Here is a 56,167-nt window from a genome sequence, read left to right as displayed (position 1 = left end):
CCTGGCCCAGAAGCTGCCGATCTCGCGCTGGCAGCGCGACCTCACCGACTCCACGGTGCTGCGCAACTTGGGAGTCGGCCTGGCCTACGGCCTGATCGCCTATGAGGCCTCGCTCAAGGGCATCAGCAAGCTCGAAGCCAACCCGGCGCGCATTGCCGAGGACCTCAACGCCAGCTGGGAGGTGCTCGCCGAGCCGATTCAGACGGTGATGCGTCGCTACGGCATCGAGAAGCCCTACGAGAAGCTCAAGGAGTTGACCCGTGGCAAGCGCATCGACCAGACCGGCTTCGCCGCCTTTATCGATACCCTCGAGCTGCCTGCCGAGGTGAAGGGCGAGCTCAAGGCCCTTAGCCCGGCGACCTATATCGGCAACGCCGAAGAGCAGGCACGCAGGCTGTAAGCGCCGAGCGACGAGCCATTACGGTAAGCGGCGCCGGGGACAGGTCGAAGAGGAGGTCCTACGCCAGGGATGGCGTCGGTAGCGCCCAGGGAAGGGTTCATAGCGCCTCCTCGTAGAGCTGTCACCGGGTCAGCCGCGACTCGAAGCCACCCATGGCTTCAACATTGCAAGAGGTGGTGCCCATGTCCTCCAATACCCCGCTGCAACTTCTGGGCGGCCTCTCCGCCGCCGAGTTCCTGCGCGACGTCTGGCAGCAGAAGCCGCTGTTGATTCGCGGCGCCTTCCCTCACTTCCAGTGCCCGCTGGACCCGGACGAGCTGGCCGGGCTCGCCTGCGAGGAGGGCGTCGAGGCCCGCCTGGTGGAGGAGCATGGTGCCGAAGGCCCCTGGCAGGTCCGCCATGGCCCCTTCGATGAGGCTACCTTCGCCCGGCTTCCCGAGCGGGACTGGACCCTGCTGGTGCAGGCCGTCGACCACTATGTACCGGAGGTGGCCGAGGTGCTCGAGGCCTTCACCTTCCTCCCCCGCTGGCGCCTCGACGACATCATGGTCAGCTATGCCCCCCCGGGTGGCAGCGTCGGTCCCCACGTCGATCAGTATGACGTCTTCCTGCTGCAAGGTAGTGGCCAGCGCCGCTGGCAGCTGGGTGGCAAGGTTGCCGATGACACTCCAATCCTCGACGGCGTCGACCTGCGCATCCTCGAGCGCTTCGAAGTACAAGCGGGCGACGACTGGATTCTCGAGCCAGGCGATATGCTCTACCTGCCACCCTCCTGGGCTCACCACGGCATCAGCCAGTCCGACGACTGCCTGACGCTATCGGTGGGCTTCCGCGCTCCCTCCGCCGACGAGGCGATCACCTCCTTTGCCGACTATCTCGGTGAGCAGCTGCCGGCATCGAAGCGCTATGCCGATGCTGGCATGGCACCCCCCGAAGACCCCGCCGAGCTCGATGACGCCGCCGTAGCGCGCATGCGCCGCCTGATTCTCGACACCCTGGACGACCCAGCCCAGATGGCCCAGTGGTTCGGCCGCGTGATGACCCAACCCAAGTACGTCGATCAGTTGGTCCCCACCGAGTCCCCGACCGAGGCCGAGGAGCTTGTCGCCGCCCTGCAGGAGGGAGAGGATCTGATACGCAGCCCCGGTTCGCGTTTCGCCTGGCGGGCCCTGGACGATGACCGCGCAACCCTCTTCGCCGATGGTGACGGCCTGAACTGCGCTCTTCCGCTGGCCCGCGCCCTGGCCACGGATGCCCCGCTGGACAAGAATCTGCTTGCGCTGTCCGGGGCCGACGCGCTGCTTGCCCGCCTGCTCGATATCGGCAGCCTCGGCTGGGCCGACGACTTCACGGAGGAGTGACACCATGGACGTCACCATCGAGATTCGCGAAGACGACTGGTCGGCTCTCGGCGAGGCCGCCAGTGAGATACGCCGGCGGGTCTTTATCGAGGAGCAGCAAGTCCCGCAAGAGGAAGAATGGGACGGCCGCGACGCCGACTGTCGTCATTTTCTGGCGCTGCATGACGGCACCCCCCTGGGCACCGCCCGGCTGCTACCCGATGCTCACATCGGCCGGGTGGCTGTGCTGGCCGAGGCCCGGGGGCTGGGAATCGGCGTGGCGCTGATGCGGGCCGCCATCGAAGCCGCCCGTCGTGACGGCCATGCCCGGGTGGAACTCGCCGCCCAGACCCACGCCCTGGCCTTCTACGAACCTCTGGGATTCCTGGCCCATGGCGACGAGTTCCTCGACGCCGGAATTCCGCACCGCAATATGCATCTCGTCCTGGACGGCTGAGCCAGGTTTAACAACATTTCCGTGGAAACTCGACTACAGGAAAAGCCCCGCCCCACCCCTCTCTGTAGTCGAGTTACAACGCCCTCTTCCCCCAAGGGTCAATTGCTAACGCCCATGATGCCGGGCCATAGTGGTATTCAGGATGAGAGTAAAACAGTTGTTTGCCAGCAGAATGAAGGTTCAGGGACAACTGCTGGCACGACCTCCGTCGGGATTCGACTAAGGGCTTAGAGACAACCCAGGACATCTGGCCGACCCTGACAATATTTCGCAGATGCAACATAAGGCATTGCCGAGAGGTGCAGCAGGCGATTCCAGCAGCCGCGACACCCATTTTTTCGACATCGTGTTCACACGATTCCACTCCTGACCCGAAGGATGGCCCCATGACGACATTCAAAGACGAACTCAAGGCTCAGGCTCAACTGCGCGAAGCCCAGCAGGGCAAGTGGGACAACATCAACCCTGAGCACGCCGCACGCATGCGGGTGCAGAATCGCTTCCAGACCGGCCTGGATATTGCTCGCTATACCGCGAAGATCATGCGCGAGGACATGGCCGCCTATGATGCGGACACGTCGCAGTACACCCAGTCGCTGGGCTGCTGGCACGGCTTCATCGGTCAGCAGAAGATGCTCTCCATCAAGAAGCACTTCGGCACCACCAAGCGCTCCTACCTCTATCTCTCCGGCTGGATGGTCGCCGCCCTGCGCTCCGAGTTCGGCCCCCTGCCCGACCAGTCCATGCACGAGAAGACCACCGTGCCGAGCCTGATCGAGGAACTCTACACTTTCCTGCGCCAGGCCGATGCCTGGGAACTCAACCACCTGTTCCGTGATCTGGAAGAAGCCAAGAAGGCCGGTGATAAGGCGAAGGCCGACGAGGCCGTGGCCAAGATCGACGGTTTCGAGACGCATATCGTGCCGATCATCGCCGACATCGACGCCGGGTTCGGCAACGCCGAGGCCACCTACCTGCTGGCCAAGAAGATGATCGAGGCCGGCGCCTGCTGCATCCAGATCGAGAACCAGGTCTCCGACGAGAAACAGTGTGGCCACCAGGCCGGCAAGGTCACGGTGCCTCACGAGGATTTCATCGCCAAGATCAACGCCGTGCGCTACGCCTTCCTTGAACTGGGTGTGGAAGACGGCGTGATCGTTGCCCGTACCGACTCCCTGGGCGCCGGACTGACCCAGAAGATCGCCGTGACCAACGAGCCGGGCGACCTCGGCGACCAGTACAACAGCTACCTGGACGGCGATGAGATCGAGAAGGCCGAAGACATCAACAACGGCGACGTGGTGATCAAGCAGGAGGGCAAGCTGGTCAAGGTCAAGCGCCTGGCCTCCGGCCTCTACGAATTCAAGCCGGGCACCGGTGAGGACCGCGTGGTGCTGGACTGCATCACCAGCCTGCAGAACGGTGCCGACCTGCTGTGGATCGAGACCGAGAAGCCCCATGTCGGCCAGATCGCCGGCATGGTCAACCGCATCCGCGAGGTCTGCCCGGATGCCAAGCTGGTCTACAACAACTCGCCCTCCTTCAATTGGACCCTGAACTTCCGCCAGCAGGTGTTCGATACCTGGGAGCAGGAGGGCAAGGACGTTTCGGCCTACGATCGCAACAACCTGATGAGTGCCGACTACGACGACACCGAACTCGGCCGGCTGGCCGACGAGTGGACCCGCAACTTCCAGCGCGACGCCGCCCGCGAGGCCGGCATCTTCCACCACCTGATCACCCTGCCGACCTACCACACCGCGGCCCTCTCCACCGACAACCTGGCCAAGGGCTACTTCGGAAACGAGGGCATGCTGGCCTACGTGGCCGGGGTGCAGCGCAAGGAGATCCGCGAGGGCATCGCTACCGTCAAGCACCAGGACATGGCCGGCTCCAACATCGGCGACGACCATAAAGAGTTCTTCCACGGCGAAGCGGCTCTCAAGGCCGGCGGGAAGGACAACACCATGAACCAGTTCGGCTAAGGTCGCTGGCGGTAACGACTGGACCCCTGGGGGAGGCCGATTGGCCTCCCTTTTTTCATATTGTTACTCGCCTTATGACGCTACACTCACCATCAGGCAGTCCAGCGTGCTGGCCAAGTCAGCGCGCAACGCATAAACTCATTAACGAACACTGTCCGTTAACCTGTTACCCCCGGAACCACGTATTCGTCACGGACCCCAAGGAGATTCTGCATGAAACGCCTTCTTCCCGTTCTTGCCATCAGCATCCTGACCCTGGCCGGCTGTGCCAACACCGCTCCCTATTCGGGTAACGTCTACAGCGGCGACCAGGCCAAGTCGGCCCAGACCGTGACCTTCGGTACCATCACCGCGCTGCGCCAGGTGCAGATCCAGGCCGATAGCCGCGCCGGCGGTCTGCTTGGCTCAGGCGGCGGTGCCGTGATCGGCGGCATCCTCGGTAACCAGGTAGGGGGCGGCAGCGGGCGCCAATTGGCCACCGTGGCCGGCGCCATCGGCGGCGCCGTGGCCGGTACCAAGGTCGAGGAGGCGACCAACCGCATCACCGCCTGGGAAATGGAGATCCGCCAGGACAATGGCCAGAACGTGGTCGTCGTCCAGAAGGCGGACCAGAACTTCCAGGTGGGTCAGCGCGTTCGCCTGATCGGCAGCGGCAGAAACGTCAGCGTAGCGCCGTACTGAGAGCCGTAACGGTCTCCCCTGCGTGCTGAACGACTAACCATAATGGAAAGGCCCGCGGGATTCACCGCGGGCCTTCTCGTTTTACCTTTCTGAAACCGGGCATGATCCGGAAGTGGCTCAGTGCTGAACCTTGTTCATGATCCAGCCGGCCAGCTTGGTGCCGATCAGCGCGACCAGGCCAATCACGATCACCGTGAACAGCATATCCACGGGGCGCACGATGAAGGTGGCACCGAGCACCGCCAGGGCCGGACACCATACCCAGCGATCATCCTCGCTGCGCAGAACGGCAGGCAGCAGCGCGTCGAGAATGCTGCTGACAGAGACCTCCCAGCGCTTGAGGAACAGAGTCAGGAAGACGGCGAAGGCGATCAGCCAGATCAGAGTCAGAGTCATGGCATTCTCCATGGAGGGGGGGCGGTCGAATGAAAGCGGGTAGATGATATCACGCAAGGGTATCCCTGGCCGTCAGGCCACGCAACCGTACGAAAGTCCCCGATCACAGGCCCCGAAAGGTGTGAATGTGACTCAGGCTCGGCCCCCACATCCTGAATTTCCTCCATGCCACTGACAGCCGCTTGACTGCCGCGTTAACATGACGCGCTACATGCACACACCGAAAGGTTCATCAATGCAGATTGGGCAAAACTCCGTTGTCGCGTTCCATTACACCCTGACCAACGACGAAGGTGAGGTGCTGGACAGCTCGGAAGGCCGCGAGCCGCTGACCTACCTCCACGGCGCCGGCAACATCATTCCGGGCCTCGAGAAGCAGCTTGAAGGTCGCGGCACCGGCGACAAGCTCCAGGCCAAGGTTTCCCCGGAAGAGGGCTATGGCGAGGTTCAGGCTCAGCTCGTGCAGGAAGTGCCGCGCGATGCCTTCCAGGGCGTCGAGAGCGTCGAGCCGGGCATGCAGTTCCAGGCCCAGACCGAAGGCGGCCCGCTGATGGTCACCGTGACCAAGGTCGAGGGCGACACCGTCACCGTCGACGGCAACCATCCGCTCGCCGGTCAGCCGCTGAACTTCGACGTGGAGATCGCCGAGGTTCGCGAGGCCAGCGAGGAAGAAGTCGAGCACGGCCACGTGCACGGCGAAGGTGGCCACGAGCACTGAACGCGCGTGTCGACCGAACCGGACGCCAACAGCTGAGTCCGGGATCACGAGGGGGCAGCCAAGGGCTGCCCCTTCGTCGTTCAGGACGCATACACCTCGCTACCGAGCGTGCTACCTGGGTGTCTTGCCGCTCGTATCGTCACCCCGCCGCCAGGCAAAGTAGCGCAGCAGCCAGCTCAGCAGACGTTCCGGCTTGTGAGCATTCTTCCAGACACCGGCCGTGGCCTTGACCGCCTCGCTGTGGGTCGGATAGGGGTGGATGGTTCCCAGTAGCTTGTTGAGTCCGATGCCGCGCGTCATCGCCAGGGTGAACTCGGCGAGCATCTCCCCCGCCCCCTGGCCGACGATGGTGGCACCGAGAATCCGGTCACGGCCGGGCGCGGTCAGCACCTTCACGAAGCCACGGGTAGTGCCTTCGGCGATGGCGCGATCCAGCTCGCTCAAGGCGTAGCGAGTGACCTCGACCTCGGTACCCGCCTCGAGAGCTTCCCGCTCATTGAGCCCGACTCGCGCCACCTCGGGGTCGGTAAAGGTGACCGCCGGCAGCGCACGATAGCTCACCCGGAACCGCTTGAGCTCACCGAACAGCGCATTCACCGTGGCATGCCAGGCCTGGTGCGCACCGGCATGAGTCAACTGATAGGGGCCCGCCACGTCGCCACAGGCCCAGACATTGGGCAGGACACTCTGCAGGGATTCGTCCACGTCCAGAGTACCATCGGGACGAGTCTCGACACCGAGGGCCTCGAGACCCAGTCCCTCGACATTGGCCTGGCGGCCCACTGCGACCAACAGGTGAGTGAACGGAAGGCGCTCCACTAAGAGTTCGTTGTTGGCGTCATGCCTCTCGACCTCCAGGGCATGGCCGCCCGTCTCTTCGGCCACCACGCGCAGTGCCTTGGTCGCGAGATGGACCGCCAGGCCTTCCTCGCCCAGCCGGGACTCGACCTCGCCGGCCACGTCCCGGTCTTCGCGCGGCAGCAGCTGGTCCCCCATCTCCACCAGTGCCACCCGGCTGCCCAGCCGGGCGAAGCTCTGGCCCAGCTCACAGCCAATGGGGCCGCCGCCCAGCACTACGAGTTGCTCGGGGAGGGACTCGAGTCGCCAGAGGTTGTCAGAGGTCAGCACCTCGACCGCCTCCAGGCCGGGCAACGGCGGCACGCGTGGCCGTGCGCCGCTGGCGATGATCACGTGGCGCGTGGTCAGCACCCGCTCGCCCGAGGCCTCACGAATGCGCACCCGCCAGGGATCCTCGAGGATGGCATCTCCGGCAACCACCTCCACGCCCAGCCCCTCGTAGCGCTCGCGACTGTCGTGGGGTTCCACCTCGCGGATGGCGCGCTGGACGTGACCCATCACAGCGGCGAAGTCCACCTCGGGCTCACCGGCGCTGACCCCGTAACGCGGGGCTCCGCGGATCTCGCTGGCGACACGAGCCGCCCGGATCAGTGCCTTGGAGGGAACGCAGCCGGTATTGAGGCAGTCACCCCCCAGGCGATGGCGCTCCACCAGGGCTACTCGGGCCTTTACCGCCGAGGCGATGTAGCTGGCGACGAGCCCGGCCGATCCGCCCCCGATCACCACGATGTCCTGGTCGAAATGTCGCGGCCGATCGAAACGCCGGGCCAGCTGACGCCGCCTTCCGATGGCCACAAGGGCGCGGGCCAGCCAGGGAAAGAGCCCGATCAGCACGAAGGAGCCGATCAGGCCTGGGGAGAGAATCCCGGAAAGTGACTCCAGCTCACCCAGTTCCCGTCCCGCGTTCACGTACACCGCCGTTCCCGGCAACATGCCGAGTTGACTGACCCAATAGAAGGTCCACAGCCGCATGCGGGTCAGGCCCAGCACCAGATTGATGACGAAGAAGGGAAAGAGCGGAATCAACCGTAGTGTGAAGAGATAGAAGGCGCCTTCGCGCGCGATACCGGCATTGATGCGGGCCAGTTGCGCGGCAAAGCGCCGCTCCAGGGGCGCGCGCGCCAGGGTCCGGGCGATCAGCGCGGCCAGCGTGGCACCAAGGGTACTGGCGAAAGAGATCAGCAACAGCCCCCAGCCGAAACCGAACAGTGCCCCACCCAGCAGGGTCATCAGGGTGGCGCCGGGCAGCGAGACGGCCGTGATGGCCACATAGCCCAGGAAGAACCCGCCAGCGACGGTCAGAGGTTCGGCGGCTAACCAGGCCTGGAAGCGCTCCTGCTCGGACTGCAGGTTCTCGAGGGTCAGGAACTGATCGGCACCGCTGAAGAAGTAGGCCGCGACCAACAGAGCGATGATGGCCGCGAGAATCAGGCGTTTTCGTGTCAAGGTGGGGCTCCCGTAGGCAAAGTGATGAAGAATCCGCATTCGCGGAGGGTCGAGTTGCCCCTGTGTCGTTGTGGAGGGGAGAAACTTACCGGAAGCGACTGCAATGTATTGAAAGGAAACGCAGCGGGATGGAACCCAATGTCGACACCCCTATCCAAACTACCACCCCCTATCCATGGAGCCATAAAATGAGCCTGCTGCCCTACCCTGCCTTGTTCCGCCTCGGCCTGCTTGCCCTTCCCACCGCATTCGCCATCACCGGCACCGCCCAGGCGGATGAGGAGACGGCTAGTGCCGTCTTCGCCGGCGGCTGTTTCTGGTGCATGGAGGAAGCCTACGACAAGGTAGAGGGGGTGAAAGCCGCCACCTCCGGCTACAGCGGAGGCAATACCGATGACCCCACCTACGAGCAGGTAACCGGGGGTGATACGGGCCATGCCGAAGTCGTCAAGGTCGACTACGATCCCGACCAGGTGGACTACGAGACCTTGTTGCATGTGTTCTGGCGCAACATCGATCCCTTCGCCGTGGACCGCCAGTTCTGTGACAAGGGCAGCTCGTACCGCAGTGCCATCTTTCCCATGAACGAGGATCAACGCGCGCTGGCCGAATCCAGCAAGGAAGCTGTTGCCGAGCGCTTCGACCAGCCTATCGCCACCGAGATCAACGATTTCGAGGCCTTCTATCCGGCCGAGGAGTACCACCAGAACTATTATAACGAGAACCCGGTGCGCTACCGCTTCTACAAGTCGGGCTGCGGCCGGGTCGAGCGGCTCGAGGAAGTCTGGGGAGACGAGGCAAGCGCCACTGCCGGCAGCAGCGGCTGAGGGGGATAAAGGAAGGCTTCAACCCTCGCCGGAGTCGCCCAGCCGCTGGGCCAGTTGAGTAGGCTCCAGGGCCCGCCTCGCCTGCCAGAAGTGGCGTTGCCAGTAACGATTATCGAGGCTGGAGATCATCACGCCCCGTGAGGTGGAGGCGTGCAGAAAGCGACCCTCGCCGACATAGATGCCCACATGGCGATACACCCCGGGAGGACGGAAGAATACCAGGTCGCCGGGACGCAGGGCATCCGGATCGACCTGTTGACCGGCGTGCACCTGCTGCTCGGTAGTGCGCGGCAGATCGAAGCGGAAGGTGTCGCTGAACACGTTCTGCACCAGAGCCGAGCAGTCTACCCCACGGAAGGTACTGCCCCCCAGCCGGTAAGGCGTACCGGACCAGCGCTCATGCTGAGCCAGCAGGGCCCGGCGGATCAGTGTCGGCGGCGGGTTGTGCAGGCCGCGGGCCTCCAGGATGGGGTTGTCCACGGGTGACATCCGTGGATCGGCGGAAATCCCCGGCAGGTCCCGAGCAAAATATCCGCCGTTGGCATCTTCCTCGATGCCGCTCGATGCGGCACAACCCGCCAGCAGGGTCAGGCTCACCCCCACAACGGCGATGCGACACAAGCGTTTGTCCAGCATCCTGCGACGCCCTCGTTCCCTGAGCCGCACCCATGCCGCAGACGCCCTGCGTCTCTCGGTTCCCGGGTTTTGTCGCTGTGGCAGTGCTGCCGGGAAGGCCCGGTGTCACTGCCAGAGCGGCCTGCCAACGGCTCGCTGCTAATGGAGGCTCCCGACAGGAAGAGCCATATCAATAATTGAATCGACTATAGACCATCGTTAGTTATCAAGGCGAGACCTTAGTGAAGGGTACGGCTGTCGCCTGGCAGCGTGTCGATGTGCAGTGGCGCCCAGTGGCTCGGCCGTGCCCCGGGAAAGTCGATGCTGGCCCAGACTCCCGCCAGCGGCGGCGCCCCTGAAAGCCAGGCGGCCAGCGCCTGGCGGAATCCGGCCAGAAAGCTCTCGCGTTCCGGGGTCTCACCCATGAAGAACGAGAAGCCGGCATAGAGACCTCGGGCATACTCTTCCCAGCCCGCGTAGTGCTCACCGGCCAGCCCATGGGCACGCTCCAGCAGTTCCAGAAATGCCTTCTCTCCGAGCCATCCCAACTGGCGACCGGCAATGGCCAGATCCACGGCCTGGGCAATGTCCCAGGCCGCCATGTCGACCTCATTGCAGCCGTCTTCGTTGTCCCTGACTCGCTGCAGGCGCAGCAGATGAGCCCCCTCCTCCTCGCTGCACTCCCCGCTCTGAAGGGTAGCGACCTCGGAGGCCAGCCGTCCGTGGTTGAGCGTGTAGGGAGCGTAGTTGATCTGGTACTCCTGGCGATCGCCGATCTCTAACAGGTACTCGAGGAACTCGCCCATCTCCGCCTGCCCGTGAAGGGCATAATGTCCATCGACCCAGTCGTGGATCGACGCGCATTCTCGCTCGCTCTCGGGCTGCGGCAGGCTCCAGGCCGGACCGTTGAGCGGCCCGACCAGCGCCATGGCGGTGAAGTGGGCAAGCGTCGGCCGCGGTCCCGGCTCGTGCCATGCCCCACTGCGCCAGTCGAGCCAATGGAAGAGGCTGCCGGGGTCCTCCAGGTGCCAGCGGATCTCGGCCACCATCGGCGGCTGCTCGGGTTCAGGCAACAGGCTTTCCCAATGGGCCCAGGCCTGCAGCAGGCGACGGGCATCGGGATAGAAGCGGCACAGCGAGCCCTGCAGCGCTGCGGCCAACTTCTCCAGTCGGCCAGCGTCGAAATCTCCGCTGTCCATGGCCATCTGCAGGTGGAAAGCGAACTTCTCGGCCATGTGAATGGTGGCGGCATGACGGCTCGCACGACTGAGGGCATCGCGGCTCGCCAACTCCTCGGCGACAGGGCGGCCGAAGGGCGTTTCGGCCGGTGGCAGGGCACCATGGGCGGCATCCGCTGCCAGTTGATTGAGGTGGTGGGCCTGAGCTGGCAGCCAGTAGCGGGAGAGCGCCTCGACGCCCTCGTCGGCATGCAGGTCGAGGGTCTCGACCAGATAGCCACGTGCCTCCTCGCGACGTGTGGCCGACAACTCAGCCAGCGGGCCCTGGCGGGCGGCGAACTCCGGCTCGCGAACGGCGGCCAACGCCAGGACCCAGTGGCGGGGATCGCCACGCCAGGCCCGCATGGCGATGCGCGAGGCCTCGAGAAGCTCCTCCGGGATCAGCCCCTGCAGGGCCGGGCGCCAGGGGCTCACCGGCGAGTGCAACAGCAGCAACCAGTCCGCCTCCAGGGAAGGAAGCAGGTTGCGTCCCTCGAAGAGACTGCGGCCCCGCTGGTAAGCCCGCGCCAAAGCCGTCCAGTCACTGTAGCGGCGCAGCGCCAGATCGGCCCCGTGGCCGGCGAAGTCCCGCGCCTCTCCCGCCTCGAGCCAGCCCAGGCAGGCACCCGCCCAGGCCAGGTCGATCAGCCGCAGCCAGTCCCAGGCGGCCCACTCCAATGGTTCACCCTGATCGAGGAACCCCTGTAACACCCTGCCATAGTCGCGCTCGCCCCCGGGCAGCGCCTCCCACCATTGGCGGCGTACCGCAGCATCCGCTTCGAGCAGCCGTCCGGCATCCAGGTCCCAGGCCTGACGGTCGCCCTGGGAAGCCAGCCAAAGCAGGCTGTGCACCAGGTCCTCGCGGTTGCGGATCTGCCAGGCCTCCTGAAGCCAGGACTCGAGCCCTTGCCAATCATCCTGGCCGGCAGGCAGTTCGATGACCGGCGAGAAGGCGGCGCGCAGACGCCAGACCTGAACCTCGGGCGCCGCGGGCCAGAGCTCGAGGGGCATGGCATGAGTGGCAAGCCACTCCTGCAACATGTCCCAGGTGATGCCATCCCCGTCGTGCTCCAGGGTCGAGAGGGCCTCGCAGGCATCAAAGAAGCCGTCGTCGCCGCGAACCCAGCCCTCTGCGCTGCGCGCATGCAGCAACGCCTGCAACCACGCATCAAGGCTAGCATGGTGGGCGCTGATCTCCTCTGCCAGCCGCTGGGCCCAGGCCCGTGCGCGGGCCTCCCCGACCCAGCCCGCGGCACCGCCCAGGGCGAGGACTTCCAGGCCGGCCAGCAGCCTGGCCGGATCGACGCTGGAACCGCCGGTTCCCAGGGCCTCCAGCAGGCACCAGCCCAGTTCACCGCGATCGGCCACGCCGAGGGCCGCCAGCCGTTCGACGGCCACCTCGGCCGGCACCGTCAGGGGATCGGGGGTGAAGGCCCAGTCACACAGCACCAGTTGCTGGGCCCACCAGGCGTTCAGGGGATCGACCAAGGGTCACCTCGCGATAAAAAACGAAACGGAACATGCCGTGCGATGTACCACCGCAAGTCGGCGACATAGTGTAGCGGAAAGCATTGCCGGCGCCGATGGCCGTGTGGCAAGCGGGCGCGAAAAACGGGCACAACCGGGGCTTGGCGCCTTGTTTTAAATAATGCACACTCGTCCAACAAGATGATCAACCCTGACGAGGAACCCCCATGCCCGCGGACGCCCAGCTGCTGACCGACAAGGCCTATGTGGCCGGCCAATGGCGCGATGGCACGCGCCGCTTCACCGTGACCAATCCCGCTACCGGCGAGACCCTGGCGGAGGTCCCCGACCTCGGCGCCGAGGATGCCCGCGAGGCCATTTCCGCCGCGGCAGAGGCCTGGCCGGCCTGGCGTCGCCGCACCGCCAAGGAACGCGCCATCCTGCTGCGCGCCTGGTTCGAGGCCATCATGGCCAACCAGGAAGCCCTGGCGCGACTGATGACCCTGGAACAGGGCAAACCGCTGGCCGAATCCCGCGGCGAGGTAGCCTACGGCGCCTCCTTCGTCGAGTACTACGCCGAGGAGGCCAAGCGCGTCGCCGGGGAGACCCTGCCGAGCCACGGCGTTGACAAGCGCATCATGGTGTTCCGTGAGCCGATCGGCGTGGTGGCTGCCATCACTCCCTGGAACTTCCCACTGGCGATGATCACCCGCAAGTGTGCCCCGGCCCTGGCTGCCGGCTGCCCGGTGGTGATCAAGCCCGCCGAGGCCACCCCGCTCACTGCCCTGGCACTGGTGAAGCTCGCCGAGGAGGTCGGGTTCCCCAGCGGGGTGATCAACGTCGTCACCGCTTCACGTCCGGCCGAGATCGGCGAGGTGCTGACCACTGACCCGCGAGTACGCAAGATCTCCTTTACCGGGTCCACCCCGGTGGGCAAGAAGCTACTGACCCAATGCGCCGGCACCGTGAAGAAGGCTTCCATGGAGCTGGGTGGCAACGCGCCCTTTATCGTCTTCGACGACGCCGACCTGGATGCCGCCGTCGAGGGGGCGGTGGCCTCCAAATACCGCAACTCCGGCCAGACCTGCGTGTGCACCAATCGCCTGCTGGTTCAGGCCGGTGTCTACGAAGCCTTCCTCGAGAAGCTGGCCGCCCGCGTCGCCCAGCTCGAGGTCGGCAACGGCCTCGACGAGGGCGTGGCCCAGGGCCCCCTGATCAACCTGGCCGCCGTGGAGAAGGTTGAGTCGCATATCGCCGACGCCCTGGAAAAGGGCGGCCGGCTGGTCTGCGGGGGCGAGCCCCATGCGCTGGGTGGCACCTTCTTCCAGCCAACGATCATTGCCGATGTGACCCCGAGGATGAAGGTCGCCAACGAGGAGACCTTCGGCCCCCTGGCACCGGTGTTCCGCTTCGAGACCGAAGAAGAGGCCATCGCCATGGCCAACGCCACCGAATTCGGCCTCGCCGCCTACTTCTATGCTCGGGACTATCGGCGTATCTGGCATGTCATGGAGGGGCTGGAATATGGCATGGTGGCAGTGAACGAAGGCATTCTTTCCACCGAGCTGGCGCCCTTCGGTGGGGTCAAGGAGTCAGGGCTGGGACGCGAAGGGTCGCGCCACGGCCTGGATGAGTACACTGAACTAAAATACGTCTGTGTTGGCGGCCTCTGATCGCCCGCAACGTCTCAACAAGGAGGCAAGATCCATGAACAACGCTCAGCTCAATGAACTCAAGCAGCGCTACGTGGCCAGCGGCGCCGCGAGCCCGGCCACTCAGTTTGCCGATCGCGCCGAGAACGCCCTGGTATGGGACGCCGACGGTAATCGCATCATCGATTTTGCCGGCGGTATCGGCGTGCTCAACATCGGTCATCGCCACCCCAAGGTAGTTCAGGCGGTCAAGGACCAGCTCGACAAGGTGATGCACACCTGCCAGACCGTGATGCCCTATGAGGGCTACGTGAAGGTGGCCGAGAAGCTCAGCCAGGTCACCCCGGTACGCGGCCACGCCAAGGTAATGCTGGCCAACTCCGGGGCCGAGGCGTTGGAGAATGCCGTCAAGGTCGCCCGTGCCGCCACCGGCAAGAACAACGTGATCTGCTTCGACGGCGGCTACCACGGCCGCACCTTCATGACCATGGCCATGAACGGCAAGGTCGCACCCTACTCCACGGACTTCGGCTCCATGCCGGGCAACGTCTTCCGTGCCCCCTATCCGGTGCCCTACCACGGGGTCAGCGAGGACGAAGCCCTGCGCGGCCTGAAGATGGCACTCAAGACCGATGCCAACCCCAAGGACACCGCCGCGATCGTGCTCGAACCGATCCTCGGCGAAGGCGGCTTCTATCCGGCACCGGCGAGCTTCCTCAAGGCGATCCGCGAGATCTGCGACGAGCACGGCATGCTGATGATCGTCGACGAGGTGCAGTCCGGCTTCGGACGTACCGGCAAGCTGTTCGCCATCGAGCACAGCGGCGTCGAGCCGGACATCATCACCATGGCCAAGAGCATGGCCGACGGCATGCCGATCTCCGCTGTCGTGGGTACCGACAAGCACATGGACGCCTCCGGCGCCAACTCCCTGGGCGGCACCTACACCGGCAGCCCGGTCTCCTGCGCCGCCACCCTGGCCGTCCTGGAGGTCTTCGAGCAGGAGAACATCCTCGAGAAGAGCCAGGCGCTCGGCGACAAGCTGGCCAAGCGCTTCGAGCAGTGGCAGCAGGCGTTCGACTGCGTCGACAATGGCCGCAACATGGGCGCCATGGCGGCCGTCGACCTGGTCTCCGACAAGGCCAACCACACCCCGGACGCCGACCTGGCCGGCGCGCTGTGCAAGAAGACCCGAGAGAAGGGGCTGATCCTGCTCTCCTGCGGCCTGTACGGCAACACCATCCGCTTCCTGATGCCGGTCACCATCGAGGACGAGATCCTCGAGGAAGGGCTCGCCATCATCGAGGAGTCCCTCAAGGAGCTGGTGGGCAGCAAGAGCGCCGCCACTGCCTGACAGGGCTCGACCGGAAGACGATGCACACCCCCGCCCGGCTGAAGACAGCCGGGCGGTTCGCGTTGGCGACCCGGGGCCGTTGACGCCACCCTGCCGATTCCTTGCTATGGTCCTCGCCTGGCAGCCCGGTTCCTCGCTCTCCCGTTCGCCTATCGGAATGGCAACACCATGATCCTTCGCACCCTCTCCCTGCTGCGCTCCCTGCAGGGCGCTCATCACACGGTCAACGATGCCCAGGCCCGGATTCAGCAGGCCTGTGATTACCGCTGGCTCCGACGCCAGATGGGTCATGGGGTGCTCGACAGCCGGCAGGCCTCGATGGCCGACGGGACCCCCGCCGTCTCGGTGGTGCTGCCCTTCGTGGCTACCCCTGCGCGGCGTCGCGGAGGCCGCTGGCCGGAGGACCCCGACGAGCGGGAGCGCTGCTTCGTGGAGGGAGCCCACGCCTGTCGGGCCGCCGGCGCTCCGGGCTATCGCAAGCTGGAGAGCCTCTCCCAAGGGCTCGCGCAAGGCGGTATGGCGGTGCTCAAGGACGCGGCACGCTTCCAGTATCTGCTCGACCAGCAGGCCCTGCGGCTGGCCTGGCGGCGTCCGGACACGCTGCCGCCGGACCTTGCTCGGCAGCTCGGCCGCTGCCTGCCCGACGGCGACGCCCAGCGCCATGGCCTCTTCCTGCTGACCGTCAAGGTGCCGGCTTCACCTCCCAGGGGCACGCCAGACGGTGCCTGGCTGGACGGCTGTCTGGATCGCTACCGGCGCCTCTTGCCCACTCCTTAGGGCTGAGGCCATACACGAAACCGCCCAGCTGTGGTCAGCCGGGCGGGCGTCTTGCGAGAAGGTCGGAACGCCTGCCTCAGGCCTGCTTGACCTTGGCAATCACCCAGAGCAATACCACGGCGCCAACGATAGCGGTCACCAGCGAGCCGATAAAGCCACCTGACTGCAATCCCAGCAGGCTGAACAGGAAGCCGCCGATGACAGCCCCCACGACGCCGACACCGATATTGCCGAGAATGCCAAAGCCGCCGCCGCGCATGATATGGCCGGCGATCCAGCCCGCCAGGCCACCGATGATCAACCAGGCTATGATACCCATGCTAAACGCTCCTTTTCATTGGGGAAGAAGTGCAGATATCGAGATGACCTCTCGATGGTGCCTTGCCAGGCGCCGATAGACCAGGCGCAGAGAGAAAAGCCTCAGAAGGAGGAACCGGGCTGCGTAAGAAAGGCCCGCTCCTCGCGCGTGGAGTCCCGTCCGAGAGCGGCATTGCGATGGGGGTAACGGCCGAAGCGCTCGATCACCTCACGGTGACGCTGCTCGTGGCGCAGGTTCTCCTCAAGTCCCGGCTGGGCGAACAGGCGCATCGCCTCGTCATGGATCGCCAGCGACTCGCTGTGCATGTAGGGCATGAACAGGAAGGCCCGCCACGGCACATCCAGCAGCCGATCCGCACGCTGGGCGACCGCCTCCTGAGCCAGCACAAGGGCCAACGGGTCCCAGGCAAAGGCTTGAGATGACCCCCGATGGATGTTGCGTGAAAACTGGTCGAGCACGATCACCTCGGCCAGACGGCCGCGGGCACACACTCGCCACTGCCAGAGCTCGCCCCGGCCCGCGGCCTCATGCCAGTCACCGAAACGCCGCGCGATCTCGGCATCCAGTACCGGATCCTTGCAAAACCACTGGGCGGGAGTGAGCTCCTTGAACCAGAAGTCGATCACCGACTGCGGGTGCCGCTCCTCCATGATGGCCTCCTCATCGTCCCGGGCTGGAGCTGATACCATCACAGGTTAGCCGCCTCATGCCCTCTGTCCACCTCCGAAGGAAGCACCATGATACCTTACGCCCTGCTGCAGATGTCGGGTTACGTCTTCAATATCCTCGGCCTGCTGGTCTGCATTGGGGGCCTGACCCTGGCCCGCCGCCCCGAGCGTCGCCTGCTGGGCGGCAGCCTGGCGGTACTGGGGTTCCTGATCGCCGCGTCCCCGGTGCTGGTGCAACTCCTCGGACTGGTCGAACCCGTGCCGGTGGATGCCTTACCACGCTAGGCGCAGCATCGTTTCATGACCCTGCGCCTTGTCAGTCGCATGCTTGACCCGCACATTAGCTCAGCCTACGTTCCCGCAAGGATGCCCCATGCGCCCCCTGTCCCGTGAACTCCAAGACCTGCTCGAGCGCGGCCGCGACCGCCAGCTGCGCCTGGCGGTGACCGGCCTGTCGCGCTCGGGCAAGACGGCCTTCATCACCTCGCTGGTCAACCAGCTGCGCCATGCCGGGCTCGAGGCACGACTCGACCTGCTGCCGGCCGCGCGCGAGGGGCGGCTGCTCGGTGCTCGGCGGGTCCAGCAGCAGGACCTGGGGGTGCCGCGTTTCCCCTACGACCAGGCGATGCTGGCGCTGGACGACCAGCCACCCCGCTGGCCCGAGCCGACCCGTGGCATCAGCGAACTGCGCCTGGCGATCCGCTACCGACCGGCCCGACCCGGCCTCCTGGGTGGTGAGACTCGCCAGCTGACCCTGGACCTGTTCGACTACCCCGGGGAATGGCTGCTCGACCTGCCGCTGCTGGACCATGACTATCTGAGCTGGAGCCAGACCCAGCGGCATGACGCACACGGCGAGCGAGCCGCCCTGTTCGCCGACTGGCATCAGGCGGTGGCCGAGCTCGATCCGGCCGCTGAAGTCGACGAGGCGCGTCTGGCCGAGATCGCCGAGCAGTATGCCAGGGGATTGCGGGCCGCCCGGGAGGCCGGTTTCGCCGACTTGCAGCCGGGACGCTTCCTGCTGCCGGGAGAGCTCGAGGGGGCCCCGGTACTGCAGTTCTTTCCCTTGCCGGGGATCACCGAGGCCGACCGCGCCGAGCTTGCCGCCCTGCCGGCCGAGAGCCTATACGCCACCCTGAACCGGCGCTTTCGCCACTATCAGCAGCACATCGTCAAGCCCTTCTATCGCGAGCACTTTCGTCGTTTCGACCGTCAGATCGTGCTGGTCGACGTACTCGGGGCTCTCAACGCCGGCCCGGAGCGTTTCGAGGATCTTTCCCGCGCTCTGTCGAATCTGATGCAGAGCTTCGACTACGGCAAGCGCAGCCTGCTCACGCGGCTCTTCGCGCCACGCATCGACCGCCTGGCCATCGCCGCCACCAAGGCCGATCATGTCACTCCCGAGCAACACGGCCGCCTGGTCGCCCTGCTCGAGGCCCTGCTGGCCGATCCGCTCAAGGACCTTCGCTTCGCTGACGTACCCGTTCGAGCCCTGTCCCTGGCGGCGATCCGCGCCACGCAGAGCCGCGAGGTGAACCAGCAGGGGCGCCGCTCCCCCGCCCTGCACGGCACCACCCTGGCCGGCGAGTCACTATTGCTGTTTCCTGGTGAAGTCCCCGACCGGCTGCCGGCAGCGGACTTCTGGTCCCGCCAGGGCTTCGATTTCACGGCCTTTCGCCCCCTGCCCCGTGATAAGGGAGCGCCGCTGCCCCACATTCGCATGGACGCCGCTCTGGAGTGGTTGATCGGAGACAAGCTGTCATGACCTCTTCCCCCCCACAGGAACCGCGACCGGGCGAGCGCTTTGTCCTTGATGACACCTCTCCTGGAGACCCCGGGGCCCGAGATCCCCGCCCCGGACGACACTACGATGCCGGGGACTCGAGCCAGCCCCTGGCCGACCCGCAGGCCGATACGCCCCCCGGCGAACAGGCACTTGAGCGTGGCCTGATGCGTCCGCGCAGGCGGCGCTGGGGGCTGCTCGGCCTGCTCGGCGGCAGCCTGTGCCTGGGGACGGTGGAGGCCGTGCGGACCCTGCAGGCCGCCAGCCTCGGCGGCGACTGGCTCGCCGGCGGTTGGAGTCTGCTGCTGCTCCTGGCCCTGGGGCTTGGCGGCTCGGCCCTGCTGCGCGAACTCTGGCGCCTGCGCCGCCTGACCCGCCATGCCCGACTGCGCGAACGCCTCGCTGCCCTGCCCGAGGCCACCCCGAGCCAGGCGCTATCACTTGCCGGCCAGCTGCGCCGCGACCTCGACCTGGACGACGACCATCCCCACTGGCAGAGCTTCCTGGCCGCCCATGAGCCGCACCACGACGGCCGTGACACCCGAGCGCTGCTCACCCATCACCTGCTCGCCCCTCGCGATCGGGAAGCTCGTCGGCTGATCTCGCGGATGTCCGGCGAGACGGCGGTGATGGTGGCGGTGAGCCCCCTGACCCTGGTCGACATGGCGCTGGTTGCCTGGCGCCATCTGGCGATGGTCGATCGCCTGTGCCGGCTCTATGGACTGGAGCTGGGCTATGCGGCCCGTCTGCGGCTGCTACGCAGCGTGCTCTACCAAATGGCGTTCGCCGGGGCCAGCGAGATCGCCAGCGAGGTGAGCATGCAGATGCTGTCGATGGACCTGGCCGGCAAGCTTTCGACCCGAGCCGCCCAGGGCCTCGGCGTCGGACTGCTGGGCGCGCGAATGGGACTGCGCACCCAGCGCCTGGCCCGGCCGCTGGATTTCACCGCGGATGAGGCCCCCCGCATGGCCGACCTGCGCCGCGATCTCTGGCAGCAGCTGCGCCGCCTGGAAGCGGCCGAAGAGAGGACGAAGACGCGCCATCCTTGATCGGGATCATGACAACGCCAGAGCGAATCACTAGGCTCCTCGTTAGGTACCCCGCCCTCACCGCTGAAGGAAGTCCACCATGTACAATTCCATTCTGGTTCCTGTCGACGGATCCGAACATGCCAAGAAGGCGCTCTCCGTGGCCTGCCAGCTGGCCCGACAGGAAAGCGCGATCCTGCACCTGCTGCACATTCCCGAGGAGCTCGCCCACGAGACCACCCTGGTATGGGGCATCGGCGCCATCGCCATCGAGGCCTCGCGGGAAGAGCGCGAGGCCGTCGGCAAGCAGGTCGTGGATCGAGCCGAACAAGCGGCTCGTGAACTCGGTGCCACCCACATCGAGACGATGATCCGCCAGGGTGATCCTGCCCGCACCATCATCAGCGAGGCCAGCCGCTGCAAGGTCGATGCCATCGTCATGGGCAGCCGAGGCCTGAGCGATCTCAAGGGACTGGTCGTGGGCAGCGTCTCCCACAAGGTCAGCCACACCGCCGACTGCACGGTGATCACCGTGCACTGACGGCGACCTCTATCGGTCAGGCGAGTCGCTTCTGGGTCTCGCTGTCGAAGAGCACGGCGCGCCCCATGTCGACTCGCAGGGAAAGGCGCTCGCCCGGCGCCACCCGGCACTTGGGACCCACTCGCGCGGTGACCTCGGCATCCCCCAGCGGCATATTCAGCAGTATGTCAGCCCCGGTGGGTTCGACCACGCTGACCCTGGCCGAAAGCGGTGTCCCCTCATCCATGCCGCTGAGCCGTGAATCCTCCTCGCTGAAGTGCTCCGGTCGCAACCCGAGGATCACCGACCGCCCCACCTGCTCGGCCAGGGCCGGGGTTTCCCGCGATGCCGGCCAGGGCAGCACCAGGGCGTCTTCTCCTTCGGTGACGATGCGCAACCGATAGTCGCCCGCCTGCCCCTCCAGGGTGGTGGCGATGAAGTTCATCGAGGGCGAGCCCATGAAGCCGGCGACGAAGATATCCACGGGGTCGTTGTAGACCTCGTCCGGCGTGCCGAGCTGCAGGATATGGCCATCGCGCATCACCGCGATGCGGTCGGCCAGGGTCATGGCCTCGATCTGGTCATGGGTCACGTAGACGATGGTGGTGCCGAGACGCAGGTGGAGCTTCTTGATCTCGGTGCGCATGTCCACGCGTAGCTTGGCGTCCAGGTTCGAGAGCGGCTCGTCGAACAGGTAGACCGCGGGCTCCCGAGCCAGGGCCCGGCCCATGGCGACCCGTTGGCGCTGCCCCCCGGAGAGCTGTGCGGGCTTGCGATCCAGCAGGGCGGTGATCTGCAGCAGATCGGCCACCCGCTCTACCGCCGCCTCGCGCTCGGCCCTGGGGACCTTGCGCATCTCCAGGCCAAAGCTGATGTTCTGTCGTACCGTCATGCTCGGGTAGAGCGCATAGGACTGGAAGACCATGGCGATGTCGCGCTCTGCCGGGGTCAGCCAGGTGACGTCGCGGTCGGCGATCCGGATCTCCCCGGCGGTGACCGGCTCCAGGCCGGCGATGGCGTTCATCAGGGTCGACTTGCCGCACCCCGAGGGGCCGACCAGGATCAAGAATTCGCCGGACTCGATGGCCAGGCTGACGTCCTTGAGGACGCGTTCGTTACCGAAGTCCTTGCGGACCTTCTGAATCTCAAGAGCTGACATGGCTGGTTACCTTGGTTGTTCATTGTTCGGCAGGGCAAGAGCGAGCGTCCTGCTCAGCCCTTGACGGACCCCGCGGTGAGCCCGCGCACGAAATACTTGCCGGCCAGCACGTAGACCACCAGGGTCGGCAGCGCGGCGATCATGGCAGCGGCCATATCGACGTTGTACTCGCGCACACCCGTGGAGGTGTTGACCAGGTTATTGAGCGCCACCGTGACCGGCTGGGTGTCGTGTGCCGAGAAGGCGACCCCGAAAAGGAAGTCGTTCCAGATCTGGGTGAACTGCCAGATCACCGACACCACGATGATCGGCGCCGACACGGGCAGCAGAATGCGCCAGAAGATGCGAAAGAAGCCCGCGCCATCCAGCTTGGCCGCCGAAACCAGCTCGGTGGGCACCGCCACGTAGAAGTTACGGAAGAACAGGGTGGTGAAGGCGATGCCGAAGATCACGTGGACCAGGACCAGCCCTGCCCGAGAGCTTGACAGGCCGAGCCAGCCCAGGGTCTGGGCCATGGGCAGCAGCACCACCTGGAAGGGGATGAAGCAGCCGAACAGCATCAGCCCGAAAAGCAGCTCCGACCCCCTGAAACGCCACTTGGTCAGCGCGTAGCCGTTGAGCGCCCCCACCACCGTGGAGATGGCCACCGCGGGAATGACGATGGCGAAGGAGTTCCAGAAATAGCCGCCCACGCCCTCGCAGCGCATTCCGGTGCAGGCCTCGCCCCAGGCCTTGGCCCAGGGGACCAGGGTTGGCGACTGGGGCAGCGCCAGCAGGCTGCCGGCGCTGATCTCGTCCAGGGGTTTCACCGAGGTGATCAGCATCACGGCCAGCGGCAGCAGGTAGAAGAGCGCGGCCAGCAGCAGCGCCGCATAGAGGGCCAGTCGCGCCAGGCGCGCCCCCAGGGTCCGGCGTCGAATCACGTTATCCATTCTTGCGGCTCCGCAGTTCCGAATAGAGGTAGGGAATCAGGATCGCCAGCACCCCGCCCAACATCAGCATGGCACTGGCAGACCCGAGGCCGACCTGCGCGCGGGTGAAGGCGTGGGTGTACATGAAGGTGGCGGGAAGATCGGTGGCATAGCCTGGGCCACCGCCGGTCAGGGCCACCACCAGATCGAAGCTCTTGATGGCGATGTGAGCCAGAATCATCACCGCGCTGAAGACCACCGGCCGCAGGCAGGGAATCACCACTCGCCAGTAGATGCGCGGCAGGCTGCCGCCATCGAGCTGGGCCGCCTTGATGATGCTGTCGTCGATCCCGCGCAGCCCCGCCAGGAACAGCGCCATAACGAACCCGGAAGCCTGCCAGACGGCGGCGATCACCAGGGTATAGACGGCCATGTCGGGATCGACCAGCCAGTCGAAGGTGAACGACTCGAAGCCCCAGCCGCGTACCATGGCCTGGAGGCCGAGTCCGGGATTGAGCAGCCACTTCCACACCACCCCGGTGACGATGAACGACAGCGCCATGGGATAGAGATAGATCGTGCGCAGGGCACCTTCTCGACGAATGCGCTGGTCGAGCAGGATGGCCAGGAAGGCGCCAAGCACCAGGCAGATGACCACGAAGAGACCACCGAAGATCACCAGGTTGGTGGAGGCGACCCACCAGCGCTCGTTGGCCATCAGACGCCCGTACTGGGCAAAGCCCACGAAGTCGTAACTCGGCAGCATGCGCGAGTTGGTCAAGGAGAGCACGAAGGTCCACAGCATGAAGCCGTAGACGAAGAACAGCGAGATGGCGACGGACGGTGCCAGCACCAGTCGCGGCAGCCAGCTCTGCAGAAATCCGGACGAGGAAGGTCGGCCCAGCGCCCGTCCGGCGTGGGAGAGTGAAGTCGAGCGTGTCATGAGAGGAATCCTCGTGGATGAAGACGGACGCCGCCGCAGCGGCGTCCCCGGCCAGCGGGTCCTAGAGAATGGCCTGAGCCGTGTTGACCATGCGCTGGGCGGCCTCCTCGGCCTCCATGTCGCTGTCGTTGAAGTAGTTGGTGACAACATCGAAGATGGCACCCTGGACAGCGGCCGGCACCGCCATGCCGTGTGCCATGCTGGGCACCAGGCCGCCCTCCTCGGCGGTACGCTGGAAGTCGGCCAGCGATTGCTGCGCACAGCGATCGAACTCGCTCATGTCCAGGTCCGGGCGAGCGGGAATCGAGCCCTTGGCGAGGTTGAAGGCTTCCTGGAAGGTAGGTTCCAGCACCAGGCGCGCCAGGTCCTGCTGGGCCTCGCGGTCGGCCTCGTCGCTGACCCGGAACATCGCCAGGCTATCGATGTTGAAGGTGAACACTGATGCCGTGCCCGGCGCCGGGGCGCACAGGTAATCCTCGCCGGCGGTGAGGCCCGCGGCCGTGAACTCGCCCTTGGCCCAGTCGCCCATCAACTGCATGGCGGCATCGCCCTCGATGACCATGGAGGTAGCGATGTTCCAGTCGCGCCCCGACATGTCGTCATCCATCAGCTCGCGCAGTCGCTTGAAGGTCGAGAGCGCCTCGACCATCTGCTCGCCGCCCAGGGCGTCGGGATCCAGCTCCACCAGGGCACGACGATAGAAGTCGCTGCCTCCCTCCGCCAGCACGATGTCCTCGAAGATGGTAGCGTCCTGCCAGGCCTGGCCACCGTGCGCCAGCGGGATATAGCCCGCCGCACGCAACGGTTCCTCGGCGGCGAACAGCTCATCGAGGGTGGTGGGCATCTCGACTCCCGCATCCTCGAGCACCTCGGGATTGGCCCACAGCCAGTTGACGCGGTGAACATTGACCGGCACCGCCACATAATGGCCGTCATGGCGCATCACTTCCGCTACCGTCTCGGGCAGCAGCGCTTGCCAGTCCTGGGCCTCGGCCACGGCGTCGAGATCGCCCAGCAGCCCGAGTTCACCCCACTCCTGGATCTCGGGCCCCTTGATCTGAGCCGCGGAAGGCGGATTGCCGGACATGGCGCGGGACTTGAGTACCGTCATGGCGGTTTCGCCGCCGCCGCCGGCCACCGCGAAGTCCTCCCAGGTGTGCCCCTCGGCTTCCATCAACTCCTTGAGCACATTGGCCGCGCGGGCCTCGCCTCCGGAGGTCCACCAGTGCAGGACCTCCACATCGCCGGCCTGAGCGGCGGTCAGGGTCAGAGAGGCCGCCAGGCCGGTGGCCAGGGCGAGCGCGGTCTTGCGGGGTGAAGCGCAGCGTGTTGAAGCGTGCATGGCGTGAAATCCTCGTATCGTCTTGTTATGGCCTCCCGGCTCACCGGGATACCGACACGCTACGCCACTCGTTCGACGAAGGGGCGTTACCGAGTCCTGCAAAGTGTTAGGGCGTTATTGCAGGTCGGTAACATTGCCCTGGCGAGGCAGTGTCAGGGTGACGACCAGCCCCCCTTCGGGATGGTTGGCGAGCACGACCTCACCCCCATGGGCCCGCGCGATATGTCGTGCGATCCCCAGCCCCAGACCGCTGCCCCCGGTATGTCGACTGCGCGAGGGCTCCAGCCGCACGAAGGGGGAGAAGACGTGTTCGGCGTGGGTCTCGGGAATGCCGGGACCCTGATCGCGAATGGCGATCGTCAGCATCTCGTCACTGTCGATGAGGGTTATCTCGGCACGCTGACCATAGAAGAGGGCATTCTCGATCAGGTTGGCCAGGCAGCGCCTGAGGGCCATCGCCTTGGCGGCGATAGGAGCGGCGCTCCCCTCGACGACCACTTCGCCGCCATGCAGCCGCAGCTCTGCCGCCAGCGACTCCAGCAAGGCGACGGGGTCGACCTCCACGATCGGTTCATGCAGGTCCAGCCCTTTCACCGAAGCCAGCGCGCCACGCACCAGCGCATCCAGTTCGTCGAGCGAGGCGCAGAAACGCTCGCGCTGACGCGGGTCATCGAGCATTTCGGCGCGCAGGCGCAAGCGGGTGATCGGGGTCTTGAGGTCGTGAGAGATGGCCGAGAACAGCCGTTCACGCTCCTCGACCTGCTCCCGGATACGCCCCTGCATGCGGTTGAAGGCCACGGCCGTGGCCACGACCTCACGCGGGCCGCTTTCGCGCAGCGGCGAGGCATCGAGATCGTCACCCAGCTGGCGGGCGGCTCGCGCGAGACGTGACAGCGGACGCGTCATGCTGCGGATCCCCAGCAGCGAGAGTCCCAACACCGTCAGCAGTACCATCAACATGGCCAGCAAGCGCTCCCCCGACAGCCAGACGCGGGGCTCGAACAGCTCGGCGATGGGCAGCAGGGTCGCTATATAAAGCCAGGTACCGGGCTCGAGCTGCAGTTGCACGACCAGAATCGGCGGCGAGAGAGGCTCCATCAGCAGGCTGTGCTGCCCCCAGCGCGGAGGCAGGTCGGTCAACAGCAACTCGTTGTTGAAGACACGCAGCGTCTCGGGCCGCGAAAACTCTACCAGCACCTCGTCGATGTTGAGCTCACTGGTGAGGATGCGCTGAAAGTTGTCGACCACCAGCGCTTTCTCCGGCCCCTCGCCGATATCCACCACACCAATGCGGTGTTCGTTGACGCTGACGAAGAACCGCGTACCCCCCATGTTGCGCAGTTGATCGAGCACAATATGTCGGTACTCCCGCGGCAACGACCGGAAGAACTGCATGGTAGAGGCCACGCTGTAGGCGACGTTGCTCGACAGTTCGTCGAGCTGGGCCATGCGGCTGGAACGCACCTGGGAGGTCCAGATCGCGTAACTGGCCAGCTGCGCAGCCAGTACGCCCAGCACCATGATCAACACGAAGCGTCCCCGTAGCGTGCCCGGAAGGCCACGGGAGAGCCACCGACGCAGCCGCCGCCAGCGACTCTCCGCTGTCAAGACAGGACCTCAACCCGGGCCGTCAGCACATAGCCTGCGCCACGCACCGTCCGGATCAGTTGGGAGTGCTGGGCATCCTCGCCGAGGCGCTGACGCAAACGACACACGTGCACATCGATGGAGCGATCCAGGGGAGGCGACGGACGCCCCCGAGTCAGCACGTAGAGATCGTCTCGAGACAACACCTGTTCAGGGCGCGCGAGGAACACCTGCAACAGCTGAAAATCGGCACCGGAAAGCGGGATCTGCTCACCGGCGCTATCGATCAGCGCGCGGGTCAGGCGGTCAAGCCGCCAGTCGCCGAACGCCACCAGGCGGGCCTCCGCCGGGTCGAGCGATACCTGGCCGGGACGAGTGCGACGCAGCACCGCCTTGATTCTCGCCAACAGCTCGCGGGGGTTGAAGGGCTTGCCCAGGTAGTCGTCGGCGCCCAGCTCCAGCCCCAGGATGCGATCGGTTTCGTCGGCACTGGCGGTCAGCATGATGATCGGCACGTCGCTCTTGCGACGCAGATCCCGACAAATGGTGAAGCCGTCGTCGCCGGGCAGCATGAGGTCCACCACCAGCAGGTCCGGCGTCTCCTCGACCAGCAGCTCACCCAGCGCCTGGGCATCCTCGGCGGTCAGCGCTCGGTAGCCGTGGCGGCTCAGGTAGTCGGCCAGCAGCTCGCGGATCTCGGGGTCGTCGTCGACCACGATCAGGGTCACCGGTGGCGTCGTCATCTCGAGACTCCAAAACGCTCGCGCAGCCGCGCGGCCACCGCCTGGTCATCGTGATGGCCGATGTGCTGCGCATCGGGAAGCCGGCCGGCCAGCTCGGGGTGGGCGTTGGCCATCACGTGGGCTTCGCCCGCCAGGGCGAGCATCTCGGTATCGTTGAGGTTGTCGCCGAAGGCCAGGCATTGCTCGGGGCCAAGCCCCAGGCGCTCGAGCAACGCAGTGAGGGCGGTGCCCTTGTTCACGCCCTCGGCCATGATCTCCAGCGAGGTGGCCATCGACCAGGTCAGATGCAACCGCTCGCCATGGCGGGCGCGGATCGTCTCCTCCAGCTGCCTGACCTCTTCGGGGTCACCGATAAAGAGCACCTTGCCGACGCCCTCGCCGTCGAGTTCGCCGGGGTCGGCAACCCGGTACCCGAAGCCGGTATGAGCGTGCAGCGCCAGCAGGCCGGGCGCTTCGGCATCGATCAACCACTCCTCCTCGTGGAAGAGGTTGAGGCGTACCTCGGGATGGCGCGGCAAGGCGATCAACTCACGCGCCACAGAGGCCTCCAGGTGGCGGGCGGTCACCAGGCGATGCTCGGTATCGTGGAGATAGGCGCCATTGGTGCTGATCACGTGCACGGGGACGCCGAGGCGTTCGCGGAAGCGCTGCATGTCCCGAAAGTGGCGACCCGAAGCAAACGCCAGGTGGTGCCCCTGCCCTGCCAGGGCCCGCAGGGTGTCGACAGTCGTCGGGTGCAGGTCATGGTTGGCCCCGAGCAGGGTGCCGTCGAGGTCTGTAACGATCAGTCGTGGGGTCATGGGGTGTTCCGCGTAGCCTGAATCCTTCAGGCTACCGAAGGCGCTCTCCGCTGTCTTCCCTGCCGACCCGCGACGATGATCTCGCTGGTAAGGCGCCCGGCGGGTGTAGATACCTCAGCGTGGCCGTGGCATCCACGGGCGACGGATTCCTTTCCCCCACGTGCCATTTGGCGCCGGGGTCGCGAATCCGTATAGTGGCCCTCTTACCCGCCAACCGATCGTGACCATGCTGCAGAACAACTCGGCGCTTGCCCAACTCAAGCAACAGATCCGCTCGAACACCCCTCGCGTCGAGGGCGTGATCAAGGCCACCGACAGGGGCTTCGGCTTCCTCGAGACCGACGACGGCGAATCCTATTTCGTGCCGCCCCCCGCCATGAAGCTGGTGCTGCATGGCGACCGCGTCGAGGCTGTCGTCCACGAGGAGGGCGACAAGAAATCGGTCGAGCCGGAGAAACTGCTCGAGACCGGCATGGAACGCTTTATCGCGCGCGTCCAGAAGCGCGAGGGGCGTCTCGCCGTGGTGCCCGACCACCCGGTAATGAAGAACGTGCTCAAGGCGCGTATCAAGCGCAGCCTGGACGAAGACAGCATAGGTGACGGCGACTGGGTCGTGGCTCGTCTGGTGCGCCATCCCCTCAAGCCCGATGACCGCGCCTTCTTCACCCAGATCGACGAGCTGGTGGCCAAGACCGACGACCCGGCCGTGCCGTGGCGCGTGACCCTGGCCCGCCATGCCCTGGAGCAGGAGTGCCCGGACGCCGGTGACGACTGGCCGCTGCTCGACGAGGGCCTCGAACGCGAGGACCTGACCGCCGAACCCTTCTTCACCATCGATGGCGAGAAGACCCGCGACATGGATGATGCCCTGCGCATCCGCTCCCGCGAGGATGGCGGCTGGTCGCTGACCGTGGCCATCGCGGACCCCACCGCCTACGTGGAGGAGGGGCATGCCGCCGACCTCGAGGCTCGCACCCGCGCCTTCACCGTCTACCTGCCGGGCCAGAACGTCACCATGCTGCCCGAGCAGCTGGCCGATGACCTCTGCTCGCTGTGGGAGGGCAAGGATCGCCCGGTGCTGGCCTGCACCCTGGAGGTCGGCGCCGATGGCAGTCTCGGCGACTACCGCTTCTTCGCCGCCACCGCGCGCTCCCATGCCAAGCTCGCCTACGACTGGGTCTCCGACTGGCTCGAAGGTCAGGGTGACTGGGCACCGGCCGACGACATCGGCGAGCAGCTCAAGGCACTGGAGGCCATGACCGAGGCACGCAGCGCCTGGCGGGCGGCTCATGCCCTGGTCTTCAAGGACCGCCCCGACTTCGTCTTCGACCTGGACGAGGCCGGTAACGTGCTGGACATCCGCACCGAGCACCGGCGCATCGCCAACCGCATGATCGAGGAGTCGATGGTCGCCGCCAACGCCTGCTGTGCCGACTTCCTGGCCAGGCACATCGGCCACGGCATCTTCAACGTGCATCGCGCCTTCGAGCCGGAGAAGGCCGAGGCGGCCCAGGAGTTCCTGGCCGGCCAGGACATTCAGGTGGAGCGCGAGCAACTCACCGAACTGCCCCGCTACACCGAGCTCAAGCGCGAGCTCGAGGGCCGCGATGACGCCTGGCTGGATGCCCGCCTGCGTCGCTTCCAGGGCTTCACCAGCATGTCGGCCCAGCCCGGCCCGCACTTCGGCCTGGGACTGTCCGCCTATGCCACCTGGACCTCGCCGATCCGCAAGTATGGCGACATGGTCAACCACCGCTTGATCAAGCGGGTGCTCAAGGGCGAGCAGGCCCCGGCCGAGGCCAGCCAGCAGCTCACCGAGCAGCTCACCGAGCGCCGCCGGCTGAACCGCATGGCCGAGCGCGACGTCAAGGACTGGCTCTACGTGCGCTACCTGACCCCCGCCGCCGAGGCCCAGCAGACCTTCGAGGCCGAGATCGTCAACGTCAACCGTGGCGGCATGCGCGTACGCCTGGTCGCCAACGGCGCGACGGCCTTCATCCCCGCCCCGATGATGCACAGCGACCGCACCAAGGTGGTGATCGATGACAAGGAGGGGCGCATCCAGATCGAGGGTGAGGAGCGCTTCAAGCTGGGCGACATCATCCAGGTTGCGCTGACCGAAGCTCGCGAGGAAACCCGCTCGTTGGTGGGCCGACCCGCGGACTGACCGTCCGGCAGACCCTAAGCGACACAGGACGGCGACCCTCGGGTCGCCGTCTCGCGTTCTGGCTGTCGCACAATTGTCGCATCGCCGCCCTAGGCTGGCTGGAAACATCAGCGCCAGGAGGGCTCCTTGCATATCGTCGACGTCACCATGTTCCACGCCCCTGCCAGCGGTGGAGTGCGCACTTACCTCGAGGCCAAGCATCGCGTGCTGGCCACCCGGCCAGATCTGCGGACGAGCCTGCTGGTACCCGGTGGCGAGCGCGGCTCCCTGGGTGGGGTGCATACCCTTCCCGCGACGCGGATCCCCCTGGGCCAGGGCTATCGTTTCCCGCTGCGCCGCCGGCCCTGGCGCGATGCCCTGATGACGATGGCCCCCGACCTCATCGAGGCCGGCGACCCCTACGTTACTGCCTGGGCCGCCGCGGAGGCCGGTCAGGCCCTGGGGGTGCCCACCGTGGGCTTCTTCCACTCCGACCTGCCGAGACTGATGGGCGATCGCTTCGGGACGGGAGTCCGCCAGCGCCTGCAGCGCTATGTAGGCGACCTCTATGGCCATTTCGACAGCGTGCTGGCGCCCTGTACCGCCATGGCGGAGCGACTGGCCGACTGGGGCGTGGAGCCGATACGCGTGCAGCCGCTGGGCGTCGACCTCGAGGCCTTCCACCCGGGGCATCGTGACCCCGCAGTGCGCGAACGTCTGGGCCTGGGCGATCACCAGCGGCTGTTGATATTCGCCGGCCGCCACTCGCCGGAGAAGCATATCGACGTGCTGGTCGACGTGATGCGGCAGCTGGGGGCGGACTACCACCTTCTCCTGATGGGTCCGGGAATGCCCACCCGCGTCCCCTCGAACGTCAGCGTGATACCCCGCTACTGCCCTCCCGACGAGATCGCCACCGCCCTGGCCAGCGCCGATGCCATGCTGCATGCCGGTAACCGCGAGACCTTCGGCCTGGTGGCGCAGGAGGCCATGGCCTCCGGACTGCCGGTGGTAGCAGCGAAGGCCGGCGCCCTGAAGGAGTATGTGCCGCTGGGCGCCGGGATCCTGTGCCGACCCCGTGATGCCGCCGACATGGCACGGTCTACTCGCGAGCTGTTTCTCAACGACCCGAAGGCCATGGGGCGCCACGCCCGCCGACACGTCGAGCGTCATTTCGATTGGCAGCGGGTCATCGATGATCTGCTGGGGCATTATCGGCAACTGCGTCACGGCGGCGAGCGCCATGTTATCTCCAAGAACGGCTGAGCCTCGCCGGACGCTGCCTCGATGGCGGCCGCTTCATGGCCTGCTGATCGTGCTGGCGCTCATCGCCCCCCTCCTGGTCACTGCCTGGCTGGGCGGAATCGAGGCCCTGGAGGGGGTCAAGCGGTTCCCGCTGGATGTCGTCGGCCTGATGGTGCTGATCGCGTTCCTGTGCTGGAATCTCAATGCCGCCCGATTGCGCCTGATGCTGAATGGCCGGGCCGGCCACCTTGGACAGTTCAGGGCACTGAGCATCGAGCTGGCGTCCAAGTTCGCCCTCTGTGCCACGCCCGGAGGCAGTGGCGGACCGCCCACGCTGCTGGTATTGCTGTCGCAACGCGGGTTGCCGGCCTCCAGAGGGGCGGCCGTCTTCCTGCTGGACCAGGGCTGCGATCTGCTGTTCTTCCTCTGCATGCTGACGGGGCTGGTGGCCTTCTCCCTGCTGGGCGAGACCCAGTGGCCCCACCAGGCACTGATCCAGCTGGCCCTGGTCGCGTTGGCCCTCCTGGCCACCGGCGTTACGCTGGTGATGGCATACCTGCCACGACTGCTGCGCTATTCCGCATCACCGGGCGCACGCTGGCTGAGCGGCCATCGGCGCCGTTGGCTGGCCCGCCGCCTGCTGACGTGCCGACATGCGCTGCAGGCCACACTGCGGCTCCCCGTTCCGACGCTGCTGGCGATGCTGGGGCTCACCACCGCGCATTGGCTGCTGCGCTACAGCCTGCTCTACCTGGCGGTGCTGGGCGCTGGAGGACATGCCGACTGGCTATGGACCTTCCTGACCCAGATGCTGGCCATGGCCGCGAGCCAGTTCAGCTTTCTTCCCGGCGGCGCCGGTGCGGCCGAGCTGGGGGTCGGCGGGCTGCTGCTGCCGCTGATGGAGCGCGAACAGGCCGCCGCCGCCGTGCTAGTCTGGCGCCTGGTGTCCTATCACCTTTACCTGGCGGCCGGAGCCCCGCTGTTTCTGCTGTCGGCCTTTCGGTTGGTGCAGCGCAGATCGTCCGCGCAAACCTGAGTGCCATCCCGATGGTTGCCGTCAGGACTCGAAACGGCGCTGCTTCTCCGCCGTCCAGTCGATGCTCGGGGCTTGCATGCCATGCCCGCCCCGGTAGGGCGCATACTCGGGGGATTCCCAGCCAGCGAGCAGCGCCGGTGCTGGCCGGAAGACCTCAACGCCGATGGGGTGGCAGGTTTCAAGCGGATCGCGAGCGTCGGGACCCCAGAGGTCAACCGAAATATCGCCGCCCGGGCAGCACGAAAGCGCGCACAGCAGGTCGATCTCGGCGAAGAACTCGATATGATCGCCCTCTCTCGCCGGGCAAGCCTTCATGAAGTACTGGTCATCGTCGTTGAGACCGGTGCACTGGAAGACGTTGAGCACGTCATGTACGTCGAACTCGGTAAGGCCGAACGGGGCCACCGCTCGCACCAGGTTGGAGTGGCAGTGATGATCGAAGTCCTCACCGGTCAAGAGCTTGTTGACATAGGGATCGCAGCGGGTCCCCAGCAGGTCATGCACGCGCCCACCGTCACCGTCCTCTCCGTATTCGCCGAGGGTATCCTCGATGATGGTGGCCATGGGGCGCAGATAGGGCAGCGTCGACCACAAGCGATCGAACGTCGACACATGGGCCCGCTGCAGCTGGCGAGTGCGCGAGGCCCAGAAGCGCTCTCGCGGGTTATGGCGATGCCATAGATTGAAATCGCCCACCTGCGGCCCACCCAGCGTCGAGAGCCGCACGACATGGCCCGCAGGCACCTCCCAGGCCAGGCCTTCACGAATCGGCACGGTCAGGCGTTCGACGGAGATTCGGTCGGCCGGGTCAGCGAGGCGGCGGTAGAAGTCGCGGTCCACGTCGAGAATGGAGCCTTGGGTGGCGCGATAGGCAGCGGGCACCTTGGCCATGGGCATCTCCGAAGCATGGTCTTGAAACTCGAAGCCTAGCTCCTGTTTCGAAATGCAGAAAGGGCACCCGAAGGTGCCCTTTCACTTCCCGCGACGGCAAATCGAAAGCTTACCAGCCGGTCGCTGCCTTCAGTGCATCGCCGATCTCGGCCAGCGAGCGCACGGTCTTCACGCCCGCAGCCTCCAGGGCAGCGAACTTCTCGTCCGCCGTGCCCTTGCCGCCGGCAATGATCGCCCCGGCGTGGCCCATGCGCTTGCCGGGAGGCGCGGTGACGCCGGCGATGTAGGAGACCACCGGCTTGGAGACGTTGGCCTTGATGTAGGCGGCCGCCTCTTCCTCGGCGGTGCCGCCGATCTCGCCGATCATCACGATCGCCTCGGTCGCCGGATCCTTCTCGAACTGCTCGAGGATATCGATGAAGTTGGAGCCCGGGATCGGATCACCGCCGATGCCCACGCAGGTGGACTGGCCGAAGCCGTGGTCGGTGGTCTGCTTGACGGCTTCATAGGTCAGGGTGCCGGAACGCGACACGATACCGACCTTGCCCGGCTTGTGGATATGGCCCGGCATGATGCCGATCTTGCTCTCGCCGGGGGTGATCACGCCGGGGCAGTTGGGGCCGATCAGCCGTACACCCAGTTCGTCGCACTTCACCTTGACGTCGAGCATGTCCAGGGTCGGAATGCCTTCGGTGATGCAGACGATCAGCTTGATGCCCGCGTTGGCCGCCTCGAGGATGGAGTCCTTGCAGAACGCCGCCGGCACATAGATCACGCTGGCGTCGGCACCGGTCTTCTCCACGGCTTCCTTGACAGTGTTGAACACCGGCAGGCCCAGGTGCTCCTGGCCGCCCTTGCCCGGTGTCACACCGCCAACCATCTGGGTGCCGTAGGCGATCGCCTGCTCGGAGTGAAAGGTCCCCTGGCCGCCGGTGAAGCCCTGGCAGATGACCTTGGTGTTCTTGTCGATCAGGATGCTCATTACTTGCCCTCCGCTGCCTTGACAACCTGCTGAGCCGCGTCGGTCAGGCTGGTAGCAGCGATGATGTTCAGACCACTGGACGCCAGCTTCTCGGCACCCAGCTCGGCGTTGTTACCTTCCAGACGCACCACCACGGGCACGTTGACACCGACCTGCTCGACGGCACCGATGATGCCCTCGGCGATCATGTCACAACGCACGATGCCGCCGAAAATGTTGACCAGCACGGCCTTCACGGAATCGTCGGAAAGGATGAGCTTGAAGGCCTCGGCCACCCGCTCCTTGGTGGCACCGCCGCCCACATCGAGGAAGTTGGCCGGCTGACCGCCGTTGAGCTTGATGATGTCCATGGTGCCCATGGCCAAGCCGGCGCCGTTGACCATGCAGCCGATGTTGCCTTCCAGGGCCACGTAATTGAGCTCCCACGCCGCCGCCTCGGATTCGCGCTCGTCTTCCTGTGACGGGTCGCGCATCGCCTGCAGGTCCGGATGGCGATGGAGGGCGTTGCCGTCCAGGTTGATCTTGGCGTCGAGGCAGTGGAGGTTGCCTTCGTCGGTGATCACCAGGGGATTGATCTCGAGCAGCGCCAGGTCCTTGTCATGAAAGAGCTTGGACAGACCCAGGAAGATCTTGGTGAACTGCTTGACCTGATTGCCGGTGAGCCCCAGGGCGAACGCCAGCTCGCGCGCCTGGTAGGGCTGCGCACCCACCAGCGGGTCGATCTCGGCCTTGAGGATCTTCTCGGGCGTCTCTTCGGCGACCTTCTCGATCTCCACACCGCCCTCGGTGGAGGCCATGAAGACCACACGCCGGGTGCCGCGATCGACCACGGCGCCCAGGTAGAGCTCATTGGCGATGTCGGTGAGGGTCTCGACCAGAATCTTGGTGACCGGCTGACCGTTCTCGTCGGTCTGGAAGGTCACCAGGTTCTTGCCCAGCCAGGACTCGGCGAAGGCCTGGGCCTCCTCCGGGCTCTTGATCAGCTTGACGCCACCGGCCTTGCCGCGCCCACCGGCGTGGACCTGGGCCTTGACCACCCACTTGTCGCCACCGATCTTCTTGCAGGCTTCCGCCGCCTCTTCGGAAGTGTCGACGGCGAAGCCCTTGGAGACCGGCAGGCCATAGTCGGCAAACAGCTGCTTGCTCTGATATTCGTGAAGGTTCATCGATTCATGCCATTGGTTGCATGTGACTCGAACGGTGACCCGCCTCGCGCCCTCTGGGCCGCGGTTGCCGTGTCACCACCGTTCGCCTCCGATACTTGGCCGGAAGCGATGCGCCACCTGCCGGTGGCGCTTGTTGTCCTTACTTTTTCTTCTTGCGATTGGCCATGTGGATGGCATGGCCTTCCACCGCAAGGGCGGCCTCGTGCACCGCTTCCGACATGGTCGGGTGAGCATAGCAGGTCAGCGCCAGATCCTCGGCGCTGGAGCCGAACTCCAGCGCGATCACGCCCTGGGCGATCATCTCGCCGGCATGCTGACCGACGATATGCATGCCCAGCACACGGTCAGTCTCGGCGTCGGCGATGACCTTGGCCTGGCCTTCGGTGGCGTTATTGGCCATGGCGCGGCCGCTGGCGGCGAACGGGAAGGTGCCCGTCTTGACCTCGACGCCCTTGGACTTCGCCTCCTGCTCGGTCATGCCGACCCAGGCCACTTCCGGGAAGGTATAGATGACGTTGGGGATGGCGTCGTAGTTCATCTCGGCCTTGTGGCCGGCGATGATGTCGGCAACCATCACACCCTCTTCCGAGGCCTTGTGGGCCAGCATCGGGCCGCGCACGCAGTCGCCGATGGCATAGACGCTCGGCACGCTGGTGCGGCACTGATCGTCGACATGAATGAAGCCGCGCTCGTCGGTCTCGACGCCCACGCCGTCGGCGATCACGCCCGTGGTATAGGGCTTGCGGCCGACGCAGACGATCAGCTTGTCGAAAGTGATCTCCTGCTCGCCCTTGGCGTCGGTGTACTTGACGACGACCTCATCCCCCTTGATCTCGGAGCCAGTGACCCTCGCCCCCATCCGGATGTCCAGGCCCTGCTTCTTGAGCAGCTTCTGGGTCTCCTTGGCGATGGCGCCATCGACCATCGGCAGGAAGTCGTCCATGGCCTCGAGCACGGTGACCTCGCTGCCCAGGCGGTTCCATACGCTGCCGAGCTCGAGGCCGATGATGCCGGCACCGATCACGCCCAGACGCTTAGGGGTCTCCTGGAACTCCAGGGCACCGGTGGAGTCGACCACCATACCTTCCTTCAGCGGCGTCGGCGGGATCTCCACCGGCACGGAGCCCGCCGCGACGACGATGTTGTCGGTCTCATAGGTGGACGCCTTGCCGTCCTGGTCGGTCACCTCGACCTGCTTGGAAGAGACCACCTTGCCGGTGCCCTGGATAGCCGTGACACCGTTGGCCTTCAACAGGCCGGCAACACCGCCGGTCAGGTTGTTCACGATCTTTTCCTTGCGGGCCATCATCTTCTTGACGTCCATGCTGACGTCGCCCGCCTGGATGCCAATGTCGTCGAAGTCGTGCTTGGCCTCGACGAACTTGTGCGAGGCCTCCAGCAACGCCTTGGAGGGAATGCAGCCCACGTTCAGGCAGGTACCACCGAAGACGGGCTTGCCGTCCTTGCTGATCCATTTCTCGACGACAGCGGCATTCAACCCCATCTGGGCGGCACGAATAGCGGAAACGTAGCCCCCGGGGCCCGCACCGATCACGATCACATCAAACTTGTCAGCCATGTTGGCTCCTTCGTTACTTGTCGCTGAAGAGCGAAGTGGGTCCCGTGGCTCAGATATCCAGCAGCAGGCGCGCCGGATCCTCGAGCAGCTCCTTGATGGTCACCAGGAACTGAACCGCATCCTTGCCATCGATCATGCGGTGATCGTAGGAAACCGCCAGGTACATCATCGGGCGGATCTCGACCTTGCCGTTCACCGCCATGGGGCGCTCCTGGATCTTGTGCATGCCCAGGATCGCCGTCTGCGGCGGGTTGATGATCGGCGTGGACATCAGCGAGCCGAAGATGCCGCCGTTGGTGATGGTGAAAGTACCGCCCTGCATCTCGTCGATGCCAAGCTTGCCGTCACGGGCCCGCTTGCCGAAGTCGACGATGCTCTTCTCGACATCGGCGATCTTCATGCTGTCGGTATCACGCAGCACCGGCACCACCAGGCCGCGGTCGGTGGAGACGGCGACGCCGATGTCCTGGTAACCGTGGTAGACGATGTCGGTGCCGTCGATGGAGGCGTTGACGTCCGGAAAACGCTTCAGGGCCTCGGAGGCCGCCTTGACGAAGAAGCCCATGAAGCCGAGCTTGACGTCGTGGGACTTGAGGAAGGTGTCCTTGTACTGGGTGCGCAGGTCCATCACCGCGCCCATGTCCACCTCATTGTAGGTGGTCAACATGGCGGCGGTCTGCTGAGCCTGGACCAGGCGCTTGGCGATGGTCTGGCGCAGCCGGCTCATCGGCACGCGCTTCTCGGGACGCTCGCCCTCCACGGCCGGAGCGGCGGCTGCGGCAGCCTTAGCGCCGCCGGACGGCTTGGTCGACTTCTTCGCGGAGCCTTCCTTCACGGCGCGCTGCACGTCCTCCTTGAGGATGCGCCCGCCCTTGCCGGTGCCTTCGATCTTGCTGACATCGAGATCGTGCTCGGCGACCAGCTTGCGCGCGGCCGGGGCGAGGATCTTGTCCCCCACCTTTTCATCGCTGCCGCCATCATCAGCAGAAGCCGCGGGCTTGCCCTCGCCGACCGCCGGGGCGGCCTCGCCGCCGGCACCCTCGGTGAAGATCGCCAGCACCTGCTCGGAGGTCACCTGGCTACCTTCCTCGGCCTTGATCTCGGAGAGCGCGCCATCCGCGGGAGCGACGACCTCCAGCACAACCTTGTCGGTCTCGATCTCGGCCAGTACCTCATCACGTTTCACGGCGTCGCCGACCTGCTTGTTCCAGCTGGCCACGGTGCCTTCCTGGATCGACTCGGGGAAGGTCGGGGCCTTGACCTCGTGGCTCTTGCCGCCGGCCGCGGGCTTGGTCTCGGCATCATCTGCCTTCTCGGCCTTGGCGTCGCTCTCCTTCCCGGCCTTGGCGTCAGATTTCTTGGCGTCCTGCTCGCCGGAGCCCTTGGCCTTGCCCTCGCCGATCTTGCCCAGCACCTGCTCGGACTCCACGGTGTCGCCCTCTTCCACCAGCACCTCGCTGAGCGTGCCGGCCTCGGGGGCCACGACCTCGAGCACCACCTTGTCTGTCTCGATCTCGACGATCAGTTCGTCACGCTCGACACTGTCGCCGGGCTTCTTGTGCCAGGCCGCCACGCTGCCCTCGGCGACGGATTCCGGAAAGGTAGGTGCCTTGATATCGGTAGCCATGTCGTTTCCCTTGTCTGTTCTCTCTCGTCCCGGTGGGCGCCTCAAAGATTGAAGGCGTCTTCCACCAGCTGGCGCTGCTGTTCGGTGTGCACGGACATGTAGCCCGCCGCGGGTGCCGCAGATGCCGGACGACCGGCAAACTTGAGCTTGCCGCCCAGGCCATCGCGCAGCATGTCAGCCACGGCGCGCATGTGGTGCTGGCTCGAATACCAGGCCCCCTGGTTGAGCGGCTCCTCCTGGCACCAGACCACCTCGGTGACATTGGTGTAATCCTTGATCGCTTCCAGGAGCTCCTCCTTCGGGAAGGGATAGAGCTGCTCGATGCGCAGGATCGCCGTGTCTTCGCGGGTGTTCTCCTCACGCCAGTTGGCCAGATCATAGTAGACCTTGCCGGCGCAGAGGATGATGCGCTCGACCTTCCCTGCCTCGAGCTTGCCCTGGTCGGGCAGCACCATCTGGAAGCGGCCATTGGCCAGCTCCTCGAGGCTCGAGATCGCCGACTTGTGGCGCAGCAGGCTCTTGGGCGTCATCACCACCAGTGGCTTTCTCAGCGGACGGATCACCTGGCGCCGCAGCAGATGGAAGATCTGCGCCGGAGTGGTCGGCACGCAGACCTGCATGTTGTGCTCGGCACACATCTGCAGGAAACGCTCGAGACGCGCCGAGGAGTGCTCGGGGCCCTGCCCTTCGTAGCCATGGGGCAGCAGCATGGCCAGTCCACACAGGCGCTCCCACTTGGTTTCGCCGGAAGAGATGAACTGGTCGACCACCACCTGTGCGCCGTTGAAGAAGTCGCCGAACTGGGCTTCCCAGACCACCAGGTCATTGGGAGCGGTCGTCGAGTAGCCGTACTCGAAAGCCAGCACCGCCTCTTCCGATAGAAAGGAGTCGTGAATGGTGAAGCGCGGCTGGCCGTCAGCCATGTACTGGAGGGGCACGTAGGCACTGCCGTCCTTCTGGTTGTGCACCACCGCGTGGCGGTGGGAGAAGGTGCCACGACCGACGTCCTGGCCGGTGATGCGTACGGGATGGCCCTCGTCGAGCAGCGTGGCGTAGGCCAGGGTCTCGGCGAAGCCCCAGTTGGCGGCCAGGCCACCGGCCTGCATCTTGCGTCGATCCTCGTAGATCTTGGCCACCTGGCGCTGCACTTCGACCCCATCGGGGACTTCGCACATTTTCCCGGCGAGACGCTGCAGCAGCTTCATGTCGACAGTGGTGTCAGCATGGCCGGTCCACTCATGACCCAGATAGGGGGTCCAATCGACGAACAGCGACTTGTTGGGTTTCTGCACCAGGGCGTTGGCCACGTGATTGCCGGCCATCAGGTCGTCCCGGTACTTCTCCATCATGGCCTTGGCATCGTCATCACCGAGCAGCCCCTCGCCGATCAGCCGCTCGATGTAGCGGGCCCGCGATGATGGATGTTCCCTGATCTTGCTGTACATCATCGGCTGAGTGCCGGAGGGCTCATCGGCCTCGTTATGGCCACGGCGGCGGTAGCAGACCAGATCGATGACCACGTCGTGATGGAACTGCTGACGATAGTCGAGAGCGACCTGAGTGACATGCAGCACGGCATCGGGATCGTCGCCGTTGACGTGGAAGATGGGCGCCTGAACCATCTTGGCGATGTCGGTGCAGTACTCGGTGGAGCGCGAATCCTCGGGATGCGAAGTGGTGAAGCCCACCTGGTTGTTGATGACGATGTGCACCGTGCCACCGGTCTTGTAGGCACGGGTCTGGGACATCTGGAAGGTCTCCATGACCACGCCCTGTCCGGCGAAGGCCGCATCGCCATGGACGTTGATCGGCAGCACCTTGTTGCCGACCGGATCGTTGCGGCGGTCCTGGCGAGCCCGCACCGACCCCTCGACCACCGGGGCGACGATCTCCAGATGGGACGGGTTGAAGGACAGCGCCAGGTGCACCTCGCCGCCCGGCGTCATGACGTTGGAGCTGAAGCCCTGGTGGTACTTGACGTCGCCCGAACCGCGCTCGATGACCTTCTTGCCGTCGAACTCGTCGATCAGGTCAGAGGGGTTCTTGCCGAGGATATTGACCAGCAGGTTGAGGCGACCGCGGTGGGCCATGCCGATGACTACTTCCTTGGTACCGTAGCCGCCGGCGCGCTGGATCAGCTCATCCATCATCGGGATGAAGGCTTCGCCGCCCTCGAGGCCAAAGCGCTTGGTACCGGGATACTTGGAGGCCAGGTAGCTCTCCAGGCCCTCGGCAGCGGTCAGCCGCTCCAGCACGTGCTTGCGCACGTCCGGGCTGAACTCGGGGGCCGAACACACCGATTCGAAACGCTGCTGCAACCAGCGCTTCTCCTCGGTATCGACGATATGCATGATCTCGCAGCCGATGGATCGGCAGTAGGTCTGCTCCAGGGCGTTGACGATTACCTTGAGCGGTGCCTTATCTACCCCCAGGAAGAAGGAGCCGGTCTGGAACTCGGTGTCCAGATCCGCCTTCGAGAGCTGGTGGAAGGAGAGGTCGAGATCGGGGATGGGTTTGGGGTCGCGCAGGCCAAGCGGGTCGATATCGGCCTTCTGGTGGCCGCGGAAGCGATACGCATTGATCAGCTGGAGAACCTTGACCTGCTTCTTGTTCTCGTCACTGGCGGCAGCGGCCTGGGTAGTGCGCCGTTGGCGACCCAACTGATAGAACTGCTCGCGTATCGGTTCAAGCGGAACATCGTGCCTGGCCCCACCCTCGGGCCGAGGCAACTGATCAAAATACTGGCGCCATTCGTCGGGAACGGCGGAGGGGTCATCGAGGTACTGTTCGTAGAGCGCTTCCACATAGTGGGCATTGCCGCCACTCACGTGGGAGGAGCGCCACATCAACTCCATTATGCCTTGTTGCATCTCTTGGTCACCCTGCACTGATGGGGTGGTATCGGCGCCGACACGCCCGCATCGACATCGCTGGTGCCCTGCCGGAGCGAGGACATCATGAATTCCATGGTCAGGAGCCGGTACCCTGGGTACCGGCTCCACTCATCATGCTCCGCACCGGAATCGGCTGCGACGTCTTGCCGCAGCCCAAGAGCAGTGAGCATGATAACAAGCGGCAGGCCACGATTTAAGTGGCATCTGCCAGTAGCATCTCGCGGATCTTGCCGATCGCCCGCGTCGGGTTGAGCCCCTTGGGGCAGACCGCGACGCAGTTCATGATCCCGCGGCAGCGAAATACAGAGAAAGGATCCTCGAGATCTGTCAGGCGTTCACGGGTGGCCGTGTCGCGGGAGTCCGCCAGGAACCGGTAGGACTGCAGCAGGCCGGCCGGACCAACGAACTTTTCCGGGTTCCACCAGAACGATGGGCAGGCAGTGGAGCAGCAGGCACACAGGATGCACTCGTAGAGGCCATCCAGCTTGTCGCGCTCTTCCGGCGACTGCAGGCGCTCGATGGCTGGCGCCGGCTCGTCGTTCTGCAGGTACGGCTGAATGCGCTCGTACTGCTGGTAGAACAGGCCCATGTCGACCACCAGGTCGCGAATGACCGGCAGGCCCGGCAGCGGACGCAATGTCAGCTTGTTGCCCTTCACCACCTCGGAGAGCGGTGTGATGCAGGCCAGACCGTTCTTGCCGTTCATGTTCATCCCGTCGGAACCGCACACGCCCTCGCGGCAGCTGCGGCGAAAGGCCAGGCCATTGTCCTGCTCCTTGGCCAGGTGCAGGACGTCGAGCACCATCAGGTCGCGACCCTGGGTGTCGACTTGGAACTCCTGCATGTAGGGCGCGGAGTCGGTTTCCGGGTTGTAGCGGTACAGGGATACCTGAAGCTTGGACATCGTGACTCCCCTTAGTAGGTGCGGACTTTCGGCTCGAACATGTCGACGGTCTTGGGTGCGAAGTTCACATCTCGCTTGCCCAGTCGCTTCTCGGCCGGGAAGTAGAGTGAGTGCTTCAGCCAGTTGACGTCGTCGCGATCCGGGTAGTCGTAGCGGGAATGGGCGCCACGGCTTTCCTTGCGCTCCAGGGCCGCAATGGCGGTGGCCTCGGCCACTTCCATCAGGTTATCCAGTTCCAGCGCTTCGACGCGCGCGGTGTTGAAGGTATGGGACTTGTCCGGCAGGTAGGCGTTGGCGATCCGCTCGCGCAGCTCCTCGAGGCGCTTGACGCCCTCCTGCATGTTCTTCTCTTCGCGGAACACGCCGAAGGAGGTCTGCATGATGTCCTGCAGGTCGCGCTTGAGCTCGGGGACGGTCTCACCATCCTCGGACTCGTTCCAGCGCGTGATACGCTTCATGGCGGACTGGACATCGGACTCGGAGGCCTCGAGGTACTCGATGCCCTCGTTGAGCGCGCCTTCGATGAACATGCCGGCTGCGCGACCGAACACCACCAGGTCGAGCAGCGAGTTGCCGCCCAGGCGGTTGGCACCGTGGACCGATACGCAGGCTGCCTCGCCGCAGGCGAAGAGCCCCCCCACGATCTGGTCGTTGCCGTCGGCGTCCTGCATGATCGCCTGGCCGTGCACGTTGGTCGGAATCCCGCCCATCATGTAGTGACAGGTCGGGACGACCGGGATCGGCTCCTTGGCCGGGTCCACGTGGGCGAAGGTCTTGGACAGCTCGACGATACCGGGCAGGCGCTTGCCGAGGACGTCCTCCCCCAGGTGATCCAGCTTGAGGAAGACGTGGTCGCCCTTCTCACCGCAACCGCGGCCCTCGAGGATCTCCATGACCATGGAGCGCGCGACCACATCGCGGCCGGCCAGGTCCTTGGCGTTGGGTGCGTAACGCTCCATGAAGCGCTCGCCGTCCTTGTTGACCAGGTAGCCGCCCTCACCGCGGCAGCCCTCGGTCACCAGGGTCCCCGCGCCGTAGATGCCGGTGGGGTGGAACTGCCACATCTCCATGTCCTGCATCGGGAAACCGGCGCGCAGCGCCATGCCGATGCCGTCGCCGGTGTTGATCAGGGCATTGGTGGTGGAGGCGAAGATGCGCCCCGCCCCGCCGGTGGCCATGACGGTGGCCTTGGACTTCACGTGCACCACTTCGCCGGTCTCGATGTCCATGGCGATACAGCCCACCACGTCGCCGTCGGCATTCTTGACCAGGTCGACGGCGTACCATTCGTTGAGGAAGGTGGTGTTATTCTTCAGGTTGTTCTGATAGAGCGTGTGCAGCAGGGCGTGGCCGGTGCGGTCGGCAGCGGCACAGGTCCGTGCCGCCTGGCCGCCCTTACCGAAGTCCTTGGACTGACCACCGAACGGGCGCTGGTAGATACGGCCGTTGTCGAAGCGGGAGAACGGCAGGCCCATGTGCTCGAGCTCGAACACCGCCTTGGGACCCTCGGAACACATATACTCGGAGGCGTCCTGGTCGGCGATGTAGTCGCCGCCCTTGACGGTGTCGTACATGTGCCAACGCCAGTCGTCGTCGGGGTCCGCCGAGGCGATGGCACAGGTGATGCCGCCCTGGGCAGAGACGGTGTGCGAGCGGGTCGGGAAGACCTTGGACAGCACGGCGGTCTTCTTGCCGGACTTGGCCAGCTCGAGGGCGGCCCGCAGGCCGGCACCACCCCCGCCGATGATGATGGCGTCGAAAGACAGGCTACGCATGGTGGACATGAATCAGGCTCCCCACAGAACGGTGATGCCCCAGACCAGGAACACGAAGATGGCCAGGATAATGATGAGCTGGACGGCGAGGCGAACGCCGGTCGACTTGAGGTAGTCGGTGGTCACTGTCCAGAGACCGACCCAGGCATGGGCCGCCAGGGAGATGAAGGCCAGCAGCGAGAAGATGCGCATCCAGGTAGCGGAGAAGAGCCCGCTCCAGGCCGCGTAGTCCAGGCCGGGGCTGAGCAACAGGAAGCCGACGATGAAGAGAGTATAGAGCGCCAGGACGACCGCCGAAACGCGCTGGAGCAACCAGTCGGAGAGACCGCTACGGCCGAGATTCGTGATGTTGGTTACCATACCCAGACTCCAGCCAGAATGATCAGGACCACGCTCACCACCACGGTGATCTGCGCCTTCTTGACACCTCCCTCGAGGGTCACGCCGATATCCATGTCCATCAGCAGATGCTTGACGCCGGCCACGAAGTGGAAGGCCAGGGCGGACAGCAGCCCCCAGGCGATCAGCTTGGCCAGAAGGTTGTGGGCCAGGGCGTCACTCACGGCCGCGAATCCGGCCGGTGAGGAGAGCGACGTATCGAGCGCCCAAAAGGCGAAGATCAGGCCGATGAAGAGGATGACGCCGGAGATGCGATGAGCGATCGACGTCAGGGCGGGAAGAGGGAACTGTATCGTGGACAGATCCAGATTTACGGGTCGTTTGCTATTCACGGCTCTACACACTCTCTTGGCCCGCTGTTGGGTCGTCGGACAAGGCCCGAGCGGGCGGTGGTTTCGGGAAGGGACTCGATTGTGGCCGAGTTGGACACGACCACCGGTTCCTGCCAGTCGCGCGCTAATATTATAGGGACATCCCCCTGCCATGACAAATGGACACAGAGCGTACTCGACCATGGTGGAAGGCCGATTTCTCGGCGCTGATGGGCTTTCACTAGCCATCCCCCGATGTTGCCCCGGCTCTTGCGGCACCGCTATGGTGCAAAGCACCATTTTCTGTACAAGTCTCTTACATTTAACAGACTAAAGTACAACGATAGGCGCACAATGGTGGAATTGACAATCGCTGACACGCTTCTATAGTGGGCAAACCTTTTCGCCGGCACCATCTGCGGACTGACGACGTAAACGTCCCACCATGACTCGAGAGGAGGCCAGTATGGCTGACAGGAAAGCGACATTGACGGTAGACGGTCTGGAGAATCCGATCGACCTGCCGATCTACTCCGGCACCCTGGGCCCCGACGTCATCGACGTACGCGGCCTCGGTGCCGAAGGCCTCTTCACCTACGACCCGGGTTTCATGGCAACCTCCTCCTGCCAATCGGCGATCACCTATATCGACGGCGGCAAGGGGGTGCTGTTGCATCGCGGCTACCCGATCGACCAGCTGGCGAAGGAGTCCGACTTCGTCGAGCTTTGCTACCTGCTGATGTTCGGCGATCTCCCTGATGACTCTCAGTACGAGAACTTCAAGTCGCGCATCACCAACCACACCATGGTCCACGACCAGATCAACAACTTCTTCAAGGGCTTCCGCCGCGACGCTCACCCGATGTCGATCCTGTGTGGCGTAGTCGGCGGCCTGGCCGCTTTCTACCACGACCATCTGAACATCAACGTGCAGGAGGATCGGGAGATCAGCGCCATTCGCCTGATCGCCAAGATGCCGACCATCGCCGCGATGTCCTACAAGTACAACATCGGCCAGCCGTTCAACTATCCGCGCAATGATCTGAGCTATGCTGAGAACTTCCTCTACATGATGTTCAGCAACCCCTGCGAGAAGTACGAGATCAACCCGGTCTATGCCAAGGCCATGGACCGCATCTTCATGTTGCACGCTGACCACGAGCAGAACGCTTCGACCTCGACGGTGCGCCTGGCCGGCTCCACCGGTGCCAATCCCTTTGCCTGCATCAGCGCCGGCATTGCAGCTCTCTGGGGTCCGGCCCACGGCGGCGCCAACGAAGCGGTGCTCAACATGCTCGACGAGATCGGCGACGAATCCGAAGAGAACATCCAGCGCTTCATCGACAAGGCCAAGGACAAGGACGATCCCTTCAAGCTGATGGGCTTCGGACACCGCGTGTACCGGAACTTCGATCCACGCGCCAAGGTAATGAAGGAAACCTGCGACGAGGTGCTGGCCGAACTGGGCCTGGCCGACGACCCGCAGTTGAAGATCGCCAAGCGCCTGGAGCAGATTGCTCTCGAAGATGACTACTTCATCGAGCGCAAGCTCTACCCGAACGTCGACTTCTACTCCGGCATCATTCTCAAGGCCATGGGCATACCGAAGAACATGTTCACGGTGATTTTCGCCGTGTCGCGAACCATCGGCTGGATCTCCCACTGGCACGAGATGATCAGCGAACCCTACAAGATCGGCCGCCCGCGTCAGCTCTATATCGGCCACACTCAGCGCGACTACCCAGCCAGCTGAGCACCGACAGCAGCGCTCACGCCCGTACCGCCAGGAAGGCCGCCCAAGAGGGCGGCCTTTCGTGTTCCTGGGTCTCTAGAGCCTCCACTCCGCAGGGTTGACTTCACGACAGAGAGGCGTGCGCTGCCGGCGCCGGCCGTTTTCCACACATTCTGTGGATAAACCTGTTCAAAACCTCTCGAAAAGGTCGCGGAATCGCCATGAACAGCGGAGCCGACTTAGATTGATCAATTTTTAACCTATTGCAAACCATTGAAATTAAAGGGTTAATTCGGGAAGCCGGTAACCATGCGGGTTAGGGGCGAGACTGTGCACAGGTCGACCCCTAGGGGGCGGGAAAGTGGACAAGTCAAGGGGGTTGTCAAGCCGATATCGAGCAAAATGACAGTGCGGGAGCGTCGGGCTGCCTGGACACGGCAATACGCCGGGCAAGCGATTGAGCCGGCTTATCAGCAAAAACCATGAGAAAGGTAATACAGGGAAGGGTGGCGTCCCATAGGGGGTTCGAACCCCTGTTACCGCCGTGAAAGGGCGGTGTCCTGGACCACTAGACGAATGGGACGCAATATCCTCGATCTGAGATGTTGGTGGAGCCTAGCGGGATCGAACCGCTGACCTCGACACTGCCAGTGTCGCGCTCTCCCAGCTGAGCTAAGGCCCCAATCTCTCGAAGACGGGGCGTAGGTTACTGATAAGCCCCGGCTTCGTCAACAGGAAATCATGCGATTTCGCGATACTCTTTTTCGAAACGCTTGACCTGCTTCTTCGAGATACCACCCAGCACCTCGATGGCATGGCGGAGGCGCGCGCGGGTCATGTCGGAGCCCAGGATCGCCATGGCATCCATCACCGAGGTGCTCGAGCTGGAGCCGGTGATGGCGATGAACACCGGCGCCAGGAAGGCCTTCATCTTCAAGTCGAAATGGCCTGACAGCGTCTTGACCTCCTCCAGTAGCGTCTCCTTGCGCCAGGCCGGGACGCCCTCGAAACGCCATACCAGGAATTGCAGCAGTCTGAGCAGATCCTCGCGGGAGAGCTTGACCTCGTCGAAGCTCTCCTCGTCGATGGCCGGCAGCCCTGAGAAGAAGTGACCGGCCAGGGGCACTACCTGGGAGAGCGTTTCCACCCGAGGGCGCACCTGGGGCAGGATCCGACTGACGTACTCCTCGTTGAAGGCCCACTCCCTCAGCGCCTTGAGGAAGGCCTTGTCGTCGAGATCCTCGCGGATGTAGACGCCGTTGAGCCAGGTCAGCTTCTCCAGGTCGAACACCGGCCCGCCAAGCGACACGCGCTGGACATCGAAGTGGCTCATCATCTCGTCGAGGCTGAACTTCTCGCGCTCATCGGGCATCGACCAGCCCATGCGTCCCAGGTAGTTGATCACCGCCTGGGGCAGATAGCCCATACGCCGGTAGTAGTTGATGGAGGTGGGGTTCTTGCGCTTGGAAAGCTTGGACTTGTCGGGATTGCGCAGCAGCGGCATGTGGCAGAGCTGGGGCATCTCCCAGCCGAGGTACTCATAAAGCAGCTGGTGCTTGGGTGCGGAGTTGATCCACTCTTCGCCGCGCAGCACATGGGTGATGCCCATCAGATGATCATCGACCACGTTGGCCAGGTGATAAGTTGGCATGCCATCGGACTTGAGCAAAATCTGGGCATCCACCTGGGCCCAATCGACCTCGATCGCGCCTCGCAGCATGTCATCGATCACGCAGCGGCCGGTGGCGGGAACCTTCATGCGCACCACATAAGGCCAAGCCTCCTTCTCGCGACGCGTCTGCTCCTCGGCGGACAGGGCGAGGTCGGCAGGCTTGAGGGCCAGGTGCATGCCGGCGGCCTTGCGCGCCTCGCGCAGCTCGTCGAGCTCCTCGCTGGTGCGGAAGCACTTGAAGGCATGGCCGGCCTCGATCAGCTGGCGGGCATATTCCCCGTAGATATCGCCGCGCTCACTCTGGCGGTACGGTCCGTGGGGCCCACCGACGTCGGGGCCCTCGTCCCACTCCAGCCCCAGCCAGCGCATCGAGTCGAGAATCATCTGCTCGGATTCCGGGGTAGAGCGCTCTCTGTCGGTATCCTCGATACGCAGAATGAACTGGCCTCCGTGCTGACGGGCAAAGCAGAGGTTGAACAGGGCGATATAGGCGGTGCCCACGTGCGGGTCGCCGGTGGGTGACGGCGCGATACGAGTACGTACGGTCATGTCGTCCTTGGTCCTGTCGATGGTACGGGGCTAGCCCTAACGGCCGGGCGAATGCCCCGCATTATACGCACCTGGCCAGCGCCAGGCAGCTGTAGCGGGAATCATTCCCCCGCTTCATGGTCCATGCTTGGGCCCGACCCCCCCTGCACGAGGCCTCACATGCTCTCGCAACTACCCGACGACTTCACGGCCCTGGTCACTGCCGCCAATGGCGGCATCGGCGGCGCCGTCATCGATGCTCTGCTGGAAAGCGACCGTCCCGGTCGCGTAATTGGCGTCAGCCGATCGGGCCGCTCTCACTCTGACCCTCGTTTCGAATCTCTCGCCTTAGACGTCACCGAGCCGTATGGCCTCGCGGCCCTGGAAGAAGTACTCGACGCGGCCCCGCTCCACCTGGTCTTCAACGCTATCGGCATGCTGCACGACGAGCGGCTGGGCATCAGCCCGGAGAAGAAGTTCGATGACCTGGACGCCGAGGCCATGAGCCGGCTCTACCATGTCAATGCGATCACGCCGGCACTGCTGCTCAAGGCCCTGCAGTCCAGCCTCAAGGGGCGCCATCCGGCGCTGATAGCGAGCCTCTCGGCACGCGTCGGCTCCATCCGCGACAACCGCCTGGGCGGCTGGTACGCCTACCGGGCCAGCAAGGCCGCCCACAACATGCTGATGAAGACCGCGGCTGTGGAGCTACGCCGCCTCAACCCTCAGGCCAGTATTGCCTGCCTGCACCCCGGCACCACCGATACCGAACTGTCGCGCCCCTTCCAGGCAAGAGTGCCGGCGGAGAAGCTGTTCACCACCGCCTTCGTCGCCGAACAGCTGCTGTCGGTTCTGAACGACTGCGGCCCGGAGCAGAGCGGGATCTTTCTCGACTGGGCCGGGGAATCCGTGGAGTGGTAAGCCTGGTGGTGCGAGCTACTCAGGTCGGGATGACGGCAGAATTACCGTTGACACCGACCCTTGCACCATGAAAATCAATCGCAGATTATCACCCGACTCAACAAACCCACAGGATGCTTAGATGGATACCCTCGGCCCACGAATCAAGGAACTTCGGCTGGAGGCCAAGCTCAACAAAGCGGCCCTGGCACGCAGGGTCGGTGTTTCGGATGTAACCATTTCCTACTGGGAATCCGGTGCCATCAGGCAGATCGGCCACGAAAGGCTGGTGGCCTTGGCTCAGGCCTTGAACTGCCCGCTGTCTCGCCTGCTCGAGGAAACAGGCACTCGGGCCACGCCGCTCTTCCTGCACAGCCACCCGCCGTTGCCCTGGCAGGATGGCAGGCAGAAGGGCATCGACCTGCCGATCGAGCTAGTCCCCGGCCAACGCTGGGACGGCGACTGCCATCTCGTCACTCCCGCGCCGGGGGAGCACTTCGATTTCCTCGCCGAGGGAGACCTGGTCGCCATCGCCCCCAGCGAGATCTTCCGCCAGCCCGGGCTCTACCTGATAGACGACGACGGCACGCTGGCCATTCGCCGGGTCGATCAGAGTCCCAGCGGTGAGCTGGTATTCTATCGCAAGAATAGCGACGAGATCCTGCCCTGGTCTCCGGCTTGCCGTCTGGTCGGCAAGGTAGTGGCGCACTGGCGTCTCCAGTCCCCGTGAAGCGTCACTCCATCTCCAGCACCTCGACATTATCGACGGTTCGGCGCGCATCATCGCCCACCAGGTAGCGCTTGCTATAACGGGCCACCTTTCCCAGGCCGTGACCTGACTGTTCCACCAAGGGCCCGCTGAGGTGCTCGTTCTCCGCCCCCAGGCGCTCACGGACCGATCTCGGTTGCACGCTTCCCTCCTGCACGTCGACCGTGACGCGATAGCCGCCATCCGGTAGCCCGCTGCCGGGTCCGAAGGGGCCGGCCATAAAGCCGCCCTCCTCCACCGAGACGCGTTCGCGCCAGCGCATCCCGCTGAGCTCGCGTTCCACCAGGACCTGCAAGCGAGTCGCTTCGGGCAGATTGGTCTCACCCTTCACGGTCAAACGCCTATCGGTGCCCAGGCTGGACGAGACATCGATCATCAGCGGCTGGTCAAAGGGTGGCACCTGAGGTGCTTCGGGGGACGGCTCCGGCGACGGCTCGCGGGTCTCGGCCGTGGTGGTGGTCGACTCGGCAGGCTCGGACTCCGCCTCCTCATCACTGCCGCCGCAGCCGGACAGCCACACCAGCAGCAGGCCTGCCCCCATTGCTCGATACCACGCCGTCATGCACGCCTCCTGCCCAGTCGATGAGAAGCCAGACTACCATCATTCCCGGCCATGCGACGTCCGCTCAACCTAGCTCGGCACAGTCGCGACAGACCGTGGTATAGGGCACTGCCTTCAGCCGGCGAGTATCAATGGCCTCACCGCACGCTTCGCAGAGATCCCCCTCGTCGTCGTCGATACGCTTGAGCGCATGCATGACCTGACGAAGCTCATCCTCGGCCTCCTGCTGAAGGGCCTCGACCACCTCATCGTTCTGCAGCTCGATGGACTGATCCTCCATATCCTTGTCCAATGGGCCGCCATGCTGCTCCTTGTGCGCCTTGTAGCGCTCGAACCGCTCTATCAGCTCGTCGCGCAATGCTTCCAGCTGCTGCTTCCGTTCCGTCATGACGTCGCCTCCTGTCAAAGTCGTAAATAGCGAGGGAACACTGCCCTCTCCCTCTATATAACCTGTCATGTCGCGCCTTGACCCAGGTTGATGGAGGTCAAGCTGTCTGCCTCTCTTCTTCGGGATAGCCTCAAGGGCACCCGAGAGAGCACCGCCTGCGGGCCAAGCCCCCGAGCCGCATGCTCAAGTGATGTCCAGGGCCTCGTAACCCGCCGGCGTCAGCGTGATGCGCTCCGGCTCGTCGCTACCCCGTGTCCAGTCGACGGTGATCAGTCCCCTGGCTTCGAGCTCGTCAATATCCTCCAATACCTCCTCTAGCAGGCTGTCTTCACCCGGGTGGCCGAAGGGCGAGGCCAGCACCCCGCCATGCTGCATCACGCGGGACAGCAGTTCCATCTGGTGCTCGGTGAGTTCGCCGCTCATTGTCTGCTCCTTTCGAGAGTGGGTGTCCGCCAGTATGGACGAGGGATGCCACATCCCGCGAAGGCCTTCCCCTTCGTCACATCGGGATGGACGAGATGCCAGACAAGGCATTGACGCCCGTCGCAATACGTGGCATTGTATCGCCAGTTGGTAAGCAAGATGCATATTGTCAGTAGTAGTCGAATCCTTTCGGTTGTCTGGTTATATCCCCTTGTTTGACCCACTAGCACTCGGGGCATCACCCGGTAATTCGTAACAAGCGCACACAGCGCGAAAGGAGACAGAATATGTCTACTGGCACAGTCAAGTGGTTCAACGACGCAAAAGGCTTCGGCTTCATCACCCCGACCGACGGTGGCGATGACCTCTTTGCCCACTTCTCCGAAATCAAGGCAGACGGCTTCAAGTCCCTCCAGGACGGCCAGCAGGTCTCCTTCGATGTGGTCCAGGGCAAGAAAGGCCTGCAGGCTTCGAACATCGAAGTCATCTGATCGCCGATCAGACAGACCTATCGCGTCGCTAGACGTCGAGTACCAAGGCCCGCTGATGCGGGCCTTGGTGTTTCTGGGTGTCCGGTTTTCCTGCATCGGTCAAGGACCGCAAGGCTCGCGGGCACATCAGTTCAGCCGAACGCTCCCCCTGGCCCCATGATGGATTGGAAGCCACGCCAGCAGTAATGGGCATCACAGCCTTCCTGTAGCAAATTCGCAGCAACGCGAAGTAGAAAGAGCCCATCTCGGCCTTCGTCAGGCCCCTGCCTCAAGTCTTATTGCAGCCCTCCCGGCGGCGCCTTGTCACCTTGACAATAGGCCGCGTCCTATATAATCTTTGACCTATAGCCGAAGGGTATTCCCATGTGGCAGATAGAGCAGACCAGGACGTTTGAAGGGTGGTACTTCTCGCTGGACGACACCGACAGGGAAAACGTGCTGGCCGCGCTCTTGATGCTGAGGGAGCGAGGGCCGATGCTGCCTCGGCCGCATGCCGACACGTTGAACGGCTCGCAGTATCCCAACATGAAAGAGTTGCGTATCCAGAGCCAAGGCCGGCCGCTACGGGCCTTCTTCGCCTTCGACCCTCAGCGAACCGGCATTGTGCTGTGCGCCGGTGACAAGACCGGCAACAAGCGTTTCTATGATGACTTGATCCCAGTGGCCGACCGGGAATACGCCGCCCACCTGGAATCCCTGAAGTGAGGTGATAGCCATGACCCGTACCCTGGACCAACTGATTGCCAACGAGCGGCCCGAGGTCGTCAGCCGCGCCAAGGAGAAGGCCGACGAGATGCTGCTCGAGCTTCGTCTGTCGGAGGTTCGCCACCTGGTGGAGATGACCCAGTCGGAGATGGCCTCGGCGCTCGGCGTGAAGCAACCGACCATCGCCGGCATGGAGAAAGGCGGCCAGGATCTCCGCCTGAGCTCCCTCAAGCGCTACGTCGAGGCCATCGGCGGCAAGGTCCGCCTGGATATCGAGCTGCCGGACGGCACCCACCACGGGTTCACCGTGTGAGCCACGCGCTCGAGTATCAGAGCTACACCGCCCGTATCGAGTTCGACGCCGAAGACGAGGTGTTCGTCGGCCACGTGCTCGGGATCGCCGGCCGCATCAGCTTCCACGGCGAGAGCGTGGCCGAGCTGACCGACGCCTTCCATGTGGCCGTCGACCACTACCTGGAGGACTGCCGCGCCACCGGCCGCGAGCCGCTGAAGCCAGCGTCCGGCCGTGTACTGCTGCGCATTTCACCTGAAGTTCATGCCGCTGCCAGTATCGCCGCGCAGGCATCCGGCAAGAGCCTGAACCAGTGGGCTGCTGATGCCATCGCCAGTGCCGCCGGCGAAAACGGTTCGCACCCAGGACATTGAGCCCGGGATATCACCATGACCGCCGAGGATGGTCAGAAATGACCCCGTCTTGCTAGAATGCCGATCCTTCCCCGCACATACCCCGTGATATCGAATGCCCCAGCTCGACCGTACCTTTTCCGTGGCACCCATGATGGACTGGACGACCCGCGACTACCGCGCGTTCGCCCGGACCCTGACGCGGCGCGCGCTGCTCTATACCGAGATGGTGACCACCGGCGCCATCCTGTACGGCAGCCCGCGCAGCCGATTCCTCGGCCATGAGGCGGTCGAGCATCCCCTCGCCCTGCAGCTGGGCGGCAGCGACGCCGGCGAACTCGCCGAGTGCGCGGCCATTGCCGAGGCCTGGGGCTACGACGAGGTCAACCTCAACGTCGGCTGCCCCAGCGACCGGGTGCAGAACAACCTGATCGGCGCCTGCCTGATGGGCCATCCGGAAAAGGTGGCGGCGGCAGTGCGCGCCATGCGCGAGGCGGTGTCGATCCCGGTCACGGTCAAGTGCCGGATCGGCATCGACGACCAGGACGAGGATGCCGACCTCGAACGCTTCATCGCCACCGTGGCCGACGCCGGCTGCGACACCTTCATCGTGCATGCCCGCAAGGCGTGGCTCGAGGGGCTCTCCCCCAAGGAGAACCGCGACGTGCCGCCGCTCAACTACCCAAGGGTGCACCGCCTCAAGGCGAGCCATCCCGAGCTGCATATCGGCATCAACGGCGGCCTGAAGACGCTAGACGCCTGCCGGGAACAACTGGACATGGTGGACAGCGTAATGGTAGGCCGCGAGGCCTACCAGAACCCCTGGTTGCTGGCCGGCATCGACGAGGCTTTCTACGGCGTACCCGGCCCGGCACAGAGCCGCCATGCAGCAGCCCGGGCCTTTCGCCCCTACATTGCACGGCGGCTGGAAGAAGGAGCCAAGTTGAACCATATCACTCGCCACCTGCTGGGCCTCTTCCAGGGCCAGCCGGGCGGGCGCCGCTTCCGCCGTCACCTCTCCGAGAACGGTCATCTCGACGGCGCCTGCCTGCGTGTCTTCGACGATGCCCTGAGCCTGGTGCCCGAGCGCGAGACCGCCGCCGTGGCCTGAGGCCGGTGACTCCCGAAATACAGACGGCGCCGAGAGATCGGCGCCGTCTGTATCTGGAACGCGATTCAGTAAAGCGCGTCGGGCGGCGGCTCGAGACTGGAGTGGAAGTCCTCGATGGCGCTCTCCGCTTCCTCGATGGCGTCGAAGCGGGCGATGTGAAACAGTGCCTCGCCCTCGTTGGCCAGCGGCAACCGGCTCATGCCGATCACGATGCCATCGGCCACGGAGCGCACCTCGCCCTCGGCATTGCCGAAGGGATCCGCCACGAGCCCCAGCAGTTCGCCTTCGGCCACCCGGGCCCCGAGACGCACCTGGGGGCGAAGGATGCCGTCGATGGGGGCCCGGGCCCAGCTCGAGCCGTTGGCGACCTCCGCGGCCGGCACCTGTCGACGACGATGCTCGCCGGTCAGCATGCCCAGCCGGCGCATCACGCGCAGCACCCCTCTCACCCCCGGGGTGATCGCCCATTGGTCGAAGCGCAGCGCTTCACCGGCCTCGTAGGTGAGCACCGGTATGCCGCGATTCTGCGCATAGTGGCGCAGGCTGCCCTCGCGCAGTTCGGCGTTCAGAATCACCGGCGCCCCGAAGGCGTTGGCCATACGCTCGGTCTCGCCCCCGGGCGTCAGCTGAGCCCGGATCTGCGGCAGGTTGGTGCGATGGATGGCGCCGGTATGCAGGTCGATGATATGCGTGGCGTGATCGACGATCTGCTCGCGGAACAGCGCCGCCACCCGTCCGCCCAACGAGCCCGATTCGCTACCCGGGAAGCAGCGGTTGAGGTCACGTCGATCCGGCAGGTAGCGGCTGTGCTGCACGAAGCCGAAGACGTTGACGATCGGTGAGGCGATCAGCGTTCCGCGCAGCCCCTGGAGCTGCTTGGAGCGCAGCAACCGGCGCACGATCTCCACGCCGTTGATCTCGTCGCCGTGGATCCCGCCGCAGACCAGCATCACGGGACCCGACTGGCGGCCGTGCACTACCTCGACGGGAATGTAGAGCGGCGCGTGCGTATAGAGGCGCGCCACCGGCACGTCGATCTGGGTCCGCGAGCCTGTCGCCACGCGGGTGCCGGCGAGTTCAAAGGGGGCACGGGCCATGGACTCTCCTTGTGTGACGGAACCGTGTTTTTCGTGGCTTCCTTATACGCCACCGCCGGGCCGAAGACGAGCCCGAGCGATGTATCCGGCACGCCGTTAAGTGACTAGGCAGATATTTTCATGCATAGTGCCGATAGGATTTCAGCTTAGGACGGCAGCATGGCAAGTCGCTTCATCTCTCCCCTGGCAGAGGACG

The 56,167-nt window shown here is 64.9% G+C and carries 53 protein-coding genes and 2 tRNA genes (1 of these 55 cut by a window edge); 25 read left to right on the top strand and 30 right to left on the bottom strand.

The genetic code is table 11. The annotated features are described in order from the left end of the window. From purB to HALO32_RS15250, 5 genes are all read left to right on the top strand, one after another. Positions 1-400, top strand: partial view of an adenylosuccinate lyase gene (gene purB / locus HALO32_RS15270; protein ID WP_151444765.1) — the 3' end only. Its footprint begins 980 nt before the window's first position; the window shows 400 of its 1,380 coding nt (coding positions 981-1,380); its start codon lies off the left edge, out of view; its stop codon occupies positions 398-400. Between the two features lie 182 nt (positions 401-582). After that, a complete protein-coding gene (locus HALO32_RS15265) occupies positions 583-1,761 on the top strand; it encodes a cupin domain-containing protein (RefSeq protein ID WP_151444764.1) in 1,179 nt (392 codons plus the stop codon). A gap of 4 nt (positions 1,762-1,765) precedes the next feature. Further along, positions 1,766-2,197 (top strand): GNAT family N-acetyltransferase, encoded by a 432-nt coding sequence (locus HALO32_RS15260; protein WP_151444763.1) that lies wholly within the window; start codon positions 1,766-1,768, stop codon positions 2,195-2,197. 386 nt (positions 2,198-2,583) lie between these two features. Then, positions 2,584-4,182 carry an isocitrate lyase gene (locus HALO32_RS15255; protein WP_151444762.1) on the top strand — a complete coding sequence of 533 codons (1,599 nt, stop codon included), beginning with the start codon at positions 2,584-2,586 and terminating at the stop codon, positions 4,180-4,182. A 213-nt stretch (positions 4,183-4,395) separates the two neighbouring features. After that, on the top strand, positions 4,396-4,863 hold the full coding sequence (locus HALO32_RS15250) for an outer membrane lipoprotein (RefSeq protein ID WP_151444761.1): 468 nt from the start codon (positions 4,396-4,398) through the stop codon (positions 4,861-4,863). Positions 4,864-4,980: 117 nt separating this feature from the next. On the opposite strand, the gene HALO32_RS15245 is transcribed toward HALO32_RS15250, so the two are convergent. Beyond that, entirely contained in the window at positions 4,981-5,259 is a 279-nt protein-coding gene (locus HALO32_RS15245; protein WP_151444760.1) for a hypothetical protein, read from the bottom strand. Positions 5,260-5,494: 235 nt separating this feature from the next. On the opposite strand from HALO32_RS15245, the gene HALO32_RS15240 reads away from it, so the two are divergent. Beyond that, positions 5,495-5,977, top strand: a complete 483-nt coding sequence (locus HALO32_RS15240) for an FKBP-type peptidyl-prolyl cis-trans isomerase (RefSeq protein WP_151444759.1) — start codon at positions 5,495-5,497, stop codon at positions 5,975-5,977. A 111-nt stretch (positions 5,978-6,088) separates the two neighbouring features. Here HALO32_RS15240 and HALO32_RS15235 read toward each other — a convergent pair whose 3' ends face one another. Further along, positions 6,089-8,281 carry an FAD-dependent oxidoreductase gene (locus HALO32_RS15235; RefSeq protein WP_151444758.1) on the bottom strand — a complete coding sequence of 731 codons (2,193 nt, stop codon included), beginning with the start codon at positions 8,279-8,281 and terminating at the stop codon, positions 6,089-6,091. A gap of 188 nt (positions 8,282-8,469) precedes the next feature. Here HALO32_RS15235 and msrA point away from each other — a divergent pair, with 188 nt between their 5' ends. Further along, positions 8,470-9,108 carry a peptide-methionine (S)-S-oxide reductase MsrA gene (gene msrA / locus HALO32_RS15230; RefSeq protein ID WP_151444757.1) on the top strand — a complete coding sequence of 213 codons (639 nt, stop codon included), beginning with the start codon at positions 8,470-8,472 and terminating at the stop codon, positions 9,106-9,108. Positions 9,109-9,126: 18 nt separating this feature from the next. On the opposite strand, the gene HALO32_RS15225 is transcribed toward msrA, so the two are convergent. Beyond that, positions 9,127-9,744 (bottom strand): C40 family peptidase, encoded by a 618-nt coding sequence (locus HALO32_RS15225; protein WP_151444756.1) that lies wholly within the window; start codon positions 9,742-9,744, stop codon positions 9,127-9,129. A 218-nt stretch (positions 9,745-9,962) separates the two neighbouring features. After that, positions 9,963-12,428, bottom strand: a complete 2,466-nt coding sequence (locus HALO32_RS15220) for a DUF1266 domain-containing protein (RefSeq protein WP_151444755.1) — start codon at positions 12,426-12,428, stop codon at positions 9,963-9,965. Between the two features lie 206 nt (positions 12,429-12,634). On the opposite strand from HALO32_RS15220, the gene HALO32_RS15215 reads away from it, so the two are divergent. From HALO32_RS15215 to HALO32_RS15205, 3 genes are all read left to right on the top strand, one after another. Next, entirely contained in the window at positions 12,635-14,080 is a 1,446-nt protein-coding gene (locus tag HALO32_RS15215) for an NAD-dependent succinate-semialdehyde dehydrogenase (RefSeq protein ID WP_151444754.1), read from the top strand. A gap of 34 nt (positions 14,081-14,114) precedes the next feature. Continuing rightward, a complete protein-coding gene (gabT, locus tag HALO32_RS15210) occupies positions 14,115-15,413 on the top strand; it encodes a 4-aminobutyrate--2-oxoglutarate transaminase (protein WP_151444753.1) in 1,299 nt (432 codons plus the stop codon). Between the two features lie 168 nt (positions 15,414-15,581). Then, positions 15,582-16,190, top strand: a complete 609-nt coding sequence (locus HALO32_RS15205) for a hypothetical protein (RefSeq protein ID WP_151444752.1) — start codon at positions 15,582-15,584, stop codon at positions 16,188-16,190. 76 nt (positions 16,191-16,266) lie between these two features. Here the strand turns inward: HALO32_RS15205 and HALO32_RS15200 are convergent, their stop codons facing one another. After that, positions 16,267-16,509 carry a GlsB/YeaQ/YmgE family stress response membrane protein gene (locus tag HALO32_RS15200; RefSeq protein ID WP_151444751.1) on the bottom strand — a complete coding sequence of 81 codons (243 nt, stop codon included), beginning with the start codon at positions 16,507-16,509 and terminating at the stop codon, positions 16,267-16,269. A gap of 101 nt (positions 16,510-16,610) precedes the next feature. Beyond that, complete coding sequence (locus tag HALO32_RS15195) at positions 16,611-17,159, bottom strand: DUF924 family protein (RefSeq protein WP_151444750.1); 549 nt, start codon at positions 17,157-17,159, stop codon at positions 16,611-16,613. Positions 17,160-17,246: 87 nt separating this feature from the next. On the opposite strand from HALO32_RS15195, the gene HALO32_RS15190 reads away from it, so the two are divergent. From HALO32_RS15190 to HALO32_RS15175, 4 genes are all read left to right on the top strand, one after another. Further along, positions 17,247-17,462, top strand: coding sequence for a hypothetical protein (locus HALO32_RS15190; protein ID WP_151444749.1), 216 nt, complete (start codon positions 17,247-17,249; stop codon positions 17,460-17,462). A gap of 88 nt (positions 17,463-17,550) precedes the next feature. Further along, positions 17,551-18,942 (top strand): YcjX family GTP-binding protein, encoded by a 1,392-nt coding sequence (locus HALO32_RS15185; RefSeq protein WP_151444748.1) that lies wholly within the window; start codon positions 17,551-17,553, stop codon positions 18,940-18,942. Next, positions 18,939-20,009: a YcjF family protein gene (locus HALO32_RS15180; RefSeq protein WP_151444747.1), complete on the top strand. Its 1,071-nt coding sequence runs from the start codon at positions 18,939-18,941 to the stop codon at positions 20,007-20,009. The genes HALO32_RS15185 and HALO32_RS15180 overlap by 4 nt, the downstream gene beginning before the upstream one ends. A gap of 79 nt (positions 20,010-20,088) precedes the next feature. Then, positions 20,089-20,529 carry a universal stress protein gene (locus tag HALO32_RS15175; RefSeq protein WP_151444746.1) on the top strand — a complete coding sequence of 147 codons (441 nt, stop codon included), beginning with the start codon at positions 20,089-20,091 and terminating at the stop codon, positions 20,527-20,529. Positions 20,530-20,545: 16 nt separating this feature from the next. On the opposite strand, the gene HALO32_RS15170 is transcribed toward HALO32_RS15175, so the two are convergent. The 7 genes from HALO32_RS15170 to HALO32_RS15140 form a co-directional block, all read right to left on the bottom strand. Further along, the gene (locus HALO32_RS15170) at positions 20,546-21,667 is read right to left on the bottom strand and encodes an ABC transporter ATP-binding protein (protein WP_151444745.1); all 1,122 of its coding nucleotides are present in this window, start codon (positions 21,665-21,667) and stop codon (positions 20,546-20,548) included. A gap of 53 nt (positions 21,668-21,720) precedes the next feature. Continuing rightward, positions 21,721-22,599, bottom strand: coding sequence for a carbohydrate ABC transporter permease (locus HALO32_RS15165; protein ID WP_151444744.1), 879 nt, complete (start codon positions 22,597-22,599; stop codon positions 21,721-21,723). Next, positions 22,592-23,521, bottom strand: a complete 930-nt coding sequence (locus tag HALO32_RS15160; protein ID WP_151444743.1) for a carbohydrate ABC transporter permease — start codon at positions 23,519-23,521, stop codon at positions 22,592-22,594. Before HALO32_RS15160 ends, HALO32_RS15165 begins: the two co-directional genes overlap by 8 nt. A gap of 61 nt (positions 23,522-23,582) precedes the next feature. Further along, positions 23,583-24,863 (bottom strand): ABC transporter substrate-binding protein, encoded by a 1,281-nt coding sequence (locus HALO32_RS15155; protein ID WP_151444742.1) that lies wholly within the window; start codon positions 24,861-24,863, stop codon positions 23,583-23,585. Between the two features lie 114 nt (positions 24,864-24,977). After that, entirely contained in the window at positions 24,978-26,384 is a 1,407-nt protein-coding gene (locus HALO32_RS15150) for an ATP-binding protein (RefSeq protein WP_151444826.1), read from the bottom strand. 83 nt (positions 26,385-26,467) lie between these two features. Then, positions 26,468-27,193 (bottom strand): response regulator, encoded by a 726-nt coding sequence (locus HALO32_RS15145; protein WP_151444741.1) that lies wholly within the window; start codon positions 27,191-27,193, stop codon positions 26,468-26,470. Then, a complete protein-coding gene (locus HALO32_RS15140) occupies positions 27,190-27,993 on the bottom strand; it encodes a Cof-type HAD-IIB family hydrolase (RefSeq protein ID WP_151444740.1) in 804 nt (267 codons plus the stop codon). Before HALO32_RS15140 ends, HALO32_RS15145 begins: the two co-directional genes overlap by 4 nt. Positions 27,994-28,219: 226 nt before the next feature. Here HALO32_RS15140 and HALO32_RS15135 point away from each other — a divergent pair, with 226 nt between their 5' ends. The 3 genes from HALO32_RS15135 (at position 28,220) to HALO32_RS15125 (ending at position 32,420) form a co-directional block, all read left to right on the top strand. Then, complete coding sequence (locus HALO32_RS15135) at positions 28,220-30,160, top strand: exoribonuclease II (RefSeq protein WP_151444739.1); 1,941 nt, start codon at positions 28,220-28,222, stop codon at positions 30,158-30,160. A 126-nt stretch (positions 30,161-30,286) separates the two neighbouring features. Continuing rightward, on the top strand, positions 30,287-31,405 hold the full coding sequence (locus HALO32_RS15130; RefSeq protein WP_151444738.1) for a glycosyltransferase: 1,119 nt from the start codon (positions 30,287-30,289) through the stop codon (positions 31,403-31,405). Next, positions 31,383-32,420 (top strand): lysylphosphatidylglycerol synthase transmembrane domain-containing protein, encoded by a 1,038-nt coding sequence (locus tag HALO32_RS15125; protein WP_151444737.1) that lies wholly within the window; start codon positions 31,383-31,385, stop codon positions 32,418-32,420. The genes HALO32_RS15130 and HALO32_RS15125 overlap by 23 nt, the downstream gene beginning before the upstream one ends. Before the next feature lie 21 nt (positions 32,421-32,441). On the opposite strand, the gene HALO32_RS15120 is transcribed toward HALO32_RS15125, so the two are convergent. The 10 genes from HALO32_RS15120 to sdhC form a co-directional block, all read right to left on the bottom strand. After that, positions 32,442-33,311: an urea carboxylase-associated family protein gene (locus tag HALO32_RS15120; RefSeq protein WP_151444736.1), complete on the bottom strand. Its 870-nt coding sequence runs from the start codon at positions 33,309-33,311 to the stop codon at positions 32,442-32,444. A gap of 109 nt (positions 33,312-33,420) precedes the next feature. Beyond that, a complete protein-coding gene (gene sucD / locus HALO32_RS15115; RefSeq protein WP_151444735.1) occupies positions 33,421-34,293 on the bottom strand; it encodes a succinate--CoA ligase subunit alpha in 873 nt (290 codons plus the stop codon). Then, on the bottom strand, positions 34,293-35,459 hold the full coding sequence (sucC, locus tag HALO32_RS15110; RefSeq protein ID WP_151444734.1) for an ADP-forming succinate--CoA ligase subunit beta: 1,167 nt from the start codon (positions 35,457-35,459) through the stop codon (positions 34,293-34,295). Before sucC ends, sucD begins: the two co-directional genes overlap by 1 nt. A gap of 139 nt (positions 35,460-35,598) precedes the next feature. Next, positions 35,599-37,038 carry a dihydrolipoyl dehydrogenase gene (gene lpdA / locus HALO32_RS15105; protein WP_151444733.1) on the bottom strand — a complete coding sequence of 480 codons (1,440 nt, stop codon included), beginning with the start codon at positions 37,036-37,038 and terminating at the stop codon, positions 35,599-35,601. A gap of 49 nt (positions 37,039-37,087) precedes the next feature. Continuing rightward, on the bottom strand, positions 37,088-38,665 hold the full coding sequence (odhB, locus tag HALO32_RS15100) for a 2-oxoglutarate dehydrogenase complex dihydrolipoyllysine-residue succinyltransferase (RefSeq protein ID WP_151444732.1): 1,578 nt from the start codon (positions 38,663-38,665) through the stop codon (positions 37,088-37,090). A gap of 41 nt (positions 38,666-38,706) precedes the next feature. Continuing rightward, positions 38,707-41,535 carry a 2-oxoglutarate dehydrogenase E1 component gene (locus tag HALO32_RS15095; protein ID WP_151444731.1) on the bottom strand — a complete coding sequence of 943 codons (2,829 nt, stop codon included), beginning with the start codon at positions 41,533-41,535 and terminating at the stop codon, positions 38,707-38,709. Positions 41,536-41,752: 217 nt separating this feature from the next. Next, entirely contained in the window at positions 41,753-42,463 is a 711-nt protein-coding gene (locus tag HALO32_RS15090) for a succinate dehydrogenase iron-sulfur subunit (RefSeq protein WP_151444730.1), read from the bottom strand. Positions 42,464-42,474: 11 nt separating this feature from the next. Beyond that, positions 42,475-44,247 carry a succinate dehydrogenase flavoprotein subunit gene (gene sdhA, locus HALO32_RS15085; RefSeq protein ID WP_151444729.1) on the bottom strand — a complete coding sequence of 591 codons (1,773 nt, stop codon included), beginning with the start codon at positions 44,245-44,247 and terminating at the stop codon, positions 42,475-42,477. A gap of 3 nt (positions 44,248-44,250) precedes the next feature. Then, positions 44,251-44,598 carry a succinate dehydrogenase, hydrophobic membrane anchor protein gene (gene sdhD, locus HALO32_RS15080; RefSeq protein ID WP_151444728.1) on the bottom strand — a complete coding sequence of 116 codons (348 nt, stop codon included), beginning with the start codon at positions 44,596-44,598 and terminating at the stop codon, positions 44,251-44,253. Beyond that, positions 44,592-44,969 carry a succinate dehydrogenase, cytochrome b556 subunit gene (gene sdhC, locus HALO32_RS15075; protein WP_225810079.1) on the bottom strand — a complete coding sequence of 126 codons (378 nt, stop codon included), beginning with the start codon at positions 44,967-44,969 and terminating at the stop codon, positions 44,592-44,594. The genes sdhD and sdhC overlap by 7 nt, the downstream gene beginning before the upstream one ends. A 445-nt stretch (positions 44,970-45,414) precedes the next feature. Here sdhC and gltA point away from each other — a divergent pair, with 445 nt between their 5' ends. Next, a complete protein-coding gene (gene gltA / locus HALO32_RS15070; protein ID WP_151444726.1) occupies positions 45,415-46,701 on the top strand; it encodes a citrate synthase in 1,287 nt (428 codons plus the stop codon). 486 nt (positions 46,702-47,187) lie between these two features. On the opposite strand, the gene HALO32_RS15065 is transcribed toward gltA, so the two are convergent. From HALO32_RS15065 to gltX, 3 genes are all read right to left on the bottom strand, one after another. Further along, positions 47,188-47,263, bottom strand: a tRNA-Glu gene (locus HALO32_RS15065). A gap of 23 nt (positions 47,264-47,286) precedes the next feature. Then, positions 47,287-47,362 (bottom strand) — tRNA-Ala (locus HALO32_RS15060). A gap of 57 nt (positions 47,363-47,419) precedes the next feature. Then, positions 47,420-48,901 carry a glutamate--tRNA ligase gene (gene gltX, locus HALO32_RS15055; RefSeq protein ID WP_151444725.1) on the bottom strand — a complete coding sequence of 494 codons (1,482 nt, stop codon included), beginning with the start codon at positions 48,899-48,901 and terminating at the stop codon, positions 47,420-47,422. 159 nt (positions 48,902-49,060) lie between these two features. Between gltX and HALO32_RS15050 the strand changes: the two genes are divergently transcribed. Together HALO32_RS15050 and HALO32_RS15045 are read left to right on the top strand one after the other, a co-directional pair. Continuing rightward, entirely contained in the window at positions 49,061-49,801 is a 741-nt protein-coding gene (locus HALO32_RS15050; protein ID WP_151444724.1) for an SDR family NAD(P)-dependent oxidoreductase, read from the top strand. Between the two features lie 121 nt (positions 49,802-49,922). Next, positions 49,923-50,510, top strand: coding sequence for a helix-turn-helix domain-containing protein (locus tag HALO32_RS15045; RefSeq protein WP_151444723.1), 588 nt, complete (start codon positions 49,923-49,925; stop codon positions 50,508-50,510). 4 nt (positions 50,511-50,514) lie between these two features. Here the strand turns inward: HALO32_RS15045 and HALO32_RS15040 are convergent, their stop codons facing one another. From HALO32_RS15040 to HALO32_RS15030, 3 genes are all read right to left on the bottom strand, one after another. After that, positions 50,515-51,111, bottom strand: coding sequence for a hypothetical protein (locus HALO32_RS15040; protein ID WP_151444722.1), 597 nt, complete (start codon positions 51,109-51,111; stop codon positions 50,515-50,517). Positions 51,112-51,175: 64 nt separating this feature from the next. Beyond that, on the bottom strand, positions 51,176-51,499 hold the full coding sequence (locus HALO32_RS15035; RefSeq protein ID WP_151444721.1) for a TraR/DksA family transcriptional regulator: 324 nt from the start codon (positions 51,497-51,499) through the stop codon (positions 51,176-51,178). A 183-nt stretch (positions 51,500-51,682) separates the two neighbouring features. Continuing rightward, a complete protein-coding gene (locus tag HALO32_RS15030) occupies positions 51,683-51,922 on the bottom strand; it encodes a hypothetical protein (RefSeq protein ID WP_151444720.1) in 240 nt (79 codons plus the stop codon). Between the two features lie 287 nt (positions 51,923-52,209). Between HALO32_RS15030 and HALO32_RS15025 the strand changes: the two genes are divergently transcribed. The 5 genes from HALO32_RS15025 (at position 52,210) to dusA (ending at position 54,874) form a co-directional block, all read left to right on the top strand. Next, positions 52,210-52,413: a cold-shock protein gene (locus HALO32_RS15025; RefSeq protein WP_089714596.1), complete on the top strand. Its 204-nt coding sequence runs from the start codon at positions 52,210-52,212 to the stop codon at positions 52,411-52,413. A gap of 363 nt (positions 52,414-52,776) precedes the next feature. After that, entirely contained in the window at positions 52,777-53,118 is a 342-nt protein-coding gene (locus HALO32_RS15020) for a type II toxin-antitoxin system RelE/ParE family toxin (RefSeq protein WP_151444719.1), read from the top strand. A gap of 10 nt (positions 53,119-53,128) precedes the next feature. Beyond that, a complete protein-coding gene (locus HALO32_RS15015) occupies positions 53,129-53,431 on the top strand; it encodes a helix-turn-helix domain-containing protein (RefSeq protein ID WP_151444718.1) in 303 nt (100 codons plus the stop codon). Next, positions 53,428-53,784: a type II toxin-antitoxin system HicB family antitoxin gene (locus HALO32_RS15010; RefSeq protein ID WP_151444717.1), complete on the top strand. Its 357-nt coding sequence runs from the start codon at positions 53,428-53,430 to the stop codon at positions 53,782-53,784. The genes HALO32_RS15015 and HALO32_RS15010 overlap by 4 nt, the downstream gene beginning before the upstream one ends. Before the next feature lie 94 nt (positions 53,785-53,878). After that, positions 53,879-54,874: a tRNA dihydrouridine(20/20a) synthase DusA gene (dusA, locus tag HALO32_RS15005; RefSeq protein ID WP_151444716.1), complete on the top strand. Its 996-nt coding sequence runs from the start codon at positions 53,879-53,881 to the stop codon at positions 54,872-54,874. Between the two features lie 65 nt (positions 54,875-54,939). Here dusA and HALO32_RS15000 read toward each other — a convergent pair whose 3' ends face one another. Next, positions 54,940-55,971 (bottom strand): succinylglutamate desuccinylase/aspartoacylase family protein, encoded by a 1,032-nt coding sequence (locus HALO32_RS15000; RefSeq protein ID WP_151444715.1) that lies wholly within the window; start codon positions 55,969-55,971, stop codon positions 54,940-54,942. Between the last annotated feature and the right edge of the window lie 196 nt (positions 55,972-56,167).

Origin of the sequence: Halomonas lysinitropha (assembly GCF_902500215.1) — a bacterium.
Classification (GTDB): Bacteria; Pseudomonadota; Gammaproteobacteria; order Pseudomonadales; family Halomonadaceae; genus Halomonas; species Halomonas lysinitropha.
The sequence above is the reverse complement of the archived record's forward strand: the minus strand, read 5'-3'. Positions and strand labels throughout refer to the sequence as shown.

What these genes read in the sequence shown, in the direction of transcription:
- odhB (WP_151444732.1), bottom strand. Translation starts at nt 38,665, where the DNA reads ATGGCTACCGATATCAAGGCACCTACCTTTCCGGAATCCGTCGCCGAG.
- HALO32_RS15170 (WP_151444745.1), bottom strand. Translation starts at nt 21,667, where the DNA reads ATGTCAGCTCTTGAGATTCAGAAGGTCCGCAAGGACTTCGGTAACGAA.
- HALO32_RS15145 (WP_151444741.1), bottom strand. Translation starts at nt 27,193, where the DNA reads ATGACGACGCCACCGGTGACCCTGATCGTGGTCGACGACGACCCCGAG.
- HALO32_RS15190 (WP_151444749.1), top strand. Translation starts at nt 17,247, where the DNA reads ATGATACCTTACGCCCTGCTGCAGATGTCGGGTTACGTCTTCAATATC.
- lpdA (WP_151444733.1), bottom strand. Translation starts at nt 37,038, where the DNA reads ATGGCTGACAAGTTTGATGTGATCGTGATCGGTGCGGGCCCCGGGGGC.
- HALO32_RS15050 (WP_151444724.1), top strand. Translation starts at nt 49,061, where the DNA reads ATGCTCTCGCAACTACCCGACGACTTCACGGCCCTGGTCACTGCCGCC.
- HALO32_RS15260 (WP_151444763.1), top strand. Translation starts at nt 1,766, where the DNA reads ATGGACGTCACCATCGAGATTCGCGAAGACGACTGGTCGGCTCTCGGC.
- gltX (WP_151444725.1), bottom strand. Translation starts at nt 48,901, where the DNA reads ATGACCGTACGTACTCGTATCGCGCCGTCACCCACCGGCGACCCGCAC.
- HALO32_RS15150 (WP_151444826.1), bottom strand. Translation starts at nt 26,384, where the DNA reads ATGGTGCTGGGCGTACTGGCTGCGCAGCTGGCCAGTTACGCGATCTGG.
- HALO32_RS15090 (WP_151444730.1), bottom strand. Translation starts at nt 42,463, where the DNA reads ATGTCCAAGCTTCAGGTATCCCTGTACCGCTACAACCCGGAAACCGAC.
- HALO32_RS15200 (WP_151444751.1), bottom strand. Translation starts at nt 16,509, where the DNA reads ATGGGTATCATAGCCTGGTTGATCATCGGTGGCCTGGCGGGCTGGATC.
- gltA (WP_151444726.1), top strand. Translation starts at nt 45,415, where the DNA reads ATGGCTGACAGGAAAGCGACATTGACGGTAGACGGTCTGGAGAATCCG.
- HALO32_RS15045 (WP_151444723.1), top strand. Translation starts at nt 49,923, where the DNA reads ATGGATACCCTCGGCCCACGAATCAAGGAACTTCGGCTGGAGGCCAAG.
- HALO32_RS15120 (WP_151444736.1), bottom strand. Translation starts at nt 33,311, where the DNA reads ATGGCCAAGGTGCCCGCTGCCTATCGCGCCACCCAAGGCTCCATTCTC.
- HALO32_RS15000 (WP_151444715.1), bottom strand. Translation starts at nt 55,971, where the DNA reads ATGGCCCGTGCCCCCTTTGAACTCGCCGGCACCCGCGTGGCGACAGGC.
- sucD (WP_151444735.1), bottom strand. Translation starts at nt 34,293, where the DNA reads ATGAGCATCCTGATCGACAAGAACACCAAGGTCATCTGCCAGGGCTTC.
- HALO32_RS15205 (WP_151444752.1), top strand. Translation starts at nt 15,582, where the DNA reads ATGATCCTTCGCACCCTCTCCCTGCTGCGCTCCCTGCAGGGCGCTCAT.
- sdhA (WP_151444729.1), bottom strand. Translation starts at nt 44,247, where the DNA reads ATGTCCACCATGCGTAGCCTGTCTTTCGACGCCATCATCATCGGCGGG.
- HALO32_RS15020 (WP_151444719.1), top strand. Translation starts at nt 52,777, where the DNA reads ATGTGGCAGATAGAGCAGACCAGGACGTTTGAAGGGTGGTACTTCTCG.
- HALO32_RS15255 (WP_151444762.1), top strand. Translation starts at nt 2,584, where the DNA reads ATGACGACATTCAAAGACGAACTCAAGGCTCAGGCTCAACTGCGCGAA.
- HALO32_RS15040 (WP_151444722.1), bottom strand. Translation starts at nt 51,111, where the DNA reads ATGACGGCGTGGTATCGAGCAATGGGGGCAGGCCTGCTGCTGGTGTGG.
- gabT (WP_151444753.1), top strand. Translation starts at nt 14,115, where the DNA reads ATGAACAACGCTCAGCTCAATGAACTCAAGCAGCGCTACGTGGCCAGC.
- HALO32_RS15175 (WP_151444746.1), top strand. Translation starts at nt 20,089, where the DNA reads ATGTACAATTCCATTCTGGTTCCTGTCGACGGATCCGAACATGCCAAG.
- HALO32_RS15215 (WP_151444754.1), top strand. Translation starts at nt 12,635, where the DNA reads ATGCCCGCGGACGCCCAGCTGCTGACCGACAAGGCCTATGTGGCCGGC.
- HALO32_RS15195 (WP_151444750.1), bottom strand. Translation starts at nt 17,159, where the DNA reads ATGGAGGAGCGGCACCCGCAGTCGGTGATCGACTTCTGGTTCAAGGAG.
- HALO32_RS15155 (WP_151444742.1), bottom strand. Translation starts at nt 24,863, where the DNA reads ATGCACGCTTCAACACGCTGCGCTTCACCCCGCAAGACCGCGCTCGCC.
- HALO32_RS15015 (WP_151444718.1), top strand. Translation starts at nt 53,129, where the DNA reads ATGACCCGTACCCTGGACCAACTGATTGCCAACGAGCGGCCCGAGGTC.
- HALO32_RS15025 (WP_089714596.1), top strand. Translation starts at nt 52,210, where the DNA reads ATGTCTACTGGCACAGTCAAGTGGTTCAACGACGCAAAAGGCTTCGGC.
- HALO32_RS15165 (WP_151444744.1), bottom strand. Translation starts at nt 22,599, where the DNA reads ATGGATAACGTGATTCGACGCCGGACCCTGGGGGCGCGCCTGGCGCGA.
- HALO32_RS15185 (WP_151444748.1), top strand. Translation starts at nt 17,551, where the DNA reads ATGCGCCCCCTGTCCCGTGAACTCCAAGACCTGCTCGAGCGCGGCCGC.
- HALO32_RS15035 (WP_151444721.1), bottom strand. Translation starts at nt 51,499, where the DNA reads ATGACGGAACGGAAGCAGCAGCTGGAAGCATTGCGCGACGAGCTGATA.
- HALO32_RS15125 (WP_151444737.1), top strand. Translation starts at nt 31,383, where the DNA reads ATGTTATCTCCAAGAACGGCTGAGCCTCGCCGGACGCTGCCTCGATGG.
- HALO32_RS15140 (WP_151444740.1), bottom strand. Translation starts at nt 27,993, where the DNA reads ATGACCCCACGACTGATCGTTACAGACCTCGACGGCACCCTGCTCGGG.
- HALO32_RS15095 (WP_151444731.1), bottom strand. Translation starts at nt 41,535, where the DNA reads ATGCAACAAGGCATAATGGAGTTGATGTGGCGCTCCTCCCACGTGAGT.
- HALO32_RS15180 (WP_151444747.1), top strand. Translation starts at nt 18,939, where the DNA reads ATGACCTCTTCCCCCCCACAGGAACCGCGACCGGGCGAGCGCTTTGTC.
- HALO32_RS15250 (WP_151444761.1), top strand. Translation starts at nt 4,396, where the DNA reads ATGAAACGCCTTCTTCCCGTTCTTGCCATCAGCATCCTGACCCTGGCC.
- HALO32_RS15030 (WP_151444720.1), bottom strand. Translation starts at nt 51,922, where the DNA reads ATGAGCGGCGAACTCACCGAGCACCAGATGGAACTGCTGTCCCGCGTG.
- msrA (WP_151444757.1), top strand. Translation starts at nt 8,470, where the DNA reads ATGAGCCTGCTGCCCTACCCTGCCTTGTTCCGCCTCGGCCTGCTTGCC.
- HALO32_RS15245 (WP_151444760.1), bottom strand. Translation starts at nt 5,259, where the DNA reads ATGACTCTGACTCTGATCTGGCTGATCGCCTTCGCCGTCTTCCTGACT.
- HALO32_RS15160 (WP_151444743.1), bottom strand. Translation starts at nt 23,521, where the DNA reads ATGACACGCTCGACTTCACTCTCCCACGCCGGACGGGCGCTGGGCCGA.
- sucC (WP_151444734.1), bottom strand. Translation starts at nt 35,459, where the DNA reads ATGAACCTTCACGAATATCAGAGCAAGCAGCTGTTTGCCGACTATGGC.
- HALO32_RS15265 (WP_151444764.1), top strand. Translation starts at nt 583, where the DNA reads ATGTCCTCCAATACCCCGCTGCAACTTCTGGGCGGCCTCTCCGCCGCC.
- dusA (WP_151444716.1), top strand. Translation starts at nt 53,879, where the DNA reads ATGCCCCAGCTCGACCGTACCTTTTCCGTGGCACCCATGATGGACTGG.
- HALO32_RS15240 (WP_151444759.1), top strand. Translation starts at nt 5,495, where the DNA reads ATGCAGATTGGGCAAAACTCCGTTGTCGCGTTCCATTACACCCTGACC.
- HALO32_RS15225 (WP_151444756.1), bottom strand. Translation starts at nt 9,744, where the DNA reads ATGCTGGACAAACGCTTGTGTCGCATCGCCGTTGTGGGGGTGAGCCTG.
- HALO32_RS15135 (WP_151444739.1), top strand. Translation starts at nt 28,220, where the DNA reads ATGCTGCAGAACAACTCGGCGCTTGCCCAACTCAAGCAACAGATCCGC.
- sdhD (WP_151444728.1), bottom strand. Translation starts at nt 44,598, where the DNA reads ATGGTAACCAACATCACGAATCTCGGCCGTAGCGGTCTCTCCGACTGG.